Source organism: Nonomuraea roseoviolacea subsp. carminata, assembly GCF_024172185.1.
Taxonomy (GTDB): domain Bacteria; phylum Actinomycetota; class Actinomycetes; order Streptosporangiales; family Streptosporangiaceae; genus Nonomuraea; species Nonomuraea roseoviolacea.
Map to the genome: position 1 here is coordinate 8,885,477 of NZ_JAMZEC010000001.1, position 55,688 is coordinate 8,941,164.

General features: G+C 73.4%; 53 protein-coding genes and 1 pseudogene (2 of these 54 running past the window's edge). 20 read left to right on the forward strand and 34 right to left on the reverse strand.

Going from position 1 to position 55,688, the window contains the following annotated elements; all coding sequences use genetic code 11:
• Positions 1–131 carry the 3' portion of a response regulator gene (locus HD595_RS41385; RefSeq protein ID WP_253779245.1) on the forward strand. It extends 529 nt beyond the left edge of the window, so 131 of the gene's 660 nt are visible here — the last part of the coding sequence; its start codon lies off the left edge, out of view; its stop codon occupies positions 129–131.
• A gap of 302 nt (positions 132–433) precedes the next feature.
• Positions 434–1,870, forward strand: a complete 1,437-nt coding sequence (locus HD595_RS41390) for a S41 family peptidase (protein ID WP_253779248.1) — start codon at positions 434–436, stop codon at positions 1,868–1,870.
• Between the two features lie 160 nt (positions 1,871–2,030).
• On the opposite strand, the gene HD595_RS41395 is transcribed toward HD595_RS41390, so the two are convergent.
• Complete coding sequence (locus HD595_RS41395; protein ID WP_253779251.1) at positions 2,031–2,795, reverse strand: hypothetical protein; 765 nt, start codon at positions 2,793–2,795, stop codon at positions 2,031–2,033.
• A gap of 232 nt (positions 2,796–3,027) precedes the next feature.
• On the opposite strand from HD595_RS41395, the gene HD595_RS41400 reads away from it, so the two are divergent.
• A complete protein-coding gene (locus tag HD595_RS41400; RefSeq protein ID WP_253779254.1) occupies positions 3,028–3,540 on the forward strand; it encodes a MarR family winged helix-turn-helix transcriptional regulator in 513 nt (170 codons plus the stop codon).
• A gap of 371 nt (positions 3,541–3,911) precedes the next feature.
• Here the strand turns inward: HD595_RS41400 and HD595_RS41405 are convergent, their stop codons facing one another.
• Positions 3,912–4,757 (reverse strand): alpha/beta hydrolase family protein, encoded by an 846-nt coding sequence (locus HD595_RS41405; protein WP_253779257.1) that lies wholly within the window; start codon positions 4,755–4,757, stop codon positions 3,912–3,914.
• An 84-nt stretch (positions 4,758–4,841) separates the two neighbouring features.
• Between HD595_RS41405 and HD595_RS41410 the strand changes: the two genes are divergently transcribed.
• Positions 4,842–5,441, forward strand: a complete 600-nt coding sequence (locus tag HD595_RS41410) for a TetR/AcrR family transcriptional regulator (RefSeq protein WP_253779260.1) — start codon at positions 4,842–4,844, stop codon at positions 5,439–5,441.
• A 437-nt stretch (positions 5,442–5,878) separates the two neighbouring features.
• Here HD595_RS41410 and HD595_RS41415 read toward each other — a convergent pair whose 3' ends face one another.
• Complete coding sequence (locus HD595_RS41415; protein WP_253779263.1) at positions 5,879–6,448, reverse strand: site-specific integrase; 570 nt, start codon at positions 6,446–6,448, stop codon at positions 5,879–5,881.
• Between HD595_RS41415 and HD595_RS41420 the strand changes: the two genes are divergently transcribed.
• Positions 6,447–6,806: a hypothetical protein gene (locus HD595_RS41420; RefSeq protein WP_253779266.1), complete on the forward strand. Its 360-nt coding sequence runs from the start codon at positions 6,447–6,449 to the stop codon at positions 6,804–6,806. The two genes, HD595_RS41415 and HD595_RS41420, sit on opposite strands and share 2 nt — an antisense overlap.
• 487 nt (positions 6,807–7,293) lie before the next feature.
• Here HD595_RS41420 and HD595_RS41425 read toward each other — a convergent pair whose 3' ends face one another.
• The 3 genes from HD595_RS41425 to HD595_RS41435 form a co-directional block, all read right to left on the reverse strand.
• A complete protein-coding gene (locus HD595_RS41425) occupies positions 7,294–7,569 on the reverse strand; it encodes a hypothetical protein (protein WP_253779269.1) in 276 nt (91 codons plus the stop codon).
• Positions 7,570–7,790: 221 nt separating this feature from the next.
• Positions 7,791–8,153, reverse strand: a complete 363-nt coding sequence (locus tag HD595_RS41430; protein WP_253779272.1) for a nuclear transport factor 2 family protein — start codon at positions 8,151–8,153, stop codon at positions 7,791–7,793.
• A gap of 203 nt (positions 8,154–8,356) precedes the next feature.
• Positions 8,357–8,623, reverse strand: coding sequence for a hypothetical protein (locus HD595_RS41435; RefSeq protein WP_253779275.1), 267 nt, complete (start codon positions 8,621–8,623; stop codon positions 8,357–8,359).
• A 370-nt stretch (positions 8,624–8,993) separates the two neighbouring features.
• Between HD595_RS41435 and HD595_RS41440 the strand changes: the two genes are divergently transcribed.
• From HD595_RS41440 to HD595_RS41455, 4 genes are all read left to right on the forward strand, one after another.
• Positions 8,994–10,202 (forward strand): M20 family metallopeptidase, encoded by a 1,209-nt coding sequence (locus HD595_RS41440; protein ID WP_253779278.1) that lies wholly within the window; start codon positions 8,994–8,996, stop codon positions 10,200–10,202.
• Positions 10,195–11,082, forward strand: coding sequence for a GNAT family N-acetyltransferase (locus tag HD595_RS41445; RefSeq protein WP_253779283.1), 888 nt, complete (start codon positions 10,195–10,197; stop codon positions 11,080–11,082). Before HD595_RS41440 ends, HD595_RS41445 begins: the two co-directional genes overlap by 8 nt.
• Complete coding sequence (gene menC, locus HD595_RS41450) at positions 11,079–12,185, forward strand: o-succinylbenzoate synthase (RefSeq protein WP_253779285.1); 1,107 nt, start codon at positions 11,079–11,081, stop codon at positions 12,183–12,185. Before HD595_RS41445 ends, menC begins: the two co-directional genes overlap by 4 nt.
• 86 nt (positions 12,186–12,271) lie before the next feature.
• On the forward strand, positions 12,272–13,951 hold the full coding sequence (locus HD595_RS41455; protein ID WP_253779288.1) for a PucR family transcriptional regulator: 1,680 nt from the start codon (positions 12,272–12,274) through the stop codon (positions 13,949–13,951).
• On the opposite strand, the gene HD595_RS41460 is transcribed toward HD595_RS41455, so the two are convergent.
• From HD595_RS41460 to HD595_RS41505, 10 genes are all read right to left on the reverse strand, one after another.
• Positions 13,929–15,992 carry a prolyl oligopeptidase family serine peptidase gene (locus HD595_RS41460; RefSeq protein WP_253779291.1) on the reverse strand — a complete coding sequence of 688 codons (2,064 nt, stop codon included), beginning with the start codon at positions 15,990–15,992 and terminating at the stop codon, positions 13,929–13,931. The genes HD595_RS41455 and HD595_RS41460 overlap by 23 nt on opposite strands.
• Positions 15,989–17,128 carry an erythromycin esterase family protein gene (locus HD595_RS41465; RefSeq protein ID WP_253779294.1) on the reverse strand — a complete coding sequence of 380 codons (1,140 nt, stop codon included), beginning with the start codon at positions 17,126–17,128 and terminating at the stop codon, positions 15,989–15,991. Before HD595_RS41465 ends, HD595_RS41460 begins: the two co-directional genes overlap by 4 nt.
• Positions 17,110–18,957 (reverse strand): ABC transporter substrate-binding protein, encoded by a 1,848-nt coding sequence (locus tag HD595_RS41470; protein WP_253779296.1) that lies wholly within the window; start codon positions 18,955–18,957, stop codon positions 17,110–17,112. The genes HD595_RS41465 and HD595_RS41470 overlap by 19 nt, the downstream gene beginning before the upstream one ends.
• Before the next feature lie 46 nt (positions 18,958–19,003).
• Positions 19,004–19,909, reverse strand: coding sequence for an ABC transporter permease (locus tag HD595_RS41475; protein ID WP_253779298.1), 906 nt, complete (start codon positions 19,907–19,909; stop codon positions 19,004–19,006).
• Positions 19,906–20,856 (reverse strand): ABC transporter permease, encoded by a 951-nt coding sequence (locus HD595_RS41480; protein ID WP_253779302.1) that lies wholly within the window; start codon positions 20,854–20,856, stop codon positions 19,906–19,908. Before HD595_RS41480 ends, HD595_RS41475 begins: the two co-directional genes overlap by 4 nt.
• Positions 20,853–23,012, reverse strand: coding sequence for a dipeptide ABC transporter ATP-binding protein (locus HD595_RS41485; RefSeq protein ID WP_253779305.1), 2,160 nt, complete (start codon positions 23,010–23,012; stop codon positions 20,853–20,855). The genes HD595_RS41480 and HD595_RS41485 overlap by 4 nt, the downstream gene beginning before the upstream one ends.
• Positions 23,013–23,195: 183 nt before the next feature.
• A complete protein-coding gene (locus HD595_RS41490) occupies positions 23,196–24,581 on the reverse strand; it encodes a serine hydrolase domain-containing protein (protein WP_253779307.1) in 1,386 nt (461 codons plus the stop codon).
• Positions 24,582–24,802: 221 nt separating this feature from the next.
• Positions 24,803–25,072 (reverse strand): hypothetical protein, encoded by a 270-nt coding sequence (locus HD595_RS41495; protein ID WP_253779309.1) that lies wholly within the window; start codon positions 25,070–25,072, stop codon positions 24,803–24,805.
• A gap of 19 nt (positions 25,073–25,091) precedes the next feature.
• A complete protein-coding gene (locus HD595_RS41500) occupies positions 25,092–25,913 on the reverse strand; it encodes a class I SAM-dependent methyltransferase (RefSeq protein ID WP_253779311.1) in 822 nt (273 codons plus the stop codon).
• A gap of 4 nt (positions 25,914–25,917) precedes the next feature.
• Entirely contained in the window at positions 25,918–26,541 is a 624-nt protein-coding gene (locus HD595_RS41505; protein WP_253779313.1) for a TetR/AcrR family transcriptional regulator, read from the reverse strand.
• A gap of 641 nt (positions 26,542–27,182) precedes the next feature.
• Between HD595_RS41505 and HD595_RS41510 the strand changes: the two genes are divergently transcribed.
• Both HD595_RS41510 and HD595_RS41515 read left to right on the forward strand, forming a co-directional pair.
• Positions 27,183–28,061, forward strand: a complete 879-nt coding sequence (locus HD595_RS41510) for a TetR/AcrR family transcriptional regulator C-terminal domain-containing protein (protein WP_420540769.1) — start codon at positions 27,183–27,185, stop codon at positions 28,059–28,061.
• A gap of 46 nt (positions 28,062–28,107) precedes the next feature.
• Positions 28,108–29,082 (forward strand): LLM class flavin-dependent oxidoreductase, encoded by a 975-nt coding sequence (locus tag HD595_RS41515; RefSeq protein ID WP_253779317.1) that lies wholly within the window; start codon positions 28,108–28,110, stop codon positions 29,080–29,082.
• Here HD595_RS41515 and HD595_RS41520 read toward each other — a convergent pair.
• A complete protein-coding gene (locus HD595_RS41520) occupies positions 29,030–30,796 on the reverse strand; it encodes a hypothetical protein (RefSeq protein WP_253779319.1) in 1,767 nt (588 codons plus the stop codon). The two genes, HD595_RS41515 and HD595_RS41520, sit on opposite strands and share 53 nt — an antisense overlap.
• 213 nt (positions 30,797–31,009) lie before the next feature.
• On the opposite strand from HD595_RS41520, the gene HD595_RS41525 reads away from it, so the two are divergent.
• The 3 genes from HD595_RS41525 (at position 31,010) to HD595_RS41535 (ending at position 34,234) form a co-directional block, all read left to right on the forward strand.
• A complete protein-coding gene (locus HD595_RS41525; protein WP_253779321.1) occupies positions 31,010–32,113 on the forward strand; it encodes a class I SAM-dependent methyltransferase in 1,104 nt (367 codons plus the stop codon).
• A 64-nt stretch (positions 32,114–32,177) separates the two neighbouring features.
• A complete protein-coding gene (locus HD595_RS41530; protein WP_253779324.1) occupies positions 32,178–33,413 on the forward strand; it encodes an MFS transporter in 1,236 nt (411 codons plus the stop codon).
• Between the two features lie 83 nt (positions 33,414–33,496).
• Positions 33,497–34,234 carry a TetR/AcrR family transcriptional regulator gene (locus HD595_RS41535; RefSeq protein ID WP_253779327.1) on the forward strand — a complete coding sequence of 246 codons (738 nt, stop codon included), beginning with the start codon at positions 33,497–33,499 and terminating at the stop codon, positions 34,232–34,234.
• Between the two features lie 244 nt (positions 34,235–34,478).
• Here HD595_RS41535 and HD595_RS41540 read toward each other — a convergent pair whose 3' ends face one another.
• The 7 genes from HD595_RS41540 to HD595_RS41570 are packed head-to-tail and all read right to left on the reverse strand — an operon-like array spanning position 34,479 to position 41,069.
• A complete protein-coding gene (locus HD595_RS41540; protein ID WP_253779330.1) occupies positions 34,479–35,492 on the reverse strand; it encodes a BadF/BadG/BcrA/BcrD ATPase family protein in 1,014 nt (337 codons plus the stop codon).
• Complete coding sequence (locus HD595_RS41545) at positions 35,489–36,517, reverse strand: hypothetical protein (RefSeq protein WP_253779333.1); 1,029 nt, start codon at positions 36,515–36,517, stop codon at positions 35,489–35,491. Before HD595_RS41545 ends, HD595_RS41540 begins: the two co-directional genes overlap by 4 nt.
• Positions 36,514–37,260, reverse strand: a complete 747-nt coding sequence (locus tag HD595_RS41550; RefSeq protein WP_253779336.1) for a sugar isomerase domain-containing protein — start codon at positions 37,258–37,260, stop codon at positions 36,514–36,516. Before HD595_RS41550 ends, HD595_RS41545 begins: the two co-directional genes overlap by 4 nt.
• An 11-nt stretch (positions 37,261–37,271) precedes the next feature.
• Positions 37,272–38,075, reverse strand: coding sequence for a carbohydrate ABC transporter permease (locus HD595_RS41555; RefSeq protein ID WP_253779338.1), 804 nt, complete (start codon positions 38,073–38,075; stop codon positions 37,272–37,274).
• Positions 38,072–38,971, reverse strand: a complete 900-nt coding sequence (locus tag HD595_RS41560) for a carbohydrate ABC transporter permease (protein ID WP_253779341.1) — start codon at positions 38,969–38,971, stop codon at positions 38,072–38,074. The genes HD595_RS41555 and HD595_RS41560 overlap by 4 nt, the downstream gene beginning before the upstream one ends.
• A complete protein-coding gene (locus HD595_RS41565) occupies positions 38,962–40,197 on the reverse strand; it encodes an ABC transporter substrate-binding protein (RefSeq protein WP_253779343.1) in 1,236 nt (411 codons plus the stop codon). Before HD595_RS41565 ends, HD595_RS41560 begins: the two co-directional genes overlap by 10 nt.
• Positions 40,198–40,205: 8 nt before the next feature.
• Entirely contained in the window at positions 40,206–41,069 is an 864-nt protein-coding gene (locus HD595_RS41570) for a MurR/RpiR family transcriptional regulator (protein ID WP_253779347.1), read from the reverse strand.
• A 112-nt stretch (positions 41,070–41,181) separates the two neighbouring features.
• Between HD595_RS41570 and HD595_RS41575 the strand changes: the two genes are divergently transcribed.
• Positions 41,182–42,819: a bifunctional metallophosphatase/5'-nucleotidase gene (locus HD595_RS41575; RefSeq protein WP_253779350.1), complete on the forward strand. Its 1,638-nt coding sequence runs from the start codon at positions 41,182–41,184 to the stop codon at positions 42,817–42,819.
• 9 nt (positions 42,820–42,828) lie between these two features.
• On the opposite strand, the gene HD595_RS41580 is transcribed toward HD595_RS41575, so the two are convergent.
• Complete coding sequence (locus HD595_RS41580) at positions 42,829–43,227, reverse strand: nuclear transport factor 2 family protein (RefSeq protein ID WP_253779353.1); 399 nt, start codon at positions 43,225–43,227, stop codon at positions 42,829–42,831.
• 88 nt (positions 43,228–43,315) lie between these two features.
• On the opposite strand from HD595_RS41580, the gene HD595_RS41585 reads away from it, so the two are divergent.
• Positions 43,316–43,897, forward strand: a complete 582-nt coding sequence (locus tag HD595_RS41585) for a TetR/AcrR family transcriptional regulator (RefSeq protein WP_253779356.1) — start codon at positions 43,316–43,318, stop codon at positions 43,895–43,897.
• A gap of 101 nt (positions 43,898–43,998) precedes the next feature.
• Here the strand turns inward: HD595_RS41585 and HD595_RS41590 are convergent, their stop codons facing one another.
• Complete coding sequence (locus HD595_RS41590) at positions 43,999–44,856, reverse strand: NAD(P)H-binding protein (protein ID WP_253779358.1); 858 nt, start codon at positions 44,854–44,856, stop codon at positions 43,999–44,001.
• Between the two features lie 3 nt (positions 44,857–44,859).
• Positions 44,860–45,819 (reverse strand): RNA polymerase sigma factor SigJ, encoded by a 960-nt coding sequence (gene sigJ, locus HD595_RS41595; protein WP_253779360.1) that lies wholly within the window; start codon positions 45,817–45,819, stop codon positions 44,860–44,862.
• 133 nt (positions 45,820–45,952) lie between these two features.
• Here sigJ and pip point away from each other — a divergent pair, with 133 nt between their 5' ends.
• Both pip and HD595_RS41605 read left to right on the forward strand, forming a co-directional pair.
• Positions 45,953–46,909: a prolyl aminopeptidase gene (pip, locus tag HD595_RS41600; RefSeq protein ID WP_253779362.1), complete on the forward strand. Its 957-nt coding sequence runs from the start codon at positions 45,953–45,955 to the stop codon at positions 46,907–46,909.
• Between the two features lie 63 nt (positions 46,910–46,972).
• Positions 46,973–47,629 (forward strand): class I SAM-dependent methyltransferase, encoded by a 657-nt coding sequence (locus HD595_RS41605; protein WP_253779364.1) that lies wholly within the window; start codon positions 46,973–46,975, stop codon positions 47,627–47,629.
• A 34-nt stretch (positions 47,630–47,663) separates the two neighbouring features.
• Here HD595_RS41605 and HD595_RS41610 read toward each other — a convergent pair whose 3' ends face one another.
• The 4 genes from HD595_RS41610 to HD595_RS41625 all read right to left on the reverse strand — a co-directional run bounded on the left by HD595_RS41610 (position 47,664) and on the right by HD595_RS41625 (position 50,717).
• Positions 47,664–48,404: an SRPBCC family protein gene (locus HD595_RS41610; protein WP_253779366.1), complete on the reverse strand. Its 741-nt coding sequence runs from the start codon at positions 48,402–48,404 to the stop codon at positions 47,664–47,666.
• Between the two features lies 1 nt (position 48,405).
• Complete coding sequence (locus HD595_RS41615; protein WP_253779368.1) at positions 48,406–49,017, reverse strand: ArsR/SmtB family transcription factor; 612 nt, start codon at positions 49,015–49,017, stop codon at positions 48,406–48,408.
• A gap of 24 nt (positions 49,018–49,041) precedes the next feature.
• The gene (locus HD595_RS41620) at positions 49,042–50,259 is read right to left on the reverse strand and encodes an RNA polymerase sigma factor (RefSeq protein WP_253781454.1); all 1,218 of its coding nucleotides are present in this window, start codon (positions 50,257–50,259) and stop codon (positions 49,042–49,044) included.
• 113 nt (positions 50,260–50,372) lie between these two features.
• A complete protein-coding gene (locus HD595_RS41625; RefSeq protein ID WP_253781455.1) occupies positions 50,373–50,717 on the reverse strand; it encodes a YciI family protein in 345 nt (114 codons plus the stop codon).
• 124 nt (positions 50,718–50,841) lie between these two features.
• Between HD595_RS41625 and add the strand changes: the two genes are divergently transcribed.
• Positions 50,842–51,861 carry an adenosine deaminase gene (gene add / locus HD595_RS41630; RefSeq protein ID WP_253779370.1) on the forward strand — a complete coding sequence of 340 codons (1,020 nt, stop codon included), beginning with the start codon at positions 50,842–50,844 and terminating at the stop codon, positions 51,859–51,861.
• Positions 51,862–52,002: 141 nt separating this feature from the next.
• Here the strand turns inward: add and HD595_RS41635 are convergent, their stop codons facing one another.
• From HD595_RS41635 to HD595_RS41645, 3 genes and pseudogenes are all read right to left on the reverse strand, one after another.
• Entirely contained in the window at positions 52,003–53,136 is a 1,134-nt protein-coding gene (locus tag HD595_RS41635) for a winged helix DNA-binding domain-containing protein (protein ID WP_253779373.1), read from the reverse strand.
• Positions 53,137–53,211: 75 nt separating this feature from the next.
• On the reverse strand, positions 53,212–53,850 hold the full coding sequence (locus HD595_RS41640) for a hemerythrin domain-containing protein (RefSeq protein ID WP_253779376.1): 639 nt from the start codon (positions 53,848–53,850) through the stop codon (positions 53,212–53,214).
• A gap of 92 nt (positions 53,851–53,942) precedes the next feature.
• Positions 53,943–54,878: pseudogene (locus tag HD595_RS41645) on the reverse strand (RNA polymerase sigma factor); the annotation flags it as partial.
• 237 nt (positions 54,879–55,115) lie between these two features.
• Between HD595_RS41645 and HD595_RS41650 the strand changes: the two are divergent.
• Positions 55,116–55,688, forward strand: the 5' portion of a protein-coding gene (locus tag HD595_RS41650) for a cysteine desulfurase-like protein (RefSeq protein ID WP_253779378.1). 621 nt of this gene lie beyond the right edge of the window; 573 of the gene's 1,194 nt are visible here — the first part of the coding sequence; its start codon is at positions 55,116–55,118; the stop codon falls past the right edge of the window.

Below are 55,688 nucleotides of genomic sequence, written 5' to 3' on the forward strand. Positions count from 1 at the left end.
ACATGGTGATCAGCCCCACCACGGCCAAGACCCACGTCAGCCGCGCCATGACGAAACTCCACGCCCGCGACCGCGCGCAGCTTGTCGTGCTCGCCTACGAGACAGGCTTGGTGACGCCCCGTTCCCGCTGACTCGCCGACCGTACGATGTGACCCCCCACTCCCGCCGAGCCACCGACGCACCGATCGTACGATGTGGCCCCCGCTCCCGCTGGCCGCCGACCGGACGATGTGACGCCTCGCCTGGCCTCGCTGACGGGTGACGACGATGCGCCGCGCGCACTGCGTAAACGCGTGAGATCTGAGCACCCCCCTGGGCGCCTGTACATCTGCAAGCTCGTGGAGTTCCCGGCACCCATGAGATCCAGCGGGTTCGGGGATCAGAGGCGACAGAAGCCTCATCTCAGAGATCCCGGCTGCCCTAGATTTCGAGCGTGACTTCTCTGGACTTCGGCGCCGAGTCCGTCCCGGTGATCCTCCCGGCCTCCGATCCGAGCCTGGGAGGTGCATCCGTGCTGTTCCGCGCGTCGAAGGCGGAGTTCGAAGCCGTCTTCGGCGCGTCCCTCGACGTTCGCGGACCAGGACCGGTCGAGGGCCCTCGTTGGGAGCTCGTCATCGACCCGGCCCACGACGGCCCCGCCGTACTGGACTGGAGCCCGCAGGATCGGGTGCTGACGTCGCGGGCGGCGGATGCGAGCGGGCTGATGCGCACCTTCCAACTGGTGCACACGATGGCCCGCACCCGCTCCACGCGCGAGGTCGATGCGGCATGTCCCCACCTTCAGGACGCGGTCGACCGGACCATCGCCGAAGTGGGCGCCGCCTTTCCCGGGCTTGAGCTGCGCGGGCTCGACTGGCCGGAGATCTGCGACGAGCACGCGAAGGGTGTCGTGGAGGCGTCCGATCCACTCGCGGCCGCGCAGCGCTGGACGGCTCGTCTCCAGGACGCGCACACCAAGATCGAGCCGGCCGCGCGCCCCGCCCCGCCGCCCTACGTGGTGTCCGTCCGCGACGGGGCCGCGTGGTTCGTCCGGGTCCCCGAGGGGACGCCCGCTTTCGAGGCCGGGGTACGTCCTGGTCAGCGGATCGTCGGCCTCGACGGGGCGAGCGGGCCGGAGCTGGCCCGGCTGATCGAGGACTGCCGGTCACGGACCGCGGCGCCGCGCCACATGCTCGGCCTGCTCACTGGACGTCGCCTTCTGTCGATGCGGAAGGAGACCGATATCAGGGTCGCGGGGGCGGAGTGGACGGAGGACGGTCGATGCGATCCCGTCGAGTTGATCGAGTGGCGGCGGCTCGCGGCCGACACCGGCTATGTGCGGCTCAAGATCTGGCAGGGTCAGGTGGCCGAGGGGTTCGACGCGGCGCTGGCCGAGCTGAAGGGCTGCGATCGTCTGGTCCTGGACCTGCGTGGCAACGTCGGCGGCGACCTCATGCTCGCCACCGGCGCCAGAGACAGGTTTCTGCGCGAGGCCACCCATCTCGGCTGCATCGCGTACACCGACGGACACGGAGGGCTCGGCCCCCGAGTCGCCTTTCGCGGCGAGCCGTCCTCGGAGCGCCGCTGGCCTGGCCGGCTCGTCGTCCTCACGGATCCCTTGACCTACTCCTCCAGCGAGGACTTCCTGCTCGGTCTCCAGGGCCTGGAGCACGTCACCGTGATCGGGCGGCCCAGCGGGGGCGGGAGCGGACGTGCCCGGTCCTTACGCCTGCTCCCGGACTGGGTGCTGACGGTCAGCACGGCGCTGACGTACGACAAGACCGGTCGTTGCGTCGAGAACAGCGGCGTTCCCGTGGATGTGACCGTCCGCTCGGACGGGCCCGGTCACGGGCCGGACGACCCGGCGATCCAGGCGGCCCTCAAGTCATGAGGTCAGAGCCGTTCGCCCGCCCACTCGCCCCTTCCGAGGTCACGCCGTCCGGGCCGCCCGTCGTCGCTCCTTACGGCCCGCCATCCGGGTCGCCTGCCTCTGCTGGACACGTCTCACTTCCGAGACCTGTCCAGCGGGCTCGCGGCGACCCCGCGGGGTGTCAGTACTTGCTCAGGCCGAAGGTGGGGAGGTCGTCGCTGGTGAACAGCAGCTTGGGGACGAGCCTCACCGTGACGCCCTTCTGCCGCAGCCCTTCGCTCTTGATGAGGTCCTTGATGAACGCCTCGTCCCAGAACCCCGCGGCGTCGTCCGGGGTGGCGGCCTTCACCGACCGGGTGCCCGGTTCGGTGCGGCGCTGCCGGGCGTACCAGACGTCGATGAAGAAGCAGTCGTGGCCGTAACTGTCGACCTCCTGCGGGTCGCAGTCGGCGCGGCCGACCACGACGTACGCGTGACCGCTCGCCCCGGTGGACTCGACCAGGTTGAAGAGCTCGACCTTCACACCCGACCCGAGCAGGTCGGAGTCGGCCAGCATGCCCATCACGCAGCAGGCGAACAGCGTGCAGTTGGCGCTGTCCAGCGTCCGGTAGTTGGCGCGTCCCACCTCCACGTACTTGTCCTTGAGCTTCAGGGCGATCTTCGCGAAGTTCTCCGCGGTGGGCGTGTCGATGTCGACGGACTTGGCGAGCAGTCTCAGCTTGAGCGCGCCGTAGTCGGTGAAGCTCCGGCTCGGCGGGATCGTCTCGGGCACCTGGCCGCCGCCCGCCGGCGCCTTGATCTTGCTGATGTCGACGCCTTTCTCCACGACGGTCTCCCAGGGGTTCCAGAGCTTGGCCGTGGCCATCCTGGTCTTCTCGATCGCCGTCTGGACGCGCTGCATCCGCTCCATGCGCGGGTTGGCGGTGTGGGACGGGTTCTCACTCATGGTGATCTCCTAGGCGCTCTCCGTCGATGCGCCGACGCTTTCACCCGGACGACCGGGCGGCAATACGCCGAGGCGCCGTTGGCCGGTATCGGACAAGTCGCGGCCGGGGCCGTAGAGATGTTCGGCGCGCGTCGCGGGAGCGCAGGGGAGCCGAAGGCCGTGAGGAGCGCTCAATCGAAGGTCGGAAGACCGCTCGGGAACGTCTCGGGATCGGGCACTAGGATCGGGCACCGTGAGTGACGAGGACGGCGCGTGGGACGCGATCGACGTGATCCTGGAGCAGTGGCGGCGGGAGCGGCCCGACCTCGACCTGTCCCCCATGGGCGTCTTCGGGCGCCTCGCCCAGGTGGCGCGGGTGGTCGAGGCGTCCGTGGACGAGGTGTTCACCCGCCACGGGCTGCGTCCCGGAGAGTTCGACGTGCTGGCGGCGCTGCGCCGGTCCGGGCCGCCGTACACGATGATCCCGTCGGAGCTGTCGGCGGTGCTGATGATGTCGCGGGCCGGCATGACCAACCGGCTGGACCGACTGGAGGCGGCCGAGCTGGTCGAGCGGAGCCTCGACCCGACCGACCGGCGCAGCTTCCGCGTCACGCTGACCCCCGAGGGACGGCGGGTGATCGACGCCACGCTCACCGACCACGCCGCCAACCTGGCCCGGCTGGCCTCCAGCCTCGGCCCCGGCGACACCGAGACGCTCGGCCGGATCCTGCGCTCCATGCTCGCGGGCGGGCTCGCCGGAGACTGAGCAGCCCCACTCCAGGGGCGACCTGGTCGGTTGACGCGGCATACCGGCGCGGCATGCCCGCGCGGGCATGCCGCGCGATGCGGCGCCTCGACCTGTCGTCGGCAGCACGCCGCCCGGGCGCAGCCTCCTGATCGCCTGGGGGCGGCTTCCCAAGCCTGGGGAGTACGCCGCTCCGGGAGCGGCTTCCTGAACCTCGCGAGTACGCCGCTCCGGGAGCGGCTTCCCGAACCTCACGAGTACGCCGCTCCGGGAGCAGCTTCCCGAACCTCACGAGTACGCCGCTCCGGGAGCAGCTTCCCGAACCTCACGAGTACGCCGCTCCGGGAGCGGGCTTCGGTGAGCCTTTCCCGGAGGGGCGTCCCGGTGCCGGCTCAGCCGGTCGTGCCGACGTGCCGGTCCAGGAAGGCCAGCAGGGCTCGGGTGAGCGCCACCCGGTGGTCCGACAGGCCGTGGTCGGCGGGGAAGACGTGCTCCTCCAGCGCCCCTGACGGGCGGGCGCGGAAGGCCGCGGCGAGGGGTTCGTGGTGGACCGTGTGCGGGGTGACCGTGTCGCGGCTGGTGCCGATCAGCAGCACCGGGCGCCCGTCGAGCCGCGGGGCCTGCCGGGCCAGCCGCCACTCCTCCCCCGCCTCCTCCATCTCGGCCACCAGCTCCGCGCCGCTGGTGCCGCGCAGCGGGAGCAGCTCCTCCTGGAACGCCTCCACGTACGCCGCCCGCTTGACCGGGTCCTCGCGGAAGGCGGCGGCGACCGTGCCGAAGTCGAATCCCGCCCACGAGGCCACGGCGACGATCGACGGGTCGGCCGCGGCGGTCATCAGCGCGGCGAACCCGCCGGTGCTGTGCCCGACGGTCGCCAGCCGGGACGGGTCCAGCCGGTGGGTCGCGGCGAAACCGGGCTCGCGCAGGGCCGCGACGGCGGCGGCGGCGTCCTCCAGCACGTGCCGCCACGACCACGACCCGCCCATCCCCCACGAGCCGCGGTAGTGGAACACCAGCGTCGCGTACCCGGCGCGGCGCAGCGCCTGCGCGACGTCGAAGTTGCGCTCCATGCCGGGGAACCCGTGCAGGACCAGCACGACCGGGTGCGGTCCGGGCCCGGCGGGCACGTGCAGCACGCCGAGGAGCGTCTCGCCGCCGCTGGTGAAGGTGATGGCCGGGGTCGTGGCCGGGGGCCGCAGGCCGGCGGCGGGGTCGGTGACGAGGGGGTCCGGCGTCATGCGCGTACGCCTCCAAGAGATCGAACCGATCGGTACGAACAGCGACGGTAGCAGGACATCGAACCGATCGGTACCATCGACCTCATGCCAGTCGACAAGGGCGTCACACTGGACCCGGCGCGCACCCGCGAGCAGATCCTGCAGGTGGCCACCGAGGTGCTGTACGAGCAGGGGCTCGACGGGGTGGGCGTGGCCGGGCTCTGCACCCGCGCCGGCGTGTCCAAGGAGACGCTGTACCGCCACTTCGGCTCCAAGGAGGGCCTGGTGCGGGCCACGCTGGAGGCCCGCAGCGACCGGGTGACGCGCTGGCTGCGCGAGGCCGCCGAGGCGGCCGGTCCGGAGCCCGCCGACCAGCTCGGCGCCGTGTTCGACGCGCTCACCGGCTGGTACGCCGAGCCGGGGTTCCGCGGGTGCGCGATCGTGAACGCCGCCGTGCAGCACCACGAGGGCGCCGCCCGGCAGGTGGCCGCCCGCCACATGGACCGCCATCTGGAGCTGCTCTCCGAGATCGCCGCCCGCGCGGGCGCCGCCGAGCCGGGCGTGCTCGCGCGGCAGATCCTGGTGCTCATGGAGGGCGCCGCCGTGGTCGCCGACCTGCATGGCGTCGACGGCACCGGCCGGCAGGTCCGGGAGGCCGCCCTCGCCCTCCTGCGGGCGTCGGCGGCCCGCGCCTCGGCCGGCTGACGCGAACGTGCCGCGGCAAGCCGCCCGGCGCCCCGTGCGGCAAGGCTGACGCGGAGGTGTCGTGGCAAGCCGCCCGGCGCCCCGTGCGGCGAGGCTGACGCGGGAGTGTCGCGGCAAGCCGCCCGGCGTCCCGTGCGGCGAGCCGCCGTGGCCAGGGAGCTGCGGACCCGTGCAGCGCCGGCCGCGACGCCGTATGGGCGAGCTGACGCATCCGGTGATGCCGCTGCTGCGCCATGTGCCCGAATCGCAGGCGCGCGAGCTGCTGACCACGCAGGTTCCCTCCGCGACCGGGCCAGCTCGGCGAGCGCGGGCTCCCAGCCGGTCGACGGGGCGCGGCCGGGCTCGTCGGCGACATCGAGCGCGCCCTCCTGGGGTACGGCACTGGCAGCGACCAATGATCAAGTGAGCTGTGTTCCTGCCTGATCACCTGAGAGAAGTCACTGTTCGTGGTCACCGGGGGCGTAGCGGCTCCATGGGCTTCCGGCCGCGGTGACGAGTCGGGTGGCGGTGTCTCCGTTGTAGCCGAGCATGCGGGCGACCACGGGTGCGGGGTCTGCAGAACCAGCTGGCGGATCGCGTGCCGAACGCCCCGGGCCGGCGCGGATTCCGAGCTTGCTCAGGCGTGACCGGATCGTCGTGGGGTCCAGTGGTTGTCCGCCGCGGCGTCCGGGGAACAGCCACTGGCTGTCCTGGTTGGTTGCCGTGGCGGTGTCCGGCCTGGCCAGCATGTGGCCGAGCAGGAGCTCGGCGAAGGGTTCGGGGACGGGTGAGGGCGCCTCTCCGAGGCGGAGGAGGACTTGGCCGCCATGGCGGGTGATGTCGTCGAGAGTGAGCCGGAGGATGCGGCTGATTGGCTGGGCATAGAGCAGGACGAGCAGGGCGATGACCCGGTCGCGGTCGGGAATGCTCTCGTCGCCGAGGGCCTTGCGGATCAGGGTGAGCCGTTGGCGCTGGCTGATCGGTGCCGGGTTGAGGGTGCTGCGAGTCGGGATGGTCAGCTTCGGCATGTGGCCGGTAGTCGTGCACCAGGTCGCCGCCGCGGCCCAGCTGGCGGCCACGCTCACCGTCGGCCGCTACGGCCGCCCTCCCCTGGACGGCTGCCCGCACTTCAACACGATCACCAACGCCGAATGGGCGCTGCTCGAAAAGCGCGGCAACGACCGGCGGCCGCTATTGCCGTGCGAGCTGGAACCAGGCCACGCAGACCGGCACAGCTCGCTGGCCCAGGTCGTGGCCGACCGGTGGATACGGGTCCACTGGGACAACCACGTCCGGGAGCTGGTCGAGCTGCCGTACTGCCCCGCCGTGGACGCCGTTGCCGACAGTCTCGGCGGCCATGAGCCGTGCACCTTGGTCGACGGGTGATCGCGCTCCAGCCAGGACTCCCACGAGGTCCCGCGTTGTGGACGACCACCACCAGCCGGAGAGGCTCCGCTGGCCCTGGTAGGACGGGAAGTCCCGATACAGGAGCCATGCGCTCGAACCGGGTGCGCCATGCAGTGGCCGGCGGCGCTTGCCGTACGCGCAACCGCCCCTCCACCGCTTTCAGGAAGCGCAGACCGAACGGCATGGTGCCGGACGGGGTCGCTGCGGCCGCGAGCGAGTTGCCCATCGCACCTCACACGAAGATCGCCAGTAGTGCGCACACCGTCGCTTCTCGATTCAGCTGGTGAGGCGCTCCCTGGCTGACCTGCGGTTCGCCAGATGTCTCGTTCGTTGTCACTGTTGATCGTCTCTCAACTGAGGTGGCGGTTTTCGGGAAGAGAGTGCATGTTCGGTCGTCGCGATCGCGTTGTGCCCAGTAGACGGCGTAGCGCAGCTGGCGCTCGTGGCGATGGCTGGCGATCCGCGCTCACGACACGTCGTCCCGAGGCTGCGGGTCGTCGTAGCCCTGGCCGGCGATCAGAACGCTGCTGAAACCCGCCTGGTCAGGGTCCGTCGGGTAGCACATGCCGACCGACAGCTCCGGCACGACCAAGCCGATTCCGCCGCCGTTTTCCGCGTTGTGGCACGCTTCCAGCTTCGAGATCATCTGCTCGACAGGCACCGAGAAAATGTCCATTCCCATCAGGAACACCCGCGCCCACGGTTCGACACCGGACAGGGTGATCTCGATCGTCTGCACCACGCCCGCGAACCCGCCAATCCAACGGCTCAGCCCCCGGATACGGCGCATACGGCCGTGGCGTTCCCCACGCCGCCAGCGCCCGCCCCGCCTCCGCGCACCAAGATCCAGTCCTTGATCTTGCCGGGATAGCCTGGCTTCCAGCGTCGGCCCCCCCGGGCGGGGGGTCGAACCTCGCCGGCGACCATCCGGCTGGCCGGTCGTCGGACAACGTGTCGGCTATGTCAATCGGACGTGCTGGCGTGCACGGCGATGATTCGCCAGCCGTGCGTCTCGTCGTGTAGCCAAGTACGGGTGTAGCGCATCCTGGCCGCGAACGGCGCACCGGAGACGGTCCCTTCGACGGTGCCGAGAAACCACGTCACCCCGGTGCGCCCATCGGCGAGAACGGTCAACTCCTCCTCGGTCACCCTCGTCACCACCTGCGCCCGAGTGCGGTGCAGCTCCAGGTCGTCCGCCTTGGTCGCAACGTTCGCACCGAAGGTAAAGATCAGCCGATCATCCAGCAGCCGATCCAGCGCCTCGACATCTCCGGCGAGCTGCGCGGCCTGGAGTCGGCGCTCGGCGTCCCGCAAGTCCTCCATCATGCGGTCCACCCTCCCAGCCAGCGGCGTATCCGCGCCAGGACGTTCACGCTCGGCTGATCTTCGCAGTCCGGTCCAGGGACTCCGATCGACCGATTCTGACCATCAGTCCCCGCAGGCGAGGAAACCGCCATGATCGTGAGACAAGCGGCTCACCATATCAGTGAGACAGTGCGGAAACCCGCAGGTCAGGCAAGATCAAGATGTCACGAGGGCGGCGCCGCCCGCGCCGAGCTGGCCCGCATCGACGCCAAGGCGAACATGCTGTTGGCCTTCGCGCTCGGCGCGCTGACCGCCGTGGCCGCCGTGGCCGCCGTGGCCGCCGCGCTGATCATCACCGGGCCCCGTCTGAGCGCCACTGAGCTGGCCGGGTGCTGGTGGCCACGCTGCTCCTGGCAGGGGGCGGCCGCGGTGCTGCAGGCGGTCGTACGGCCGCGCATCCCGCGTACCGGCGGGACGGGGTTGTCGCCCATGCCCGCACGAGCGGCAGCGACGAAGTGCTTGCGGTTCTGGCCGCCGACAAGCCGGGGAAGCGGGCGGCCGACGGCCTGCAGCGGCTCTCGCTCATCGCGGTGGCCAAGTACATCCTGGTCCGGCACCTCCGGGGCCTCGGTTGCCCACCCGGGTCACGGCGATGCCCGATTTGCCGATGGCGTCCTTGATCTCTTCCGTCTCGATGCCTGGCAGGCCACGCCGGTTCACGGCGCGTCGCGGCCACGGCGCGTCGCGGCCACGGTTCGTCGCCCGGTTCGTCGCACGGTTCGTCGCACGGTCCCAACGGGACACGCCGATGTTGGCCGGCCGGACGGATCCGCGCCCGCCCCGCTTCACCATGCTGGAGCGATGCGCCGATCAGGAAACGAAGACGCCGCCGCGGCCGCGATGATCGCCGACATCGAGCGGCTCGTGAGCTGCGAGTCCCCCTCCGAGGACCTCGCCGCGGTCGCCCGCAGCGCGGAGGCGGTCGCCGAGGTCGGCGGCCGTCTCCTGGGCGCGGAAGGAGAGCGGGTGGAGGTGGCCGGCCGCACCCACGTGCGCTGGCGGTTCGGCGGCGAGCCCCGGGTGCTGCTGCTCGGGCACCACGACACGGTGTGGCCGGTCGGCTCGCTGCGGACGCATCCCTTCGAGGTCCGCGACGGGCTGCTGCGCGGGCCCGGGTGCTTCGACATGAAGGCCGGGCTGGCGATGGCCTTCCACGCGCTCGCGACGCTGGACGACCTGGACGGCGTGACCCTGCTCGTCACCGGCGACGAGGAACTCGGGTCCCCCTTCTCGCGCGAGCTCATCGAGGACGAGGCCCGCGGGTGCGCCGCCGCGCTGGTCCTGGAGGCCGCCGGGCCCGGCGGAGCCCTGAAGACCGCGCGCAAGGGCGTCTCGCGCTACGAGGTGCTGGTGCGGGGACGGGCCGCGCACGCCGGGCTGGAGCCGGAGCGCGGCGTCAACGCCTCGGTGGAACTGGCCCGCCAGGTCGTGGTCGTGGCCGGCCTGGGCGACCCGGGGCTGGGCACGACCGTCACGCCGACCCGCCTGGAGGCGGGCACCACGGTGAACACCGTGCCCGGCCGGGGCCGCTTCGAGGTCGACGCCCGGGTCTGGCAGGCCGCCGAGCAGGCCCGGGTCCACGCCGCGATGCTGGGCCTGCGGCCCGCGCTGGAGGGTGCCGAGCTGGAGATCATCGGTGGCCCGAACCGGCCGCCGCTCCCCGCCGCGGCTTCGGCGGATCTGTTCGAGCGGGCCCGCCGGCTCGCGACGGACCTCGGGCTCGGCCCGCTCGCCTCGGTCGCCGTCGGCGGCGCCTCCGACGGGAACTTCACCGCCGGACTGGGTACGCCGACCCTCGACGGGCTGGGCGCGGTCGGCGGCGGGGCGCACGCCGACGACGAGCACGTGGTCGTGGCCGAGCTGCCGGGGCGCACGCGCCTGCTCGCGGCTCTGCTCGCCGAGTTGCTCGCGGCGCGGGGTTGTCCGCCCGGACGAACCGGGTCGCGTCCTCCCGTGCTCGCCGACCAGCTACCGGACCGGACCGGCTGCGAGCATGACCGGCGTGACTGATCTCATCCGCGACCGTCACGGGTCCCGGCCCGTCGACTTGGCGTACGCCGCGGCCGAGTCGGCCGCGCACAGCGCGGGCATCGACATCCGCCCCCTGGACAGCGTCGTAGACCTCGAGGCCGTCCGCCGCCTGTACGAGCGCATCTGGCGTACCGGTGAGAACAACCCGCCGGTGACGGCCGACCTGCTGCGGGCGATGGCGAAGGCGGGCAGCTACGTCAGCGGCGCCTTCGACGGGGACGAGCTGGTGGGTGCCTGCTTCGGCTTCTTCTCCCCGCCCGCGCGCGAGGCCCTGCACAGTCACATCGCGGGGGTGCTGGCGCGCGTGCAGGGCCGCAGCATCGGCTTCGCGCTGAAGCTGCACCAGCGAGCCTGGGCCATGGCGCGAGGCGTCGGCGAGGTGTGCTGGACCTACGACCCGCTGATCAGGCGCAACGCCTACTTCAACATCACCAAGCTGGCCGCCGACCCGGACGAGTACCTCTCGAACTTCTACGGCCCGATGGACGACGACATCAACCGCAGCGACGACACCGACCGGGTGCTGGTGCGGTGGCGGCTGGAGTCGCCCGCCGCCGCGGCGGCCTGCGCGGGCCGGCCCAGGCCGGCCGACGCGGCCGCCGCCCGCGCGGCGAAGGCGGCCGTGGCCCTGGACGTCTCGCCCGCGGGCGGGCCGGTCGCCGGCCGCGCCGGCACGAGCACCGTGCTGGTCGGCGTCCCCGGAGACGTCGAGACGATCCGCGAGCACGATCCGGGGCTGGCCGCGCAGTGGCGTACGGCGCTGCGGGACGTGCTGGGCGACCTGCTCGCCGAGGGCGCGCGGGTGCGCGGATTCGACCGCGCGGGTTGGTACATCGTCGACAGGCGGGAGTCGCAGTGAAGCTGTCAGGAGTGGAGATCCGCACCATCCGGGTGCCGCTCGTGTCGCCCTTCCGGACGTCGTTCGGAACGGAGACCGTACGCGAGGCGCTGGTGCTGCGCGCCGTCACCGGTGAGGCCGAGGGGTGGGGCGAGTGCGGCGCGGGGATCGCGCCGCTGTACTCCTCGGAGTACACGCACGCCTCGGCCGACGTGCTGAGCCGCTACCTGGTTCCGGCGCTGGCCGGGGTGGCGGACCTGGACGCGCACCGGGTCGCCCCGGCGCTGGCCGGGTTCAAGGGCCACCGGATGGCGAAGGCCGCGCTGGAGACGGCGGTGCTGGACGCCGAGCTGCGCGCGGCCGGCGTCTCGTTCGGCCGGGCCCTCGGCGCGGTGCGCGCGAGCGTGCCGTGCGGCGTGTCCGTGGGGATCACCGGGTCGATCCCCGAACTGCTCGACGCCGTGGCCGGCTACCTGGAGGCGGGCTACCTGCGGATCAAGCTGAAGATCGAGCCCGGCTGGGACGTCGAGCCGGTCCGGGCGGTGCGCGAGCGCTTCGGCGACATCCTACTGCAGGTGGACGCCAACACCGCCTACGGGCGCGGCGACGCGCGGCACCTGGCCGGGCTCGACCCGTTCGGGCTGCTGCTGCTGGAGCAGCCGCTGGCGGAGGACGACCTGCGCGGACACGCGGAGCTCGCCGCGCGGATCAGCACGCCGATCTGCCTCGACGAGTCGATCGTCTCGGCGCGCGCCGCCGCCGACGCCATCGCGATGGGCGCCTGCCAGGTGGTCAACATCAAGCCGGGCCGGGTGGGCGGATACCTGGAGGCCAGGCGGATCCACGACGTCTGCGCGGCGCACGGCGTGCCGGTGTGGTGCGGCGGCATGCTGGAGACGGGGCTGGGCCGCGCCGCCAACGTGGCGCTCGCCGCGCTGCCCGGGTTCACCCTGCCCGGCGACACCTCGGCGTCCGAGCGCTACTACCGGACCGACCTCACGCAGCCGTTCGTCCTGGAGGACGGGCACCTCGCGGTGCCGGCCGGCCCGGGGCTGGGCGTCGCCCCGATCCCCGAGGTCCTGGACGAGGTGACCGTCGCCACGGAGTGGGTCCCTCTCCGCTGAACCGGTCCAACCGGACAAACCGGATAGGATCCTTTCGTCATGCAGAACGAACGCCGGCCCGACGCCGCTGCGCTAGCTTCGGACGCGTGTTCGTCCCCGTGACCGGCCTCCCGCGAGCCAGCCTCGCCCGCGTCCTGGAGGAACTCGGCTCCACCCTGCTCGACGTCGTCTGCGGCGACGTGGAGCGGGCCGGCGACGTCGGCGACGTCGTCATCCACGACCCGCTCGACGAGCCCGAGCTCCCGAGCCGCGCGCTGGTGTTCGGCGTCGGCCTGCACGACCCGGCCGACCTCGCCCGGGTGGTGACCCAGCTCGGCCGGCACGACGCCGTCGGCCTCGTGGTCCGCGCGCCGGTCGTGCCCGACGAAGGGCTCGTCGCGGCGGCGCGCGAGGCGGGGGTGACGGTCCTGTCGTTCGCGCGCGGCGCGTCGTGGTCGCACCTGGCCGGGATGCTCCGGTCGCTGATCGCCGAGAGCCGCGGCCCGGACGGCGCGGACGCGCACACGGTCGGCCGGATCAGGTCCGGCGACCTGTTCGCGGTCGCCAACGCCATCGCCGCGCTGCTCGACGCGCCCGTCACCATCGAGGACCGCAACTCCCGGCTGCTGGCCTTCTCCAGCCGCCAGGAGGAGGCCGACCACTCGCGGGTCCAGACGATCCTGGGCCGCCAGGTCCCGGAGCACTACACGCGCATCCTGGAGGAGCGCGGGGTGTTCCAGTCGATCTACCGCAGCGACCGGCCGGTCTTCGTGGCGCCCCTGCCCGAGCAGGTCGATCCGTCGCTGCCGCCGGAGCTGCCCCGGGCGGCGATCGCGGTGCGGGCCGGGGACGAGATCCTCGGCACGATCTGGGTGGTCGTCCCCGAACCGCTGGACGAGGAGCGCGGCGAGGCGCTGTACGAGGCGTCCAAGCTGGTCGCGATGCACATGGTGTGGCAGCGCGCCGACGCCGACATGGAGCGGCGGCTGCGGGCCGAGCTGCTGAGCACCGCCCTGGAGGACGGGCCTGGGGCGCGGGAGGCGGTCCGCCGCCTCGGGCTGAAGGACGAGCCCGCGGTCGTCCTCGCGCTGAACGTCGTCGGCTCGGCGGCCGAGCCCCCGCTGCCCGCCCAGCTCGCCACCGAGCGCAAGCGGCTGGCCGACGCCTTCGCCATCCACCTGTCCGCGGCCCACCCGCGGGCCGCCGCGGCGCTCATCGGCGACGTCGCCTTCGGCGTGCTGCCCCTGCCGCAGCACCGGCACCACAACCGCGAGGACGCCGAGGAACGCGCGGCGTGGATCGCCTCCGAGTTCCTGGCCCGCGTCGGCTCGCGGCTGCGCCCGCTCATCGGGGTCGGGTCGCTGGCCGCCGACAGCTCGGCGCTGGCCCAGTCGCGATCGGGGGCCGAGCGCGCCCTGCGCGTGCTGCGCTCGGGGGCCGACGGGCGGCAGGTGGCCCGGCTGGACGACGTGCATGTCGAGGCACTGCTGATCGAGCTGGCCGACCTCGTCCCGCGCGGCGACATCCCCAGCGGGGCCGTCGCGCGCATCGTCGCCTACGACAAGGAGCACCAGACCAGCCTGGCCGAGACGCTCCGGGCCTGGCTCGACGCCTTCGGCGACGTCGCGGTGGCCTCGGCCGCGATGTACGTGCACTCCAACACCTTCCGCTACCGGCTGCGCCGGGCCGCCGAGGTCGGCCGGCTCGACCTCGGCGACCCCGGCGCGCGGCTGTCGGCCATGGTGCAGCTGCGCCTGATGTCGATCAGGTCGGCCCCGGACGGCTGACGCCCGGCAGGCCGAGCGTGCCGATCAGAAAGGCCAGCCACTCGGCGTCCTGCGCGGCGGCGACGTCGTGGGCGGTCGCCGCGCCGTGACCGGCGTCCTCGAAGACGTGCAGCAGGATCGGCGCCTCCCCCCGCTGCGCGGCCTGCAGGCGCGCGGCGAACTTGCGCGCGTGCCAGGGCCGGCACCGCGGGTCGGTCGCCCCGGCCTGCAGGTAGACCGCCGGGAAGACGCCGGGCTCGACGAGCTGGTACGGCGAGAGCCCGAGCAGGCGCCGCACCTCGTCCGGGTCGTCCGGGTCCCCCCACGCCTTGCGGATGACGAAGTCGAGATAGGGGTCGCGCGTGCCGCCGACGAGGTCCAGCAGCGGGGCCCTCGGCAGGACCGCACGCCACAGCTCGGGCCGCCGGGTGAGGGCGATGCCGCACATGAGGCCGCCGTCGGAGCCGCCGGTCAGCGCGAGCCGATCGGACGTGGTCAGGCCGGTGTCGAGGAGGTGCTCGGCGACCGCGACGAGGTCGGCGTCGCGGACGTGCTTGCGCTCCCGGTGCGCGGCCAGGTGCCAGTCCCGGCCGAACTCGCCGCCGCCGCGCAGGTACGCCTGCACCAGCACGCCTCCGGCGGCCACGAAGGCGGCCAGGTCGGGCTGGTACTGCGGCAGGAGCGGCACGTTCGCCGCGCCGTACGCGGAGATCAGCACCGGTGCCGGCGCACCGCCGGCTCCGCGCACCACGTGGTACGGCACGGCCACGCCGTCCGGCGCGAGGGCCGCGCCCTCCTCCAGCACGGCGTCGAGGACCACGGCGGGAGGCAGCAACGTCTCCGGTTCCGTCTCGCCGGGCCGGTGCCGGTAGACGCCCCAGGAGCTGGTGAGCGTGGAGAAGGCGAAGACGAAGTCGGCCGCGGGCGCGCCGGTGGCCAGGGCGGTCAGCGGGAAGAAGGGCGCGGCCAGCGCGCCCCGGCCGGGGAGGGGCATCTCGCCGGTGACCGCTCCCGAGCGGTCGAGGATGCGTACCCTCGCGAAGGTCCGGTCGAACTCGCTGAGGTAGAGGTGCTCGCCGACCGGGGTGAGGGAGCGCAGCACCGTGTCTCCCTCCGGGACGAGCTCGCTCCACCCGGCCGGGTCGCCGGGGTCGGCCGCGTCGAGCGGGATGGCGACCACCCTGCCGCGCGGGGCGCCGACGTCGGTCACCGCGATGTAGCGCTCGCCCACGACGTGTCCGGCGACCGTCCCCGAGCACCCGGTGACGAAGGGCCGCCAGGCCCCGCCCGGATCGGACAGGTCGCGCACCGCGACCGGGACGGGGCTGCCGACCCGATGGGCGGCGACGGCCCAGCGGCTTCCGGGCGACATCTGGACGAGCGTGTACTCGCGGGAGCCCGCGCCGACCGGGATCGGCTCCGGCTCGGTCCCGCCGCCGAGCCGGTGGAGGAAGACCGCCTGCCTGAAGTCCTCCGGCGCGCCGGTGAGCGCGAGGAAGAAGAAGCCCGTGCTGTCCGGCAGCCAGGAGACGCCGCCCGCCCACGCGCTGTGCAGGACCTGCTCCGGCGCGCCGCCGAGCTGCCGCCCGGAGGCGACGTCGAACAGCCGGATGGTGTTGTGCTCGCTGCCGTCGGTGCACAGGCCGAGCGCCAGGACCCGGCCGTCGGGCGCGGGCGCCAGCCAGGACACGACGGGCGGGTGCCCGCCCTCGCCGGACCCGGCCAGGTCGGCGACCGTCCGCCCGGCCCCGAAGGGCTCGTCGGCGACGACCACCACGGGCGCCGGGCCTCCGGGCGGGGACACCATCCGGAACCAGCGGCCGGCGGCGTACTTCGGCAGGGCCGGCCGGGAGCCGGCGTCGCAGGCGCGGATCAGCGCGCGGACGGCCTCCGGATCCTGGCCGGCGTAGACGGCGGCGGTGGCGAGCTCGGCCTGCCGCCGCTGCCACTGCCGCACCTCCTCGGTCTCCTCCTCCAGCCAGCGGTACGGGTCGGGCACGCGCACGCCGGCGACGTCCTCGAAGACCTCGACGGTGCGGGCGGGCGGGTAGGCGGCGGTCATGGTGACTCCGGCTCTCGTGGGGACTGGCCTCCGGTCTCGAACTCCGCGCGCAGCCGCTCGAACGCGCCGGGCACCCGGGTCACCCGGCGGACGTGGACGAGCGCGTCGTAGGCGGCCGGGAAGTCGTCGACGGGGTCCAGGCCGCCGGCGGCCAGCGTGCCCTCCACCCCGTCGAACAGCCCGGCCGACGCGCGGCGCAGGTCGACGGCGGCGACGGGCGGGCCGAGGCGCTCCAGTCTCGACTCGACGGCGTTCGGCGGCAGGACGCGCTCGTGGAGGGAGACCTCGCAGTCGAACGGGCGCGGCGAGCGCTGCGTGAAGCGCACCTCGGGGCCGGAGCCGTACGTCATCCCGATGACGACGGCGTCCGCGCCCAGCAGGCCGCCGAGCATCGGCCGGCCGTGCAGCGGCGTGCGCCGGACATGCGCGTTGTGCGCGCTCACGACGATCCGCTCCTCGCGCTCCAGGATCCAGCGCACGGTCTCGGCCATGAACACGTCGCGCGGGTACGGCCCGGTCTCCTCCAGGTCCAGCTCGGCGAGGAAGGCCCCGATCGAGGCGCCGCACCGGCGCACGACCCCGTCGTCGTGCTCCGCGGCACGCTCCACCAGGTCACGGAGGCCGTCGAGCAGCCGGGCCCGCTCCGCTGCGGGCATGGCCCGGTAGCGGATCGCCGCCTCGGTCCGGCCGCCCAGATCGCTGAGGCGACGCAGCTCCTCGTCGCCGGGCAGCGCCGCCAGCCGGTCGAGGCAGGCGCGCACCGCCGGTCCGGGCGAGGTGGAGGAACCGGGCAGGTCCATGCCGTAGAAGCTGACCTTCGCCGGGTTCGCCGCGTTCCACTCCCGCATCCAGGTGAGCTGCCGCCGCATCGGCTCGCACTCGCCGAACCGGTAGGTGATGCCGTCGCGGGCGACCGTCTCGACCTCGCCGGGCCCGCCGTGGACCCACGCGTCGACGGCCAGCCCCTCGGCGAAGCCCGACTCCATCACGAAGGCGGTGAACCCGTGTTCCTCGACGAGCAGGCGGAACAGCTCGTCCTTCAGCTCGTAGAACTGCGTGATGTTGTGCGCGCCCTCGCCGAGGGCCACCACCCTGGCGTCACCGGCCAGGTCTCGCGCTAGCTGTGGAAGTACCATAGTTCCGGCGTGTACAGGAAGCTGGTCAGGGCGTTGAACGACGACTGCGGGCCCGACAGGGTGTCCTTCCACACCACGAGCGTGTGCGGCGTCGGCAGGAAGAGCACCGGCAGGTCCCGGGCGAGAGCGGTCACCTCGGCCGACAGCGACTTCTCGTCCGCGCCGAAGGTCGAGGCGCCGATCAGCTTGTCCACCTCGGCGTTCCGGTAGCTGCCCAGGTTGAAGCTGCCCTCGGTGTTGAACACCGTGTTGCTGCTCGGGTAGCCGGCCGCCAGGTAGAGGGCGCCGTAGTCCTGCATCGCCCACTCGTTCCTGGTGGCGGGGGCGAAGGTGTTGCCGTAGTTCGCGTACATGTAGGTGAGCGACTTGGTCACGACCTTGACCTCGATGCCGAGCTTCTTGGCCGCTGAGGCGAAGGCGACGTCACGCGCGCCGACGAAGGCCGGTGAGCTGGCCGAGGCCAGGGTGAAGCTGATCGTCTGTCCGCGCGGGATGCCCGCGCCGCACAGGCCGGGCCCGGTGCCGGGACGCTCGCAGGTGGTGGAGCCGTTCGGCACCACCTTCCAGACGTTGTCGGCGAGCAGCTTCTCGGCGGCGGCCGGGTCGTAGGGGTAGGGCGGCTGGTCGCCGAAGGCGGGCGGGTAGGGGGATCCGGTGCCCGCGGTGCTGTAGTTCGGGGAGGCGGCGCCGTTGTAGACGCCGCGGCTGGCGATGTAACCCTGCTGGTCGATCAGCCGCTGCAGGGCCTGGCGGACGTACGGCTGCGCGATGACCTTGTCGAAGTTGCCGACGGTGTTCGCGAAGTTGATGACCAGCGCGTCGAGCCGGGCCGGGGCGGGCGCGCCGTACACGTTGTAGCCCTCGGCCTTCAGCGCGCCGATCTGCGCGGCGAAGCTGGAGTCGAGCGTGCCGACGGTCAGGTTGCCGGCCTTGAACTGGTTGAGCACGGCGGCGGCGGAGGTGAAGGCCTTGAAGTCGATCTGGTCGAGCCGCGACTCCCCCGGTCCGCTGTAGGACTCGTTGCGCGCCAGGGAGAACGAGCCGGTCGTCGGGTCGAAGCTCTTGAGCCGGTAGGGGCCGTTGACGACCTGCCAGAGCGGGTTGCCGGCGAAGGTGGCCTGCGACTCCGACTCCTTGGTGAGGTACCTGTAGATCGCCCTGGCGTTCTTCGGCTGCTTGTAGTCCAGGTGCGGGCCGCCGGTGGCGGCGATGTTCCACTCGGTGGAGGGCAGCACGTACAGCAGCGTCAGCATGGACAGCAGGTACGACGGGTTGTACGCGGTCCGCAGCTTGAGGGTGAGCGTGTCAGGCGCGGTGGCCTCGGCGCTCACGCCGTCGGGGAACTGGCCGGGGGTGTAGAAACTCCAGTTGGCCGGGCTCTCCGCCAGCGCGGCCTTGAGCAGGGCCAGCGAGAAGACGACGTCGTCGGCCGTCACCGGCTTGCCGTTGGACCACGTGTAGTCCTTCATCGTGATGGTCACGGTCTTGCGGTCGGGGCTGTAGACGGGCGGCTCGGCCAGGCTCAGCTCGGCGTCGGCGACCTGGTCGCCCTCACCGCTGGGCCGGTAGAGGGAGCGCCACAACTGGCCGCGGGCGATGACGGTGCCGTTGGCTGCCGCCGGCGGGTACGGGTAGATGTAGTTGGGGCTGAGCCCGGGGGTCAGCGCGACGGTGGCGGTCCCGCCCTGCTTGGGGGTGCCGGTCTGGGCCGGCTTGGCGGTGTAGCTGCCGGCGATGTCCCTCGTCGCGCCCCCGCCGCCGCTGCACGCAGTGGCCAGCACGGCGACGGCGGCGACGAGTGCCCCGGAGAGGCGGCCTCGGTGCTTCATTGACGGCTCCCTGAAGAGGTGTGCGGGGTGCGTCCTGGTGGACGGGTCATCGGTCGGCCCGCCGCCCGACGGCGTCGCGCAGCGCGTCGGCGAGCAGGTTGAGCGCCAGCACGGTCAGGACGATGCAGCCGCCGACCGGGTAGATCAGCCACCAGTAGTCGGCGGAGATGTAGGTGACGCCGCTGGCCAGCTGGCTGCCCCAGTCGGCGGTGGGGTAGGTCAGGCCGAAACCCAGGAAGCCCAGCGCGGCGACGACCAGGACGGCGTCGGCGACCTGGAAGGTGATGTTGACGATGATGACGCCGAGCGCGTTCGGGATCAGGTGGGTGAGGATCGTCCGCCGGCGGGAGGCGCCCATCAGCCTGGCGGCCAGCACGAACTCCCTCACCCGCAGGGTCAGCACCTCGCCGCGCACCAGCCGGGCGGAGACGAGCCAGGAGAAGCCGCCGATGACCAGGCTCAGTGACAGCGCGTCGGCGTGGAAGCGGGCCGACAGGATCAGCACGAAGAACAGGAACGGGATCGACAGCATGACGTCGACCAGCCGCATCATGAACCCGTCGACCACACCCCCGGCCAACCCCGCCACGGCCCCGTAGACGGTGCCGATCGTGGTGGCGAAGAGCGCGGCCAGCAGCCCGATCCGCAGCGACACCTGGCCGCCCGACATCAGCCGCCCGAGCACGTCGAAGCCGTTGCCGTCGGTCCCGAGCGGGTGGCCGGGGCCGGGCGGCAGGGCCGCGTTGAGGAGGTCCACGTCGGTCTGGTTGGTCGGGTGGAACAGCGGCCCGAGGAAGCAGAACGCGGCGATGAGCAGCAGGAGCAGCCCGCCGGCCACGCCGAGCGGATGCCGGCGCATCCCGTGCAGGACCGACCGGATCGAGCCCGGTTCGCGCTCCGCCCACGTCTCGGCCTCGGGGGACGGAGGGGAGGTCACCTCTGGTGCGGTCATGCGCTGAGCTCGATTCGCCGGTCGGCGGCCGCCACCACGACGTCGGCGACGAAGTTGCCGGCCACGGTCAGCACGCCGCCGATGAGGGTGTAGGCCAGGAGCACCGGGTAGTCCTCGCGCTGCAGGCTGTTGAGGAACAGCAGGCCCAGGCCGGGATAGTTGAAGAGCGACTCGACGATCAGGTTGCCCGCCAGCAGCGTCGGGACGAGCGTGCCGACCAGCATGACCAGCGGCAGGCAGGCGTTGCGCAGCAGGTGGCGGGTGAGGATCAGCCGTTCCGGCAGGCCCTTGGCCCGCGCGACGCGGATGTAGTCCTGGCCGAGCTGGTCGAGGGCGGCGGACCGCTGGTACTGCGCGAAGACCGCGATGCTCGTGACGGCGAGCGTGATGACCGGCAGCGCCATCGCCCGCGGATCGGTGAAGACGACCCACGGCGAGTGCGACTGCGACGCCTCCGCCGGGAAGATCGGGATCGTCTGGCTGAAGACGGCGATCAGCAGCAGCCCGAGCAGGAACGACGGCGTCGCGTACAGCACGTACGACGCCGCGGTGGCGACCCGGTCGACGACGCTGTTGCGCCGCACCGCCTGCAGGATGCCGAGCGGGACCGCGATCAGCAGCGCCAGCACCAGCCCGGCCAGCGACACCATCGCGCTGCGGCCGGCGTTGCGCGCCAGCAGCGTGCCCACGTCCTCGTTCAGCTTGTACGACCGGCCCAGGTCCCCGTGGAGCAGCCGGCCGAGGTAGCCGACGTACTGCGCGACGACCGGGCGGTCGAAGCCGTGCTCCCGGTTGAAGTCCGCCACGGCCTCCGGCGAGGCGCGCTGCCCGAGGACGACGCGCCCCGGGCTGTCCGACACCAGGTGCAGCATGAGGAAGACGACGGCGGAGATCCCGAGCAGGACGAGGAGCGAGACCGCCAGACGGCGGAGCACGTACCAGGTCATGAGCGCGACTCCTCTCGGCCCAGTGGGTGGTGGCAGGCGACGTGATGGGTGCCGGTGACCGGCGTCAAGGGGGGCTCCTCCTGGGCGCACAACGCGGTCGCCAGCGCGCACCGGGTGCGGAACCGGCAGCCGCTGGGCGGGTCCACGGGGCTGGGCGGCTCGCCGCGCACCCTCGCGGCCGCGGGGGCGCGCGGCGCCCCGGGGTCGGCTTCGGGGATCGCGGCCAGCAGCCCCGCGGTGTAGGGGTGCGCGGCTGAGCCGTACACCTCGTCGGTGGTGCCGGTCTCGACCAGCTTGCCCAGGTACATGACGCCGACGCGGTCGGCCAGGTACCGCACCACCGCGAGGTCGTGCGAGATCACCACGCTGCTGAGCCCGCGTTCGAGCTGGACGCGGCGCATCAGGTTGAGGACCTGCGAGCGGATGGAGACGTCCAGAGCGCTGACCGGCTCGTCGGCGACCAGCACCTTCGGGTCGAGGGCGAGCGCGCGGGCCAGGCCCACCCGCTGCCGCTGCCCGCCGGACAGCTCGTGCGGATAGCGCTCCAGCACGCTCGCCGGCAGGCCCACGTCCCGCAGCAGCTCGCGGGCGCGGGCGGTGCGCTGGGCGCGGGTGCCGACGCCCTGGATGGCCAGCGGCTCGCGCAGGATCGCGCCGATGCGCATGCGGGGGTCGAGGGAGGCGTTGGAGTCCTGGAACATCATCTGCAGCTCGGTGCGGCGGGACCCCAGCGCGCGGGCGCTCATCCGGGTGACCGGCTCGCCGTCGAAGATCACCTCGCCGGAGGTGGGCCGGTCGAGGGCGACGAGCATGCGGCCCAGCGAGGACTTGCCGCAGCCCGACTCGCCGACGAGGCCGAAGGTCTCCCCCGCCGCCACCTCGAAGCTCACGCCCGAGACCGCCTTGACGGTGCGGCGTCCGCCGAACAGGCCCGCGCCGCCCGCCGGGTGCTCGCGCCGGAGGTCGACCACGCGCAGGCGCGGCCCCGATGCCGTCGGCCCTGATCCGGCCGGGCCCGATCCTGTTGGCCCCGATCCTGTTGGCCCCGATCCTGTTGGCCCCGATCCTGTTGGCCCCGATCCTGTTGGCTCCGATCCGACCGGCGCCGGGACGACCAGCCGCGCACGGTTTCCGGCGGCCGGGCCCTCGGCGGGATGCCAGCAGGAGTGGACGTGGCCGCCGGCCTCGGTCACGGGCGGCGGGAGCTCCGCGCGGCACCGGTCGGTCGCGCCGGCGCAGCGCGGCGCGAACGGGCACCCCGTCTGCACCACGGTCAGGTCCGGCGGTGCCCCGGGAATGCTGAACAGCTCCTCGCCGCGGTCCTGCGTGAGCGACGGGATCGAGGAGAGCAGCGCCTGGGTGTAGCGGTGCCGCGTCCGGGCGAACAACTCCGACGTCGGCCCGGTCTCGGCCACCCGCCCGGCGTACATCACCCCGACGCGGTCGGCATGCCGGGCGATCACCCCCATGTCGTGGGTGACCAGGATCATCGACATGCCGAGCCGGGACCTGAGGTCGTCGAGGAGGTCGAGGATCTCCGCCTGGACGGTGACGTCGAGCGCCGTCGTCGGCTCATCGGCGATGACCAGCCGGGGCTCGCAGACCCGTGCCATCGCGATCATCACGCGCTGCCGCATGCCGCCGGAGAGCTGGTGCGGGAAGTCGTCCAGCCGCTCGGCCGGCCGCGGCAGCCCCACGAGGGCCAGCATCTCCTCGGCGCGGGCGCGCGCCTCCGGTTTCGAGGCGCCACGGTGCAGCCGCACCGGCTCGGCGACCTGCTCGCCGATGCGCTTGGTCGGGTTCAGCGCGGTCATCGAGTCCTGGAAGACCATCGCCACGTCGTTGCCCCTGATCGCGCGGTACCGCGCGGCGGGCAGCCCCACGAGCTCCCTTCCGTCCAGGTCGATCGAACCGGCCGTGATCCGGCCACCGGCCGGCAGCATGCCCATGATCGCCAGACCGGTCATCGACTTGCCGGAGCCGGTCTCGCCGACGATCCCCAGCGTCTCGCCCCGGTCGAGCGCCAGGCTGACGCCGCGGACGGGGCGGACGATCCGATCGCCCCGCCGGATCTCGACCGACAGGTCACGGATCGTCAGCAGGCGGACGCCATCCGTGTTCGCGGAGCCGTCGGCCGTGCTCAAGGCAGTGCTCAAGGCGGCACTCTCCCAATCCATTGGACGATAGTGGGACCCGGTCCCCTGGTGGTGTTCGTCGCGTCGATCGAAGCTCGAAGCCCGCCTTCGTCCGTCGCGACGAACTGCTCGCCGCGAGCCGTCGCGGCATACTGCTCGCCGCGAGCCGTCGCGGCGCGGCGGGACCCTCGACCGGTCAGGAGTTCAGGACGGCACCCGCCGGTCGGCCCGGCCGGTGTGCAGATAGCGGGCCCGCCCCTGCCCGTCGTCTCCGAGGAAGGCGAGCGGCGCGCGGACGCCCCCTTCGGGTTCAGCCGGGAGCACCGAGTCGCCGCGCCAGGCGACCAGTTCGGTGCGGTACGGCGCCGCGCCCAGGCCGGCGGTGACGCCGAGAGGGGTCCGGTCCAGCCACAGCCGCCCATCGGCGTCCTGGCTCACCGTGGTCCGCGAGGTGCTCGACAGGTAGGTGCCGGCGTAGCGGGCGGCGTCCAGCGGGGGCGCGGCCGGGTCCGGCCGGGGCGCCTCGCCCGGCTCGACCCCGGCGAGCTCCCCGAGCACGCGCCCGGCGAGCTCGCGGAAGACCGGCTTCGGGCAGCCGCCGTTGGTGAGGATCACCAGCGCCACGTCCCGCTCCGGGACCACCCGCAGGAACGCCGACTGACCGATGGTGTTGCCGTCGTGGCCGAAGACCGCCCGGTCGGGGCGGTGGAAGAGCTCCCAGCCGAGACCCCAGCCGGTGCCCTGGTCGAGGTCCGGCTGCGCGACCTGCGGCTGCCGCATGGCCAGGACGCTCTCCTGGCTGAGCACCGCCCGGCCGTCCGGACCCAGGCCGCCCGCCAGGTGCATGCGGGCGAAGGCCAGCAGGTCGCGGGCGCGCATCGCCAGCATCGAGCCGGCCGGCGCGTTCGACCGGGCCAGGGCCCAGACGCGGGTGGGTTCGAACGGGCCTCCGGGCTCCCGCTCGACGTGCCCCACCGCTGTGCGGTGGAGGATCGCGTCGTACGGGTCGTTCGCGGCGTGCGTCAGCCCCAGGGGCTCGAACAGATGCGCCCGAACGCAGTCGTCGAACGGCCTGCCCCGGACGACCTCGACGATCCGGCCCAGCACGCAGAAGCCGGCGTTGTTGTAGGAGAACAGCTCCCCGGGCTCGAACAACTGCGGGACCTCGCGCAGCAGGCCGACGTACTTCTCCAGGCAGTCGTCGCCCTTGCCGGTGTCGGTGAAGACGTCGCCTTCGAAGCCCGCGACGTGGCACATGAGCTGCCGGACGGTGATCCGTCGGGCGGCGTCGTCGTCGGCGAGCCGGAACCCGGGGAGGTAGGCCCGCACGGGAGCGTCCAGGCGCAGCGCACCCTCGTCCACCAGCTGCATCGCCAGCGTCGTGGTCAGGACCTTCGTGATCGAGCCGATCTGGAACAGCGAGTCGGCCGTGGCCTCGACGCCCGTGACGGTGTTGAGCAGCCCGGCCGCGGCGTCGACCGTCGCGGCACCTGCGCAGAGCGCCACCGCCGCCCCCGGCACCTGGTTCTCCGCGAGCAGATCCGGCAGCCGGCGCCGCAGCCACGCAGCGATCTCATCCAGTTTCGACACCGGTCTCCCCTTCTGGCTCCGTTTCCGGGGGAGCTTAGGGGCGGCTGACAGGGCGGTGTTCGTCAGCTTCCACCACTGGCGGCCCACTCGTTCGTGGGCTCGGCCAAAGGCCGTCCGGACCGATCGGGCGAGGACCGGGCTGTGCGGCTCTCCCAGGGGTGCGGCACCGGCAGCGACCGATGATCAAGTGTTCTGTTTCCTGCCTGATCACCTGAGAGAAGTCACTGTTCGTGGTCACCGGGGGCGTAGCGGCTCCATGGGCTTCCGGCCGCGGTGGCGAGTCGGGTGGCGGTGTCTCCGTTGTAGGAGAGCATGCGGGCGACCACGGGTGCCAGCCGGCGGCGGGTCCAGTCCAGCTCGGCCTGGAAACATACATGCCTGGTCGGTGTCGGATCGGCCGGCCGGGCGATGCGGCTCTTCGGTCGGTCCCGGCCGCCGCCCGCCAGGAAGCGCACACGATCCTCCGGCAGCCGCCGGTCCTCGGCGGTCACCTCGGTGCCTCAGGAGTCCCTAGAAGCGGTAGTGCTGGATGGCGGTGCCCTTGCGCGAGATGGAGGTGCTCCAGGCGGTCAGGAAGCTGGCCAGGCGGGTCGTCCACGGGTAGTCGGCGACTTCGGGCTCGCGGCCCAGCAGGATCTCGCGTACCAGCTTCAGGCGGGGTTCCAGGCGCTCGATGTCCTGCGGGGTGTCGAAGCCGGGAGACCGGAGGAAGGGGACGACGGACTGGGTGCCGGCGTACTTCTTGGCCGCCCAGACGTGGAACCTCGTGTAGCCGTTGAAGCAGATCTCGCCTGCGGGGAAGTGGCTGATGAGGCGGTCGAGGAGCGTGGCCAGTTCCTCCTTGGACAGGAACCCGATCAGGCCGTCGGCGACGATCACGGCGGGGCGGTCGGCGGGGACTTCGCTGATCCATCGGGGGTCGTTGAGGTCGGAGCCGATGGTGTGGAGGTGGGGGCGCTCGGGGAGCAGTAGTTGCCTGGTCCTGGCCACGCCGGGCAGGTCGACGTCGTACCACTCGACGGTGGCGGGCGGGTCGACGCGGTAGACGCGGGTGTCGAGCCCGGCGCCCAGGTCGAGCCCGACGGCGTCGGGATTCTCGGCGATGAACCGGCGCACGATGTTGTCCATGACCAGGGAGCGGTGCGCGATGCCCACGACGGGGCTGGCGGAGAGCTTGAACTGCCCGGCGTCGTAGTCGAGCCTCCTGACGATGTCGTATGCGGTCCTGTCGTGCAGGATCGAGTGTTTGGCCTGGTAGTCGAGCGCCTTGCCGGCCAGGGTCAGCCAGAGCGTGTTCTCCAGCGGCGTGAGGTCGGGGAGGGTGATGGCCATCGCGTCAGTCCCTTTTCTGTGGTGACTCGTCCAGCGCGGTCCGGGCTGCCTTCAGCGCGGTGTCGTTGGTGAACAGCCCGTGGGTGTAGAGCTCCAGCGTGGGCAGGGCGAGGCGGCGCAGCAGGTCGGGGCCGAACCGCTCGTAGCCCAGCGCCCGCGCCAGGGGCGGCGGCATGGTCAGCGTGGCCACGCTGTTGAGCACGGTCAGCACCGCCAGCGCCCGCACGTCCGAGGACGGTCGCATCGAGCCGTCGGCGATGCCGGCCCGCAGGATCTCCTCGGACTCCGCCACCAGCGTGTCGACGAACGTGGCCGCGGCGGGGGTGTCCTCCTCGATCGCGCGCAGCATGTACTGCACCTGGAGGCGGTATTCCTCCGGGTTGGACAGGTATTCGCGAAAGAGGTCCTGCATGCCGCTGGGCCGGGCGTTGTCGGCCCGGTGGATCAAGATGCGCAGGACATGGTCGTCACAGACGCTCCGGAGCTTTTCCTTACTGCCGAAGTGATGGATGACCAGGCCGGGGCTCACACCGGCGGTGGCTGCGATGGCGCGCAGGTTGGTCTTCTGGAAGCCGTCCCGGGCGAAGTGTGCGATGGCCGCGTTGCGGATCTTGGCCTGGGCGGTCAAGTCCGATGATGCTGAACACATGTTTAAGATCTTAAACATGTGTTTAATGGCTGGCAAGTGGAAAGCGCTACCCGACGAGCACCGCGCGGACGCGGCTTGAAGGCGGTTCTCGAGCTCGGCCACCGGCACCTCGCGCCAAAATCCCGTCCGATCCTCCCCGAAGGCCGCTCCCGGCGGGCGGTGACGAGGCGGCCACGGGCGCGGTGGGCGGCCTGGCGGCAGGTGCTTGCCGCAGTAGCCGGCCAGGCGACGTATTGCGTCGCGGCAGCCGCGGAATGCCTTCGCGCGACGCCATGCCGGGCGCTCTTCCGGCCCGCAGAGCCCGCCAGGCGGCCGCCAGGGGGAGATCGGCGCGTTGTCGGACGGGGGCGCCCCCGGGGACCCGGGGTGCGCGGGCCACTGAGGCGATTCTGGGGCCCTGCGCCGTCGAGGGGCGCTGCGCGGTCGGCGGCCAGGAACTCGGCATGCCGCCGCCCGTCGTCGTCGACACGCAGCTCACGGGCCCGGCGGGCGGCGCGGCGCAGCTGGGCGAGGGGCCGCCGATGCGCCGGCGCAGCACGCCGCACAGGTCGGGTGTCCCGCGGGCCATATCCTTATGCCGTACGGAGATCTTCGGGACGGCGAGAGGTGAGGTGGGCGGCGTGGTGGTGTTCGCCGGGCAGGGCGACGCGCGGCGGTCCATGGCGCTGCTCTGGCGCGGCGACGGCGCGGGCGATCGAGGCGACACGCGCGGGCAGACGCGCGGGCAGACGCGCGGGGAGGTGCGCGGGCGGCCGGGCCCCAAGCCGGGCCTGAGCGTCGGCGCGATCGTGGCCGCGGCGATCGAGGTCGCCGACGCCGAGGGCATGGCCGCGCTGTCCATGCGCGCCGTGGGCGAGCAGCTGGGGCGCACCGCCATGGCCCTGTACACGTACGTGCCGAGCAAGGGCGAGCTGCTCGATCTCATGTACGACCAGGCGCTGGCCGAGCTGCCGGGCGGCTACGACCTCGCGGCGGGACGGCGGGCCGCCGTGACCGCGTGGGCGCGGGACCTGTGGGCGCTGTACCTGCGGCACCCGTGGATGCTCCAGGTGTCGCAGGCACGGCCGGTGCTCGGCCCGAACGAGTACGCGACGCTGGAGACGCTGCTCGGCCTGCTGCGCGGCACCGACCTCCGCCCCGGGGCGGTGCGGCACGTGGTGGGCACCCTGTTCGCGTTCGTCCGGGGGGCCGCGGGCACGATCGCCGAGGCGCGGCAGGCCGAGGCCGCGACCGGGGTGACGGACGAGCGGTGGTGGCGCGACCGGGCGGGGCTGCTGGCCGAGGTGGCGCCGGACTTCGCGGCGCGGTTCCCCGCGGTGGCCTGGCTGGAGAGCACGCCGCCGGAGTCTCCGGCAGAGGAGCCGGCGCCGGGTGAGCCGTACATGGAGCAGGAGGCCCGCCGGATGTTCGAGGCCGGGCTCGCCCTCATCCTCGCCGGGCTCGACGCGACCCGGCACCCCTCCGGTCCCGGCGCCGAAGTGGACACCGCATCCGCTTAGCTGTACCGTACACACTGTCCACTTAGCCTCGCGGAAGGAGACCGGGGTGGACAGGAGCGCGATCGGAGTCGTCTTCGGCAGCCTGACGCCGCCCGAAGAGCTCACGGAAGGGGCCGCGCTGGCCGAGCGGCTCGGCTTCGGACACCTGTGGTTCTCCGAGGACTGCTTCTTCACCGGCGGCCTGTCCGGTCTGACCCAGTTGCTCGCCGCCACCCGGGTGGTGCCCGTCGGGCTGGGGCTGACCAGCGTGATGACCAGGCATCCGGCGATCCTCGCGATGGAACTGGCCGGGCTCGCGCGCATGTACCCGGGCGGGCGGGTGCGGGCCGCCGTTGGCCTCGGCAACACCCATTGGCTGGAGCAGATGGGACTGCTGCCCGACCGTCCGCTCACCGCGGTCGTCGAGACCTTCGACGTGCTGCGCGAGCTGCTGGACGGCAAGCCGGTCAACCGCCGGACCGCTGTCCACGAGCTCGCCGGCGTCCGGCTGGAGTTCCCTCCCCGGCAGGCGCCGGAGCTGTGGATCGGGGCCGTCAACCAGCGTGCGCTACGCGCGGCGGGCGGCAGGGCGGACGGCGTCCTGCTCTCGGTCCTCGCCAGTCCCTCGTACGTGGCCTGGGCCAGGGAGCAGGTGACCGCGGCGGGACATGACAGCCCGCCGATCACCGCCTTCGTGCTCGCGTCGGTCTCCGACGACGACCGGCGGGCGCGAGAGGCTGTACGGGACGCCGTCGGCTTCTTCCTGACGGCCGAAGCGCATACCGCGCTGGTCGGCCGGTCCCGGTACGGCGCCGAGATCCGGCGGCGCGTCGCCGCGCTGGCCGAGGGCGAGCCGCTCGTCGTCGAGGACGCCTGGATCGACGAGTTCGCGGCCGCCGGCGACCCCGACCGGGTGCGGGACCGGCTCCGGGCACTGATCGAGGCGGGCGCCGACTCCCTCGGCCTGTGGCTGTTCCCGCCCGATCGCCTCACCGACCAGCTCCATCAGATGGCGCTGGACGTCCTCCGGCCCACCGGCTGACGGCCGCGCCACCCGGATGCGGGAACGAGAGGCCGGGCGCCCCCGCCTGCGCGGGGTGGTCCTCACCGGCCACGGCCGCCCTTTCGTCCTGCGCCAGGCCCTGTCGTAGGGCGCGCGCGGGTTCCTCGCGAAGGGGGCGCCCGGCGCCGTGCGCCTCCGGCTCCGGCGGTGGTGCCGGGCGCGGCAGGTAGGCGTACCACCGTCCGGGCCCGACGCCCTCCAGCGGCCGCCGCTCCCAGGCCAGCAGGAACGGCGCCGCGCGGCCCCGGGCCACCGCGGCCACCCGTTCGCCCCGGGCCTCGGCGTCGCGCACCGCCGCCGGGAACCCGTTCTCCCGCCGCCAGCTCAGGACCGTGTGCCCCGTGCAGCCCATGCGGTACGCGATCGTCACCGCGTTCTGCCCGTACACCAGGCACGGCCCGCGCACGCCCAGCTCCTGCAGCGCCCGCGCGGCCCGCACGTCGGCCTCCCTGCGCGCCAGCCGGGGTGAGACCACCTTGTCCAGCGTGACCCCCTGCAGGGTCAGGTGCGCGAGGAATCCCGCGGCGACCAGGCAGGCGCCGGCCCGGCGCGCCGGGCCGCGCCGCGCTCCCTCCAGCAGCGCGAGGGCGCCGTGCGCGACGGGGAAGGCCAGCAGCGCGTACGCGGGCAGCAGGAAGCGCGGGGCCGCGTATCCGACGAGGAAGACGTACGGCACGGCCGCCGACACGCCCGCCACAGCCGGCACCAGGGCCTCCGGCAGGCGGCCACGACGCCGGGCCGCGTACAGGCCGAGCAGGACGAGCGGCGGGACGGCGCTCCACCACAGCACCCAGGACGTCACGGCGGGACCGCAGTGGGCCGGAGGCCGGCACAGCAGCGGGCCGTTCAGCGCCCGGGCGTGCTCGGCCAGCGAGAAGTGCAGCCCGGTCTCGTTCGCCGCCCCGGCGGCCTGCCAGCGCGCGGCCAGGCCGCCGAACCGGACGTACGCCTCGGCGATCCACTCCGCCCATCCGGCGGCGCACCCGGCGACGAGCGCGACCGCGGCTCCGCGCCGCGCCCGCCCCGGCCGGGCGCGCCTCACCGACGGCCCCCAGCGGAGGGCCGGGCCCCATCCCGGCACGGCGAGGGCCAGGCCGAGCGGCAGGACGAGCCAGAGGCTGTCGGGCGGCCGCATCAGGGCGGTCCCCGCGACGCACGACGCCAGACCCGCCAGGCGGCCGCGGCCTCCGTCCCCCCGCACGTGGCGCAGGAAGTGCCCGGTGGCGGCCACCGCGCCCAGCGCCACCCACAGGTTCGGCATGGCCTCACCGCCGTAGAACAGCGTCAGCCACAGCGACGCGAACACCAGCGCCGCCACCGGCGCCGCGGCCCCCGGGCGCAGCCGCAGCCAGGTGGCGAACGACGCGTACAGCGCCAGCGCCGACAGCACGCTCAGGCAGACGCGCAGGGCCTCCGTGGAGGAGGTCACCAGCACGATGGGGGCCACGAGCAGGGTGATCCCGCGGGCGCGCGGCGCGATGAACTCCGTCGCGGTCACCCGGGGGTCCACCTGGCTGACGTACACCACCTCGTCCCACCCCAGCCCCATGCCGGGGCCCACCGCGACCAGCTGGGCGATCCCGTAACCGGCGGCCACCAGCACCAGCAGCGCCCGCCAGGGGTCGGCCCGCACCCACGCCCGCACCCACGCCCCCATCCGCGCCCCCGCCCCCGTCCGCGCCCGTGCATCCATGGGCTTTCCTAGCCGCCGCGGCGCTCCGGGCGCAGGCCCGCCGGGGGAACTTGCCCCAAGCGATGCGCGCCCATGACGCCGCGCATGCCAGGAGCCGTTCCGGAGCGGGGAGGCGACTCGAGGCCGGTCAGGGGGCGCCGTCTAGCGTGGGTGGAGGGGGGCTCGCGGCGTCAGGGGACGGCGCCGTCCCGTGCTGTTTCCGAGGGGGACACCATGGACACCTCCAACACCCACGTCGCCGAGGACGCGCGGCTCGCGGAGCTGCTGACCGAGCGGCTGTTCGACGACACGCTCGGCGCCCTCGAACTGTTCTCCGTCTACTTGGGCGCCGAGCTGGGCTTCTATCGCGTCCTGCGTGAGCAGGGCCCGCTGACCGCCGCCGGGCTGGCCGAGCGCACCGGGACCGCGCCCCGCTACGCGTCCGAGTGGCTGGAGCAGCAGGCCGTCGCCGGGCTCCTGGACACCGACCCCGGCGAGCCGGCCGGCGAGCGACGCTACCGGCTGCCGGCCGCGCACGCCCGCGTGCTGGTGGACGCCGACGACCCCGCGCACGTGGCGCCGTTCGCGCACATGCTGGCCGGGATCGGGGGCGTGATCGACGAGGTGGCCGAGGCGTACCGCACGGGGGCGGGGGTGCCGTACGAGTCGTACGGGCGCGCGTTCCGCCACGGGCAGGGCCACATCAACCGGCCGGCCTTCACCCATGAGCTGCCGGACGCCTGGCTGTCCGCCATGCCGGACATCGCCGCCCGGCTGCGCGAGTCCCCCCGGCCGCGCGTGGCCGACGTCGGGTGCGGTCAGGGCTGGGCCGCGCTGGCGATCGCCCGCGCGTTCCCGAACGCCTGCGTGGACGGGCTGGACGCCGACGCCTCCTCCATCGCCGAGGCCCGCGCCCTGGCCGAGCGGGCCGGGCTGGGCGACCGGGTGCGGATGGAGCAGGCCGACGCGTGCCGGATCGTCGCGGCGGGCCCGTACGACCTGGTGATGATCCTGGAGGTGCTGCACGACCTGCCCCGGCCGGTGGAGGCGCTGCGCTCGGCGCGTGCCGCGCTCGCGCCGGGCGGGGCCGTGCTGGTGGTGGACGAGAAGGTGTCCGACCGGTTCACGGCGCCCGGCGACAAGGTCGAGCGGATGATGTACGGCTGGAGCGTCACGCACTGCCTGCCCGCGCAGCTCGTCGAGTTCCCCTCCGCCGCCACCGGCACCGTCATGCGCGCCGGCACGGTCCGCCGGTACGCGGAGGAGGCCGGGTTCGCCCGCTGCTCGGTGCTGCCCGTGGACAACGACTTCTTCCGCCTGTACCGGCTGGACCCCTGATTGAATAGACGCGACGTTGCGTCTATTCTTTGGTCGTCACCCGAACCTCTCGGAAGGAACATCCATGGGCGATCCCCCGCGCCAGACCCAGGAGACCCGCCGGGGCGCGCCGCCGTCCCGGCGGGCCCGCGTCCTCGCGCCGGCCATCCTGGCGTTCACGTTCTGGGCCACCATGGCCGGCACGACCGCGCCCACCCCGCTCTATCCCCTGTACGAGCACGCCTTCGGCTTCGGGCCGTTCACCGTGACCGTCGTCTTCGCCGTGTACGCCTTCGGCGTCGTCGCCGGGCTGCTGCTGTTCGGGCGGCTCTCCGACGAGATCGGACGGCGGCCGGTGCTCATGGTCGCCGCCCTGCTCGCGATCGTCGCGGCCGCCGCCTTCCTCGTGGCCGGCGACCTCACCGTCATGCTCGCCGCCCGGGTCGTCTCGGGACTGTCGGCGGCCCTCGTGACGGGCGCCGCCACGGTCGCGCTGGCCGAGGCCATGCCGCCGGACGGCCGGGTCCGCCCGGCCACGGTCGTGCTGTTCGCCAACATGGGCGGCCTGGCCGGCGGCACACTGCTGGCCGGGATCCTGGCCGACCTGGCGCCGGCGCCGCTGCGCACGCCGTGGGCGGTCATCGGCGCGCTGGCGCTGCTCGGGCTGGTCGGCGTCGCGTCCGTGCCGGAGACCGCCCCGAACCGCTCGCGCCCTTCCCTGCGCCCGCAACGCCCGCACGTGCCGGCCGAGATCCGCGGCGACTTCCTGCGCTCGGCGATGGCCGTCGGGGCGGGGTTCGCGGTGCTGGGCGTGCTGACCGCCGTGACCGGCGTGTTCCTGACGGGGGTGCTGCGGCTGCCGAGCCACACCCTGACGGGGGCGGTGGTGTTCACCGCGTTCATGTGCACCGCCGCCGGACAGCTCCTCAACCGGGTCGTACGGCCCGGCCGGGCGCTCGTGCTCGCCTGCGCGGGACTGGTCGCCGGCGCCGGGCTGATCGCCCTGGCCATGGCCGCCGTGTCGCTGACCGCGCTGCTGGCCGGGGCGGCGGTGAACGGGCTGGCCACCGGCGTGGCGCTGGGGTACGGCGTCACCGTCATCACCACGCGCGCCGCGCCGGACCATCGGGGCGCGTCGGTCTCGACGTTCTTCGTGATCCTGTACTCGATGCTGGCCGTGCCCGCCGTGGGGGTGGGGGTGATGATCCGGCTGACGGGCCTGCGCCCGGCCGGGGAGATCTTCAGCGCCGTGGTCGCCGTGCTGGCGCTGGGTGTCCTGCTGAGCCTGCTCGGGAGCCGCGGGGCGGCCCGGCGCGCCTGAACGCGGGCGGCGTGCCACAATCGGGCTGCCCCGCGCACGCCGCGGGCCGCACGACGAAGGCGAACGGGTACCCGCGTACCCGCATGGAAGGGCACGCAGGCACGGAAGGAGGAGCGGCCATCAGCACGGAAGGACGAGCGACCGTCGGCGCCGGCCGGGACAGCGGGGCGGCCGCCCCGCACCGGGAGGCCGTCGTCAGCCGCACCGGGCCGAAGCGCAGCGAGAGCATCCGGCGGGCCGTGCTGCACGCGGCCGACGACCTGCTGGTCGAGCGCGGCTTCTCCGGCGTGACCATGGAGGGCATCGCGGCCCGCGCCGGGGTGGCCAAGCAGACCATCTACCGCTGGTGGAAGTCCAAGGTGGACATCCTGCTCGACACGCTCGCCGACGACGCCGAGAAGTCGCTCACCTGGCCTCCCGGGCCGTCCTCGGCCTCACCGGAGGAGGAGCTGACGGACCGGCTCGGCCGCGTGGCGGCGTTCCTCCAGGAGCCGGCCGGCCAGGTGCTGCTGGCGCTCATCGGGCACGCCCAGCTCGACCCGGAGACCGCCGCCAAGCTGCGCGACGGGTTCCTGCGCGAGCAGCGCGAACGCGACCTGGCGGGGCTGGGCGCCCTGCTCGCCCGGCACACGGGCCGTCCGGTGGACGAGCGGCTCACCGGCCGCCTGCTGGACGCCGCCCTCGGGCCGCTCTTCCACCAGGCGCTCGTCCTGGGCCGCCCGGCCGATCCCGCCACGCTCGCCGTCACCGCCCGCCTCGTCCTCGACGCAGCCGAACGCGAACCCGCCCCCGACCGGGGCTGCTCCCCGGACGCGCAGTGACTTCCGACGTGGACCAGGGAGCCTCCCTTCAGGGACGCGCCACCTCCTAGGCGCGGGCCTCCCCTCAGGGAGCGCCTCCCCTCGGGCGCGGGGGCCCTCCCTTCTGGGGCGCACCACCCCCCAGGAGCGGCCTTCCCCTCAAGGGCGCGCCACCGCCTAAGAGCGGCCTCCCCTCAAGGGCGCGCCACCTCACAGGAGCGGCCTCCCCTCAAGGGCGCGCCACCTCGCAGGAGCGGGCCTCCTCTCAGAAGTGGCTTTCCGTCGTGAAGCGCGCGTGCGCGCCCGCGTCACCCAGCCGGTCGAGGGCGGCCAGCCAGCTCGCCGCGCCCGCGCCGTCTCGCGCGGTGAGCACCTCGCGTCCGGCCAGCAGCGCCGTGACCGCCGTCCGCACCGGGCCGTCGCCGGTCAGCACGCCGCCCGCGAGGACGACCGGCCCGGGGCCGAGCACCCGGCCCGCCGTCGCCGCCAGCCGCCGGGCGGCCTCGCCGACGATCGCCGCCGCGCCGGCGTCCCCGGCCGCCGCGGCCTCGGCCACGAGCGGTGAGGCGGCCGCCACGAGCGTCCGGTCGGCCTGCGCCAGCCGCACGATGCGGTCGGCCCGCCGCCGCGACTCCCCTGCCGCACCAGTCGCGCTCCCAGCGCTCACCCCCGTCACGCCCGGCACTCCTGTCACCCATGCCACGTCGGTCACCTCGGTCACGCCGGTCACGCCGAAGTGGGCGCAGATCAGCTCCACCAGCGGCCCGTACGGCCCGCCGCCGTCGAGTGCACGGACGGCGGCGCGCACGCCCGCCCGGCCGATCCAGAACCCCCCGCCCTCGTCGCCGAGCAGCCACCCGAGCCCGTCGGCGACGGCGACGACCGCGCGGCCGGAGAAGCGGGCCGCCGCGGCCCCCGTCCCGGCCAGCAGCAGCGTCCCGGAGGGTTCCGCGGTGCCGGCCGCGTACGCGACGTCCACGTCACCCACCAGCCGGGGCGGCGACGCGACGCCGCACGACGCCCAGACGCGCCCCAGCACCTCCCCGAAGGCGTCGTCCGCGCCCGCCACCCCCGCCACCGAGGCGGCCACCAGCGCCGGGTCCAAGCCGTCGAGGGCCCGGCGCAGGGCCCGCCCGATCGCCGCGCCGGCCGCCGCGGCGCCGTGCGCGGCCGGGTTGCCGGGGCCCGCGGTGCCGTACCCGAGCCTGGTGCCGTCCGGCGCGTGGACGGCGGCCCGGGTGGTGGTGCCGCCGGCGTCCACGCCGGCGAAGAGGGTCACCGGACGAGCCGCGCCGCGCCGGGCGCGAGCGTGAAGGTCGTGCCGCAGGGCTCGTACGCGCCGGTCGCCGGGTCGAAGGCGGCGCTGATCCCGTCGAGCGTGACCTCGGCCGGCTCGTCGGGCCGGGCGTTGCAGGCGAACAGCCGCCCCTCGCCGTACCGGCCCACCAGGGCGTCGCCGACGCGCTCGGCCGACGTCCAGCCGGACAGTTCGGCCGCGACCGGGCGCAGCCAGCGGGTGTTGAGGTCGCGGACGACGCCGTAGCGCGCGGTCGGCACGCCGTCCCCGCCGACGAGCGCGGCCTGGAAGCCCTCGCCGCGCGCCGGGTCGGGCGTCCAGTAGGTGAAGTACTGGATGCCGGTGTAGCCGTAGGCCAGCGCGGTGTTGACCTGCCAGGCCAGCTCGGCGGCCGACGGCTCGCGGTGGCCGTCGTAGGCGAGCGTCTGGACGTACATCCAGGCGGGCAGGCCGGCGCGGCGGGCCTGCTCGCGCACCGTCGCCAGGTCGGCCAGGTAGCCCTCGTCGAAGCCGTCGGCGAGGAACGGGTAGCGGTCGAAGGACAGCACGTCGGGGCGGACGGTCCGGGCGAACTCCCCGGCGTACGCGTCGTAGGGGCCGTCGACGGCGTGGCTGGGGAAGAGGTTGGCGTAGGCGAAGGCGCCGGCCGCGCGCACGGCGGCGACCCCGGCCGCCACCCTCGGAAACTGCCCGGCGTGCGGCTCGTCCATGAGGCTGACGCCGCGGAAGGAGCGGAACCGGCGGTAGTCGTCCACGACCCGGCCGATCAGCGGCGCCGGGTCCACGTCCAGGTCGCGCATGACGACGTCCACGCGCGGGTCCGAGGCGACGAGCACGCCGAGCCCCGTCTCCTCGGCGCAGGCCAGCGCGTGCCGCAGGATGACCCGGTCGTTGAGGTAGTTGCCGGTGATGACCAGGTCGATGCCGGCGTCGGCGATCTCCCGGTAGCGCGCGGCGGTCGTCTCGTGGGGCGGCGGCGGCCAGAAGGCGGCGATCGTCAGGTTCACAGCGCGCCGGTCCTGATCCGCCCGGCGTAGCGGGCCGCGAGGGCGTCGTTGCGCTCGTCGGAGCCGGGGATGTTGGCCGACAGGTAGACGGGCGGGACCGTTCCATCGGCCATCAGCAGGCCGATCGCCTCGGCGACCATGAGCTGCACGGCCAGCGCCGAGGTGATCGAGGAGATGCCGCAGACGGGGCCGTGCTCTGTGGTCAGGACGGCGTCGCCGTACGGGGCGAGGTTGTCGATCACGATGTCCGCCAGCTCGAACAGCCGCTCCCCCGAGGGGTGGCGCGAGGTGATGGCGCCGGAGTGCGCCAGCGAGGTGATCGCGATCAGCGGCAGGCCGCGCTCCTTGACCAGCCGGGCCATCTCCACGGTGGAGCCGTTGCCGCCCGAGTTGGAGGCGATGACGAAGGCGTCGGTCTTCTCGATCGTGTGCAGGGCCAGCACCTCGTGCGCGGTACGCGGGTCGCGTTCGGCCAGCGGGTCGAACGCGGAGGGGTCGGCCGAGCCCAGCACGACCGGGTCGCGCAGGGTGAGCCGGTTGGTCGGGATCAGGCCGCCGGCCCGGCCCGCCACCTCCAGCGCCACCGCCTCGGAGTGCCCGGTGCCGTAGGCGTGGACGACGCCTCCGGCGCGCACGCTGTCCGCGATCAGCGCCCCCGCCTGCCTGATGGCGGGCAGCTGGCCGGTCACCAGCCGGTCCAGGCGGGAGCGCGCCTCGTCGGCGAAGGCCATCACAAGATCCATGAATTGATTCCTCAACGGTTCATGCCGGCGGTCAGCCCGGCGACGATCTGGCGCGTGGCCAGGACGAAGAGCACGACCAGGGGGATCGTCGTCATCACCAGGCCGGCGAAGAGCGTGCCCCAGTCGTTCTGGAACTGGCCGAAGAAGTGGGTGAGGCCGACCGGCAGGGTCAGCTTGGCCTCGTCCCGCATCAGGACCAGGGGGTAGAAGAAGTCATTCCAGATCGGCACGAACTGGAACACCACCACTGTCGCGAGCGCGGGCCGCACCAGGGGCAGCATCACGTGCCAGAAGGTCGCGAACGGCCCGGCGCCGTCCAGGGCGGCGGCCTCGTCGAGCTCGTGCGGGAGCTGGCGGAAGAAGGCGGTCAGGACGAAGACGTTGAACGGGACCGACCCGGCCGCGTAGACCAGGACCAGCCCGGTCAGCGAGTCCACCAGCCCCATGCCCTCCAGCAGGTAGAACAGCGGCAGCACGCCCAGGTGGGCGGGCAGCGTCATGCCGGAGACGAAGTAGGCGGCGAACACGCCGCGGCCCCGGAACTGCCTGCGTCCGAGGGGGTAGGCGGCCAGCAGCGAGACCACGGCGCCCAGCAGCACGGCGCCGACCACGACGACCGCCGAGTTGACGACGTAGGTGGAGAAGGACGCCTCCGTCCACGCCTTGACGTAGTTGCCGAACCCGGTGGGCGGGCCGATCGGCCGGTCGAAGATCTCGCTGGTGGGCCGGAACGAGCTGAGCAGCATGACGATCAGCGGCGCCATGGAGAAGACCGCGTAGGCCCACAGCGCGACCTTGACGATCGACGCCCTCATGCCTTCCTCCTCAGCACCCGCTCCAGCAGCAGCGTCGAGCCGAAGATGAAGGTGAACATGAAGACCGCCAGCGCCGAGGAGGTGCCGAGCGCGTTGACGTCGCCGGAGGCGAAGGCGGTCCGGTAGAACAGCAGGCCGAGCACGTCGGTCGCGCCCGCCGGGGCGCCGTTGGAGCCGCCGAGCGCGTAGACCAGGGCGAAGGTGCCCATGCTGCCGATGAAGCTGAGGATCGTGACGGTGGCCATGGCGGGCTTGAGCAGCGGCAGCGTGATGCGCCGGAGCACCTGCCAGGAGCCGGCGCCGTCGGTCCTGGCGGCCTCGGCGTACTCCTGCGGGATGCCGCCGAGGGCGGCGCTGAACAGCAGCATCGGGAAGCCGACCCACTGCCAGGTGGTGATGACGATGACGGTCGGCAGCGCGGTGTCCGGGTCGCCGAGCCACGGCATCGCCAGGCCGAGCGGCTTGAGCAGCGCGTTGACGGGGCCGAAGGCGGGGCTGAGCAGCAGGGTCCACAGGTAGCCGATGACCAGGGGGTTGACCAGGTACGGCAGGGCGAACATGGTCTGCAGCGCCCGCTTGCCGCGCCGTACGCGGGACAGGGCGAGCGCGAAGGCCAGGCCGAGCGTGTTCTGCACCAGCATGGTGCCGGCGAACAGCAGGGCGTTGTGCCCCAGCGCGGGCAGCAACTGGTCGAGGAAGGAGCCCGACAGCAGGCCGGCGTAGTTGTCCAGCCCGGCGAAGCTGTCGCGCAGCGTGCCCTTCCAGGAGAAGAAGCTGTAGGTCAGGCCGGTGAACAGCGGGTAGACGACGAAGGCGGAGTAGAGGAGGAGGGCGGGGATCAGGAACAGGTACGACGAGCCGTTCCCTCCCTGTCCCCGCCGCGCGCCTAGAGCCATGTGGACACGCTCTTGTCGAGCTGTTCGGCCGCCTGCTTCGCGGTGATGCGGCCGAGCAGCATCTCCTGCAGCGCCTTGGAGAACACGGCGGCCGACGACGGGTTGCCGTAGGCGAACTCGTTCATGAAGTAGGTCGCGCCGTGCCGGTCGAAGGTGGTGGAGACCTCGCCGAGGAGCGGGTCCTTGGGCGTGACGCCGGGCACGGCGGAGAAGATGCGCAGGGTGTCGGTGTAGAGCTGGCCGTAGTCCTTGGAGGCCAGCCAGGCGGCGAACTTCAGCGCCTCGGCCTTGTGCCTGGTCTTGACGTTGACGCCGTACGAGCCGTCGGTGAAGCCGGGCATGAGGCCCTGGCCCTCGGGGACGGGCGGCGTGAAGACGCCCAGCTCGATGTCCTTGGCGTTCTCGCCGAAGAAGTTCAGCTCCCACAGGCCGCCGGGGAACATGGCGGCCTTGCCGGAGGAGAACAGGATCTGCGCGTCGGTGTAGGAGACGCCGGCGGCGTTGTCGGGGAAGTACGGCTTGAGCTTGTTGAGCTGGTCGATCCCCTCGACGAAGCGCGGGTCGGCGAACTTCTTCTGCTTGGCCTTGACGGCGGCGATGAAGTCGTCGCCGCCCCAGTGGGCGGTGCCGAAGATGCTCGCCACGATCGGCAGCATCCAGTCGTCCTTGCCGCCGAAGGCGAACGGGATGATGCCCTTGGCCTTGAGCTTCTGGGCGGAGGAGATCATCTCGTCGTAGGTCTTCGGCGGGGTGATGCCGTTGTCCGCGAAGATCTTCTTGTTGTAGATCACCTGCAGGGTCTGCACGGCGAACGGGACGCCGTACACCTTGCCGTCCTTGTCGCCCTTGGCGTAGCGCAGCACCTTCTCGTCGTAGGCCGCCAGGCCGGGCACGTCCTTGGTGTCGAGCGGGAGCAGCCGCCCGGCCTCGACGAGCGGCTGGAGGTTGGCGCCGGCGCGCAGCCAGGCCAGGTCGGGGCCGTTGTCGCCGGCCAGGCCGGTCGACAGGATCGTGTCGTACTCGGTGGCGGTGGTGAAGGACCGGGCGTCGACGTCGACGCCGGGGTTGGCCTTCTCGTACTCGGCGAACATCTTGTCGTAGTTCGCCTCGGGACCCCATCCCCAGACCGAAAGGGTGATCTTGCCCTGGTCGGCACGAGTGGTGGTCGAAGGGGCACAGGCGGTGACCGCCATCGCCAAGGCGACAGCGGCGGCGGCAAGGCGCATGGGGGCTCCTAGCGTGGGGGCAGGCGGTGCTTGGCGACCGCGTCGGTGGCGGCCGTCAGGAGCTGGTTGCTGGTCTCGTGGGTGCGCTGGACGACGCCGATGTAGAGGCAGTCCAGGACGAGCATCTGGGTGTGGCGGGCGGCCACCCCGCCCGCGCGGAAGGGGGTGTCCTGCGCGGCGGTGGTGAGGACGATGTCGGCCGTCTCGGCCAGCGGGCTGCGGGGGAAGTTGGTGACCGCGACGGTGGTGGCGCCGCGTTGCCTGGCGATGGTCAGCGGCTCGACGACCTCGGCCGTGGTGCCCGAGTGGGAGATGCCGACCGCCACGTCGTGGTCGTCGCGCGCGTTGGCGCTGCAGACGGCGTTGTGCACGTCGGTCCACAGCGCGCTCGGCCGGCCGACGGCGTGCAGGCGCAGGTGCAGGTCCATGGCCACGCCCGCGCTGCCGGCGACCGCGTAGAAGTCGATGAACCTGGCGGCGACCAGGGCGGAGACGGCGCGGTCCACCGCCTTGAGGTCGAGCTGGGCGGCCGTCTCCTCCATGGCGCGCAGGTCGCTGGCCAGCAGGCTGCGCAGCACCAGGCTCGCGGGGTCGTCCGGGGAGAAGGCGATCAGGTCCTGTTCTCGGGGGGCGGCGTCGTTGCGCCCGAGCTCGGCCGCCAGCGCCAGCCTGAGCTCGGGGTATCCGGCCAGGCCGAGCTCGCGGCAGAAGCGGGTGATGGTGGTGAGCGAGGTCCCGCACCGCTCCGCCAGCTCGCCGATGGTCGAGGCGGCCACGACGGCGGGCTCCGCGAGGATCGTCTCAGCGATGCGCCGGTGGGCCGCGGTGAGGGTGGGCTCGACCCCTCGGATTCTGGCCAGGATCGGTGACATGGGAGGAACCCTCCCGCTTTCCAACAGCTATGTCAATAGTTCACATTCGACATACGATGTTAGAAATTTTCCCCCTTGCGGGAGTCGCTGGGACTATGTCACTTTCGACGCCATGCGCAACCTCCTCATGGCGCTCGTGCTCGGCAGCACCAGCCTGCTGCCCGCCCGCGCCGACGCGGTGGACATCCAGTTACTGGCCTTCAACGACTTCCACTCGTCCCTCCCCTCGAGCTTCGCCATGACCCCGGAAGGCCCCGTCGAGGCGGGCGGAGCCGAGTACCTCGCGGCTCACCTGGACCGGCTGCAGAAGGACAACCCTCACGGCACCCTCCGCCTGGCCGCGGGCGACAACGTCATCAACAGCCCCGCCTCGGCCGTCATGAACGACGAGCCGGCCATCCAGGCGCTCAACCTGATGCGCCTGGACGCCTCCAGCGTCGGCAACCACGAGTTCGACCGCGGCCTGAGCGAGCTGCGCAGACTGGAGAACGGCGGCTGCCACCCGGTCGAGGGGTGCAGCGTGCCGGGCTTCAAGGGCGCCTCCTTCCCCCTGCTGGGCGCCAACATCATCGACACCACCACGGGCAAGCCCGCCTTCGACCCCTACCTCGTCAAGGAGGTGCGTGGCGTCAAGGTCGGCATCATCGGGCTGACCCACAAGAACTCGCTCTTCGAGGCGCCCTCGCCCACCGCGCCCCTGGAGGGCCGGGACGAGGCCGAGACCGTCAACACCTACGTCGCGGAGCTCAAGGCCAAGGGCGTGCACACCATCGTCGTGCTGCTCCACCAGGGCGGCGGCCAGACCGGCGGCGGCCTGCCCAACCAGTGCAACAACCTGGTCGGACCGGTGAAGGACATCGTCGCCAAGCTCGACCCCGAGGTGGACGCCGTCGTCTCCGCCCACACCCACAACGCCTACAACTGCACGATCAACGGCATCCCCGTCACCCAGACGTCGGGGTTCAGCCGCGAGGTCACGCGGATCAACCTCACCGTCGACCGCGCCACCGGCAACCCGGTCGGGGCGAAGGCGGAGAACATCACGGTCACCCACGACATCAAGCCCTACGGGCCGATCTCCGTGCTGCGCCGCAAGAGCGAGGAGGAGGCTCACCGCCGGTTGGACAAGCCGGTCGGCATGATCACCAGTGATCTCACCGCGGCCAGGAACGCGGCCGGTGAGTCCACGATGGGCCACGCCCTGGCCGACGCCAGGCTCTTCGCCACCTCGGCGCCGGAGAACGGCGGCGCCCAGATCGCGATCCAGCCTCCGTACGGCGGCGGCATCGGCGGCGACCTGGTCGTCTCGGCGACCGGCAACGACCTGCCCAACCTGGTCACCCACGGCGAGGCCATGCGCGTGCAGCAGTTCAGGAACAACCTGGTCACCATGACCCTGACCGGCACGCAGCTGGAGCGGCTGCTGGAGCAGCAGTGGTGCGGCCAGAAGACCGCCCGCGTGCTCGGCGTCTCGCAGGGGCTCACCTACACCTACGACAACGCCAAGCCCGCGTGCGACAAGATCGACCCGGCCACCGTCAAGCTGAACGGGACCGTCGTCGATCCGGCCGCGAAGTACCGCCTGACCGCCAACTCCTTCATCGCGGGCGGCGGCGACGGCTTCTCGGTGCTGACCGAGGGCACCGACCGGGTGGAGAAGGTCCGCGACATCGAGGCCTTCGAGTCCTACATCCGGGCCAGGAGCCCGCTGGCGGCCCCGGCCCTGGGCCGGGTCACCCGCGTGAACTGACGATCGCCGTCATCCGTCGAGGCCCTCTTCGGCGGCCAGCGGGACCTCACCCGCGGTCTTGCTGTAGCCGAGGGCCTCGACGATGAGGCCGTCGCGGACGCGCATGAGGTTCACGCCCTCGACCCAGCCGGACGGGCCGTCGGCGAAGTAGTAGCGCCAGCGGATCGTCGCCCGGTCGCCGGCGACGATGACCTCCTGCGGCTCGAAGCGGCTCGTGCGGTCCTCGACGAGCGCGGTCCACCACGCCAGGCAGGCCGCGCCGCCCTCGACGCGCTCCCCGGTGGGCGCCGGCTGGACCGACTCCATGACGCAGTCCGCACCGATCAGGTCGGTGAGCGCGCCGGCGTCGCGGGCGGTGAAGGCGTGGTTGAAACGGTCGATGACCTCGGTGGTGGTGCGGATCGCCATGATCGGTCCCTCGTAGATAGATCGTTCGGTCTACGGAGAACCATATAGAACGGTTGATCTACCCGTCAAGCGGTGGCAGGCTGGCTCCATGACCACACGCACCGCTCCGGGGCCGCGCGAACGCCTCCTGGACGCCGCCCGCCGGCTGACCTACGCCCAGGGCGTGGGCGTCGGCGTCGACGCGCTGCTGAAGGCCGCCAACGTGGCCCGGCGCTCGCTGTACGAGCACTTCGGCGGCAAGGACGGGCTGATCGTGGAGGTGCTGCGGCTCACCACCGCCGAGGACGAGGAGTGGTACCGGCGGACCATGCGGGCCGCCGGCGACGACCCGCGCGCCCGCCTGCTGGCCGTCTTCGACGGGCTCGCCGAGGCCATCGACGCGCCGGAGTTCCGCGGCTGCCGCTACCTCGCCGCCGACCTGGCGGTGGCCGACCCCGACCATCCCTGTCACGCCGTAACCCGCGAGTACCGCGAACGCGTCCACCGGCTCCTGGAGGAGGAGCTGCGCCGGCTGGGCCACCCGCGGCCGGAGCACGCCGCCACCCAGCTTCTCCTGCTCGTCGACGGCGCCCTGGCGGCCGGAGCCACCCGGCCCGGCGTGGACCCCGCGGGGTGCGCGCGCGAGCTGGCCGAGCACGTCCTCGACGCCCCGGGGCACGGCGCGTCCTGACCCGGGCGCCCGGCCGATGGGCCGCCGACGAGGGGGAAGGCTGGGGCGTGGTCAGGGGCGGAAGGCTGGGGCGTGGTCAGGGGCGGAAGGCTGGGGCGTGGTCAGGCACGGAAGGCGGTGGCGTGGTCCGCCGCCCACCGCGCGAACGACCGCGCCGGCCGCCCCAGCGCCTCCTCCACCGCCCCGGTCGGCTCGGCGGGCGGCAGCGCCGCGTACCGGGCGTACCTCGCCATGAGCGCGGACACGAACGGCCGCGGCAGCCCGCGCCGCACCATGCCCTCCTCGGCCGCCTCCGGCGCGACCTCCTCGAAGCGCAGCGGCCTTCCGGCCGCCTCGCCGATGATCGTCACGGCCCGCTCGTGGGAGACGCTCTCCGGGCCGGTCAGCTCCAGCCGCCGCCCGGCCAGGTCGTCGGTGAGCAGGGCGCGGGCCGCGACCTCCACCAGGTCGCGCTCGTCGAGGAGCGGCTCGGCGAAGCCCGCGTACACGTACCGGACGACGTCGCCGGCGCGGATCTGCGCGCCCCACGAGACGAGCGCGTTGCCGGCGAACGAGGAGGCCCGCAGGCTGGTCCACTCCATCCCGCTCTCCGCCGCGGCGGCGTCGGTCTCCTTGTTGCGGTCGCCCATGGCCCGGGAGGGCTGGAGGCCCAGGGGGTCGTCCACGTTGACGGCCGACAGCGCCACCACCTTGCCGGCGCCGTGCTCCCGGGCCAGGGCGAGCAGGTCGCCGGGGGTGTCGCCGCACGCGCGGGAGTGCAGGAGGACGGTGGTGACGCCGTCGAGGTGCCGGGCGAGCGTGTCCGGCCGGGACGGGTCGCCCCGGACCACCTCGACGCCGCCGGGCAGGTGCGCCGCGCCGGGGTCGCGGGTGACGGCGCGCACCTTGGCGCCCTCGCGGGCGAGCAGGTGGGCGAGGGGACGGCCGAGGGCGCCGGTGGCGCCGGTGATCAGGATCATGAGTCAACCTTCCGTTGGCGGGCTCTGCCGAGCGCGGGTGACGTGGGTGAGCTTGTCGGGGTTGGTGACCGTGTAGACGCCGGTCACCTGGTCGCCGTCCGGGTCCAGCTCGACGACCATGACGGCGAACGGCGTGTCGCCGTCGAACAGCACGGCCGAGGGGTCGCCGTTGACGGTCCGGTAGCGGACCTCGACCCCCTCAGGGATATGGGAGGTGACGCCCGTGATGAGCCGGGCCACCTTGTCGCGTCCGCGTACCGGTCGCTGGAGGGAGGCCCGCGCCCGGCCGCCGCCGTCGGTCCACAGGGTCACGTCGGGCGCCAGGACGCGCATGAGCGCGTCGAGGTCGCCGCCGAGCGCGGCGGCCAGGAACCGCTCGGTGACCTGCCGCCGGGCCCGCGGGTCGGGGCGGTGGCGGGGGCGGCGGGCCCGGACGTGCTCGCGGGCGCGGTGCGCGAGCTGCCGGACGGCCGCGGGCGGGCGGCCGAGCATGCCGGCGATCTCGGTGTGGGCGTAGCCGAACACCTCGTGCAGGACGAACACGGCGCGTTCGACCGGGGCCAGCGTCTCCAGCACCACCATGAGCGCCATCGACACCGCCTCGGCGCGCAGCGCCGGCTCCGCCGCGTCCTCCCCCGCGCTCCCGGCGGGGGCGTCCTCGATCACCGGCTCGGGCAGCCACGGCCCGGGGTAGGTCTCGCGGCGGCGGCTGACGGCGGCCCGGCGGGCGAGGGCGGCGTTGACGGCGACGCGGACCAGGTAGGCGCACGGGCCGGCGATCTCACCGGCCCCGGCCGCGCCCCACCGCGCGGCCCAGGCGAGCCAGGTCTCCTGGAGGACGTCCTCGGTGTCGGCGACGCCGCCCAGCATCGCGTACACGACGGAGAACAGCAGCTCGCGATGGTCGAGGAAGATCCTGGTCGCCTCCTCCGCCCGGTGGGCGGCCGTCGGCGTGTCGGGCATGGCGGGCTCCTTCACCGGTCGTCGCGATCACCACCTGAGAGGGTCGGCGCCCGCGAAGTGTGACACCCCTCCTCGGCCTGTGACGCACCTCACCCGTGGGCGAGATATGACAGCGCTGTTGTATCTTGGTCGGATGCTTCCACCGATTGAGCCGTACGACCACGGCCACCTCGACACCGGCGACGGCCACCTCGTCTACTGGGAGGTCTGCGGCAACCCCGCGGGCAAGCCGGCGCTCGTCGTCCACGGCGGCCCCGGGTCGGGCTGCTCGACCAACGCGCGCCGCACGTTCGACCCCGAGCGTTACCGGACCATCCTGTTCGACCAGCGCAACTGCGGGCGCAGCCTGCCCCACGCGTCCGACCCGTCGGCCGACCTGAGCACCAACACCACGCAGCACCTGGTGGCCGACATGGAGCGGCTGCGCGAGCACCTGGGCGTCGAGCGCTGGCTGCTGTACGGCGGCTCCTGGGGCTCCACGCTCATGCTGGCCTACGCCGAGGCGCACCCCGAACGGGTGTCGGAGATCGTCATGGTGGCCGCCACCATGACCCGCCGCTACGAGGTCGACTGGCTGTACCGAGGGGTGGGCCGGTTCTTCCCCGAGGAATGGCAGCGTTTCCGCGCGGGCGTGCCGGAGGACCAGCGCGACGGCGACCTGCCGGAGCTGCTGGCCGCCTACCACCGGCTCGTGAGCGACCCCGACCCGCGGGTGCGCGCCAAGGCCGCCCAGGACTGGCTGGCCTGGGAGGACGCGGTCATCTCCCTGGAGCCGAACGGCAAGCCCAACGCCTACAGCGACCGGCCCTCCGACGCCCAGGTGGCCTTCGTCCGGATCTGCTCCCACTACTTCTCCAACGGCGCGTTCCTGGAGGAGGGCGCCCTGCTGCGCGACGCCCACCGGCTGGCCGGCATCCCCGGGGTGATCGTCCACGGCCGGTTCGACCTGGGGGCGCCGCTGGAGAACGCCTGGCAGCTCGTCCAGGCGTGGCCGGACGCGCGGCTGGTCGTGGTGGACGACTCCGGCCACACGGGCAGCGACACGATGCGCGACGCGATCCGATCCGCCATCGAGGGCTTCACCCCCTGACGTCGTGATCAGCCTTGAGCGGAACCCGTTGGCCGGGGTGCGCGGCTCGGGCTGAATGGAGGCATGACGGCCCCCTACGACGAGATCGCCGACTGGTACGAGACCGAGTTCCTGCCCAGGAACGCGGACGACCCCCTGGGGCAGCGCCGGGTGCTGACCGAGCTGCTCGGCCGCGGCGAGGGCACGTGCCTGGAGGTCGGCTGCGGCACCGGCGTCCACGCCGCCGTCCTGCGTGACCTGGGCTGGACGCCGGTGGGCGTCGACCTGTCGGCCGGGATGCTGCGCCACGCCCGGCCGCGCCTGCCGGTCGTGCGGGGCGACGCGGCGCGCCTGCCGTTCCGCGACGGGTCCCTGCCGGCGGTCGCGACGCTGATGGTCCACACCGACATGCCGGCCTACCCGGCCGTGCTGCGGGAGGCGGCCAGGGTGCTGCGGCCGGGCGGGGCGCTCGTGCACGTCGGCGTGCATCCGTGCTTCTGCGGCGGGTTCGCCGACCGCGCCGATCCGGAGGCCGTCGTGGTCAGGCCCGGCTACCTCGACGGCCACTGGACCAAGAAGTCATGGACGGACCAGGGCATCCGCGACAAGGTGGGGGCGAGCCACTGGCCGCTGGCGGAGCTGCTGGGCGCGTTCCTGGAGGCGGGGCTGGTGCTGGAGGCGTTCGCCGAGGGCGACGGGCCCACGCCGGTGGTCCTCGGCGTACGGGCCCGCCGCCCCTGACGCGGCGCGGAGTCCTGTCCTCGGCCTCGCGCGGTCAGCCCGTGAAGACCCGGCCGAGCCACGCCTGCCAGCCCGCCTCCTGCTCGGCGACGTCCCCACCGGTGAACAGGACGTGGGAGAGCACCATGACGCCGGGCATCCCCTGGATGAAGCGGTACAGCGCGCCGGACGTGCGGACGCCGAGGGTCTGGGCGTCGGCGAAGTAGACCACGCCCTCCACAGGTGGCAGCCCGTCCGGCCGGAACGCCACGCGCCGCCCCACCATCTCACCGGCCGCCGGCAGGCCGAGCTCGGCGTACAGGGCGCGCCAGGCGTCCGGCCAGTCGCGGACGGGCGGCCCGAACGCGGTCACGGGAGCGGCCGGGCGGCCGCGGAAGTGGCCCAGGTACTCGACCAGCGTGGCGAAGAACATCGCCAGGCCGCTGCGCATCGCCTCGTACTCGGTCTCCCAGTCGTCGCCGGGCAGGAAGCCGCTCGTGACCATGCGCACGACCGTGCTGCCCCGCTCGCGGCCCTCGATGAGGAACTCGTACGCGACGAACCGCCCGTCGTCGCCCGCCGCGCTGGTGTGCGCGAAGCGGTGGGGCGGGTCGGACACCGTGACGGCCGACTCGGGCAGCAACCCGGCGAAGTCGGTGCGCACCGCCTTGTCCGTCACCTCGGTGCGGCCCATGAACCACGAGTCGACGCCGGGGCCGGTGGCGATGGCCTCCCACACCTCCTCCGGCGTGACGCCGACCGTGGCCTCCTGGGGCAGCTCGAACCGGTGACCCATGTCAGTTCTCCCCCTCGCTCGCCTGCGGCCTGGACGGCTTGACGGACGGGTGGACGGCGACCACGATCCGGTGCTCGCGCCCGCCCTCGGCGCTCTCGTCGTGGTACCTGCCGACCAGGGCCGTCACGAACGACGTCAGCTCCTCGGCGAACGCCGCCCGGTCGGCCGCGGAGGCGAAGCGCACCTCGCCGTCCATGCCGAACGTCGCCACCCGCTTGCGGGCCCTGACCGCACCGGTGACCAGCTCGCCGAGATCGCGGACGAGCCGGGCGGCCACCGCGAGCAGCCAGCCCGCCGACAACCGGTCGGGCGACCTGGCGGGGTCGGGCTGCACGGCGGCCAGCGCCACGGGCGAGATGACGAACGAGGCCGCCGTGGCCCGCATCACGCGCTCGGTGACGTTGCCCTTCCTCCGCTCCTCGACGAGCTCGACGAGCCCGTGCTTCTCCAGGGTCCGCAGATGGTAGTTGACCTTCTGCCTGGCCAGGCCGACCCGGGCCGCCAGCGTGGTGGCCGAGCCGGGCTCCACCAGCTCGGCCAGCAGCCGGGAGCGCATGGGGTCGAGGGACGCCTCGGCCGCCGCGGGGTCTTCGATCACCGCCACATCTCGCATGCCCGAACCATCGCACCGAAAAAATTACTTGTCAAGGCGGGCGGCGCGTTCCTCCAGGTAGCGGCGCTCCGGCTCGCTGGCGGTGCGCGCGGCGGCCGCGCGGTAGGCGGCGACGGCGCAGGCGTGGTCCCCGGCCTCCTCCAGGAGGTGGGCGCGCACCGCGGACAACCGATGGTGCGCGGCCATCCGCTCGTCGGCCGCGAGCTCGTCCAGCAGGGCGAGCCCCGCCTCGGGCCCGCGCACCATGGCCACGGCCACGGCGTGGTTGAGCCGGACGACCGGGTTGTCCTCCAGGCCGAGCAGCACGCCGTACAGGGCGAGGATCTGCCGCCAGTCGGTGTCCTCGGCGCGCGGCGCCTCGTCGTGCACGGCGGCGATCGCCGCCTGGATCTGGTAGGGCCCGACGGGGGCGGTGGACAGCGCCGCGGTGACCAGCGCGGCGCCCTCGCCGACGGCCTTCCGGTCCCACAGCGAGCGGTCCTGCTCGGCCAACGGCACGAGCCTGCCGCCGGGGCCGGTGCGCGCGGGCCGGCGGGCCTCGGTGAGCAGCATGAGGGCCAGCAGCCCCATCACCTCGCCGTCGCCAGGCAGCAGCCGCAGCAGCGCCCGGGTCAGCCGGACGGCCTCGCGGGTCAGGTCGGGCCGGTGCAGGTCGGGGCCGCTGGTGGCGGTGTAGCCCTCGTTGAAGATCAGGTAGAGGACGTGCAGGACGACGCGGAGCCGGTCGGCGCGCTCGGACTCGGGCGGCAGCCGGAACGGCACCCCGGCCGCCTTCACCCGCTGCTTGGCGCGGCTGATGCGCTGCGCCATCGTCGCCTCCGGCACCAGGAACGCGGCGGCGATCTGCGCCGTCGTCAGGCCGCCCACCGCCCGCAGGGTGAGGGCGAGCTGCGAGGCCCGGGACAGCGACGGGTGGCAGCACAGGAACAGCAGCGTCAGCGTGTCGTCCTCGTCGCCCGGCCGGTCCTCGCCCGGCGCGGGCACGACGGCCTCGTCGGCCGGGGCGCGGGCGGCGACCGTCTCCTCGCGGCGGCGCCGGGCGTGCTCGCTGCGCACGTGGTCGGTCAGGCGGCGCGCGGCCACGGTGACGAGCCAGGCGCGCGGGCTGTCGGGCACGCCCTGCCCGGGCCACTGCACGGCCGCGTCGAGCAGTGCCTCCTGGACGGCGTCCTCGCAGGCGTCGAACTGCCCGTACCGGCGGACGAGGATGCCGAGCACCTGCGGCGCCAACTCCCGCAGCAGGTCCTCGACGCCGCCCCCGGAATCCGGCCGGCGGGGCTCGACGGAAGCCTCGGGTGGGCAGTCCGCCGAGTGGCCGGACGGGACCTCGGGCGGGCGCACCGGGTCGGCTGCGCTCACTCGGGGACCTCGTCGATGATCGGCCGCACCTCCATCGCGCAGAGCCGCGCGTCCGGCCAGCGGGCGGCGATCTCCGTCGCCCGCTCGACGCTGTCGCACTCGACGATCAGGTAGCCCGCCAGGTACTCCTTGGCCTCGATGAACGGCCCGTCGGTGACCGCCGGGACGCCGTCGCGCACGCGGACCGTCCGCGAGGTCTCCGGTCCGGCCAGCGCCTGCCCGCCGGCCAGCTCGCCGCTCTCGCTCAGCTCCTTCATCAACGCGTCGACCTCGGTCATGACCTCGTCGACGCTGCCGGCGATCGCCTCCTGCGACGCGGGGTTGCTGTAGATCAGCAGCATGTACTTCACGGAACTCCTCCTGCCCGGCGCGCGTGCTCACCCTCATCCAACCGGCTAGAGGGGCCGGCCGCGAATCGCGCCCCCTCCGCGCCCGGCATGTGCGGCTTTCGTATAGTTCACGCACGTGAGCGAGCACCAGACCGGCTTCGTGAAGCCCCTCGGTCCCCCGCCGCAGCCGCGCGACGTCGCCCGGCTGCCGAAGGCGCACCTGCACGTCCACCTGGAGAGCACCGTACGGCCCTCGACCGTGCGCGAGCTGGGCGGCCCGCCCGAGCCGGACGGCCCGTTCCGGAGCTTCGGCGAGTTCGCCGACCATCGGGCCCGGGTACGGGAGCGGCTGGTCACGGCGGAGCACTTCCGGCGGGTGGCGCTGGAGTTCTGCGAGGACGAGGCGGCGCAGGGCACCGGCTACGCGGAGGTGACGTTCACGGCCGCCGCCCACGGCGAGCGGGTCGGCGCGCCGGAGATGCCGCTGGAGGCCGTGCTCGACGGGCTCGCCGAGGGATCGGCGCGGTACGGGATCGAGTGCCGGGTGCTCCTGGACCACTCGCGGCGGCGATCCGTGGAGCGGCTGCGGCTGACCGTGGAGCTGGCGCGCCGCCACGACGGGGTGATCGGCGTAGGACTGGCGGGCGACGAGAGCCACCCGCTGGCGCCGTTCGCGCGGGTGCTGGACGAGGCCCGGGACGCCGGGCTGCGGCTGGTCCACCACGCGGGCGAGACGGCGGGCCCGGACAGCGTCCGGGAGGCGCTGACGCTGGGCCACGCCGAACGGATCGGCCACGGGATCCGCGTCCTCGAGGACGAGGAGCTGGTGGCCGAGCTGCGGGAGCGGCGGGTGCCGCTGGAGGTCTGCCCGACGTCCAACGTCCTGCTCGGGCTCGTGCCGTCGCTGGCCGCGCACCCGCTGCCGCGCCTGCGGGAGGCGGGGCTGGTCGTCACGGTCAACACCGACGGGGAGACGGCGCTGGCGGAGGAGTACGGACGGCTGCGGGAGGTGTTCGGGTACGGGGACGAGGAGCTGGCCGGCCTCGCCCGGGCCTCGGTCGAGGCGTCGTTCGCGCCCGAGGAGGTCAAGGCGAGGCTCAGGGCCGGAGTGGATGCCTGGCTGGCCGACGGAGTGGCACCCGCGGCCGGGGCGTGAGGCCGGTCAGGCCCGAAGCCGGTCAGGCCCGAAGCCGGTCAGGCCCGAAGCCGGTCAGGCCCGAAGCCGGTCAGGCCCGAGGCCGGGGATGACGGGCAGGGCGACCAGGTGTGAGTGCCGGGAGCCGAGCTGTGCTCCAGGTCAGGCGTGGGGGCCGGTGGTGACGGGGCCGAGGGTGAGCTCCGGGCGGGCCTCCAGGATCTCGCCGAGGCGCGCGACCTGGTCGTCCAGCTCGCGTGACCGGGCCGCCGTGAGCGGGCGCAGCGACTCGACCGTGACGTGGACGCGGCGCCCGGAGCGCCGCTGGTGCCACACCCCGGCCACCTCGCCGTCCACCAGCAGCACGGCGTGGTTGCCCGCCTGTCCCCCGGTCAGCGCGCGTGCGGCCGCCGCGCCCGGGTACAGCAGCTCGCGCGGCCGGCCGGCCACCAGGTAGGCGTCGAAGTACGGCAGGAGCCGCACACCCCGGGGCGGCTCGGCGGGCGTCTCCGTGTCGCCCGCCACGACCCAGGCCGGCCGCCCCGCGAACCGCACCTCCTCCAGCTCCGCGGCGGCGAACAGCCGGGCCGCCCACGGCTTCGGCGCCCCCAGCCACTGCGCGAACTCCTCGGGCGTGGCGGGACCGTAGGCGAGCAGGTACCGCCTGAGCAGTTCCCCCGCTCCCCCGGCCGGGCCGGTCAGGGTTCCCGGGGGCGGGGCGGTGTAGGTGACCTTGCGCCCGCGCACCGGGCCGTACACGAACGCGCCCCGGTGGGCGGCCACCGCCATCGCCTGCCGCCAGCGCGGCCACATCGTCTGGAACGCGGGCATCACCAGGTCGCCCGCCCACGGCCCCGTGGCGGCCACCACGGCCTCGCCCAGCTCGTCGATGGTCAGCTCGCGTCCCCGCACGGCCATGGCGATGGCCTCGACGACCTCCTCGGTCTGCTCGCCGGTCATCCGCACGTGCGCCGGGAACGACGGCCCCACCAGCGGGAGCTCCGTCAGGGCGCTCACCCACATCGGCAGGTCCGCGGCCGGGAGAACGTGGACGGTGCCGCGCGGGCCGTGGGTCTTGACCAGCTCGCGCGTCCCCCACAGCGCCTCGCGGACCGTCGCGCGGGTCGCGCCGTCCAGCCGCAGCGCGACCGACAGCTCGGCGGCCGAGATGACCTGGGCGTGCGCCCCGCACATGGCCGCCACCACGCCGGCGGGCGTGCCCGCCTTCATCGGCGTGGCCAGGCCCTGCCGCTCCAGCCTGCGCGCGCTGACCTCACGCCAGGAAAGTTCGATCACGACGTCCCTCCTCGGTGGTTCGCGACCACGCTAGAGGAGAACGCGGAAGACCTCCTTCCGCGATCAGCCGCCGGGTCAGGCGGCGGCGCCGAAGACGAGCCGCCGGCGGCGCCGGTGCCCCGGACGGGTGAGGGTCAGCATGAGCGCGAGCACCGGGCCGGCCAGCCGGCGCAGCTCGGCCAGCTCCTCCGCCCGCGCGTACTGGCCGAGCCTGGGCAGGTCGGAGCCGATGCCGCCGCCTTCGCGCACGGCGTCCTCGGCCTGCTTCCAGTCCGCCTCGGAGACGTGGGCGGCGATGACCGGGAACAGCAGCCGCTCCTCCTCCTCGATGTGCTCGTCGAGCAGGCCGGCGAGCGTGGCCAGGTTCCTGGCCAGGGGGATCGCGGCCGGCGGGTCGCCGGGGAAGGCGTCGGCGTCGCGGGCGACCTCGTCCAGCAGCGGGTCGAGCCGCGCGTGGTCGCCGATCAGGCCGCTCAGGTCCACCTCCGCACCCGCGGACCTGACGACGACCGGCCACAGGACGTCGTGCTCGGCCCGGTGGTGACGCCGGATCCCCGCGCACAGCCGGGTGACGAACACGCTGATCAGCTCGCGCCGGGCGGGTCCGGCGTCCTGCCGGCCGGTGACGATGTCGTGCATGAGCGCGGCCAGGCGACGCGTGTCACCGCGCATGGCGCGGTGGGCGATGCGGATGCCGAGCAGGCTGGGTGCCATCTGATCTCCTCGATCGGTGATGGCGCCCAGCCTGCTCCCGGGTTCTTGGCCCGCTCTTGGCGGCGACTTGGCCGGCCGGAGCGGGCGACGGGTCAGGTGAGGTAGTCGCGCAGCGCGCGGGCCCGCGACGGATGCCGGAGCTTCGACATCGTCTTGGCCTCGATCTGGCGGATGCGTTCGCGGGTGACGCCGTAGACGCGGCCGATCTCGTCCAGCGTCATCGGCTTGCCGTCGATGAGGCCGTACCGCATCGAGATCACGCCCGCCTCGCGCTCGCTCAGCTCGTCGAGCAGGTCGCGCAGTTGCTGCTGCAGCAGCGTGAACGACACGGCGTCGGCGGGCGAGACCGCCTCGGTGTCCTCGATGAGGTCGCCGAACTCGCTCTCCCCCGCCTCGCCGAGCGGCGTGTGCAGGGAGATGGGCTCGCGCCCGTACGCCTGGACCTCGGCCACCCGCTCGGCGGGCAGGTCGGTCTCGGCGGCGATCTCCTCGGGCGTGGGCTCGCGGCCCAGGTCGGCCTGGAGGCGGCGGTGCGCCCGGGCCACCTTGTTGATCAGCTCGACCATGTGGACCGGGATGCGGATCGTGCGGGCCTGGTCGGCCATGGCCCGGGTGATGGCCTGCTTGATCCACCAGGTGGCGTAGGTGGAGAACTTGAAGCCCAGCCGGTAGTCGAACTTCTCGATCGTCCGGATGAGCCCGAGGTTGCCCTCCTGGATGAGGTCGAGGAAGAGCATGCCGCGGCCGGTGTAGCGCTTGGCGATGGAGACGACGAGCCGCAGGTTGGCCTCCAGCATGCGCTGCTTGGCGCGGGCGCCGTCGGCGGCTATCAGTTCGAGGTCGGCGCGGAGGTCGGGGGGCAGGTCGAGCTCGGTGTCGAGGCGCTCGCGGGCGAACAGGCCGGCCTCGATGCGCTTGGCCAGGTCGATCTCCTGCTCGGCGGACAGCAGCGGCACGCGCCCGATCGCCGACAGATACGTCTTGACGGAGTCGGCGCCGACCGCAGGAGAGTCGGCGGCTCCGTCGTCCAGTTCGAGAACCTCTGCTGCTTGGGACACGACAACTCCTCGCGACAGGCAGGTCACCACCGTCCACGCTACCCAACCGTGCCCGGTGCGCGGGCCGCCGCCGGGGCCGCTCGGGCCCTGGTGCGGCGGGTGGCCGTCCTCCTGTGTACCTTCCCCCGTGAACGCGGTTCGCACCCGGCCCCCTCCGCCACCTCATACGGACGATTGACGACTGACCTGGACGAGCATCACCTTTCCATGCGCTTTCCGCACGAGAAGGTCCGTGCCTGCTATCCCGCCCTGTCCGACGGCCACGCCTACCTCGACGGCGCGGCCGGCACCCAGGTCCCGCGGGCCGTCATCGACGCGATCGCCGGCGCCTACCGCTCGGGCCTCGGCAACGTCGGCGGCGCCTTCCCCGCCAGCCACCGCTCCGACGCCGTCGTGGACGGGTGCCGGGCCGCCGTGGCCGACCTGGTCGGCGGCCGGCCGGAGGGCGTGATCCTCGGCCCCAACATGACGACGCTGACGTACCGGATCGCCATGACCCTCGCCAAGGACTGGGGACCGGAGGACGAGGTGGTGCTCTCGCGGCTCGACCACGACGCCAACGTCCGCCCGTGGATCCAGACCGGCGCGACGGTCAGGTGGGCCGAGGTGGACCCGGTGACCGGCGAGCTGCCGGTGGAGCAGTACCGGGAGCTCGTCGGCGGGCGCACGCGGCTGGTGGCGGTGACCGCGGCGAGCAACGTGCTGGGCACGCGCCCGGACGTGGCGGCCATCTGCGAGGTGGCCCACGCGGCGGGGGCGCTGACGTACGTGGACGGGGTG

Coding starts and splice junctions, on each gene's coding strand:
- HD595_RS41395 (WP_253779251.1), bottom strand. CDS start 2,795: ATGAGTGAGAACCCGTCCCACACCGCCAACCCGCGCATGGAGCGGATG.
- HD595_RS41405 (WP_253779257.1), bottom strand. CDS start 4,757: ATGACGCCGGACCCCCTCGTCACCGACCCCGCCGCCGGCCTGCGGCCC.
- HD595_RS41410 (WP_253779260.1), top strand. CDS start 4,842: ATGCCAGTCGACAAGGGCGTCACACTGGACCCGGCGCGCACCCGCGAG.
- HD595_RS41420 (WP_253779266.1), top strand. CDS start 6,447: ATGTGGCCGGTAGTCGTGCACCAGGTCGCCGCCGCGGCCCAGCTGGCG.
- HD595_RS41415 (WP_253779263.1), bottom strand. CDS start 6,448: ATGCCGAAGCTGACCATCCCGACTCGCAGCACCCTCAACCCGGCACCG.
- HD595_RS41430 (WP_253779272.1), bottom strand. CDS start 8,153: ATGATGGAGGACTTGCGGGACGCCGAGCGCCGACTCCAGGCCGCGCAG.
- HD595_RS41435 (WP_253779275.1), bottom strand. CDS start 8,623: ATGGGCGACAACCCCGTCCCGCCGGTACGCGGGATGCGCGGCCGTACG.
- HD595_RS41440 (WP_253779278.1), top strand. CDS start 8,994: ATGCGCCGATCAGGAAACGAAGACGCCGCCGCGGCCGCGATGATCGCC.
- HD595_RS41460 (WP_253779291.1), bottom strand. CDS start 15,992: ATGACCGCCGCCTACCCGCCCGCCCGCACCGTCGAGGTCTTCGAGGAC.
- HD595_RS41465 (WP_253779294.1), bottom strand. CDS start 17,128: ATGGTACTTCCACAGCTAGCGCGAGACCTGGCCGGTGACGCCAGGGTG.
- HD595_RS41470 (WP_253779296.1), bottom strand. CDS start 18,957: ATGAAGCACCGAGGCCGCCTCTCCGGGGCACTCGTCGCCGCCGTCGCC.
- HD595_RS41475 (WP_253779298.1), bottom strand. CDS start 19,909: ATGACCGCACCAGAGGTGACCTCCCCTCCGTCCCCCGAGGCCGAGACG.
- HD595_RS41480 (WP_253779302.1), bottom strand. CDS start 20,856: ATGACCTGGTACGTGCTCCGCCGTCTGGCGGTCTCGCTCCTCGTCCTG.
- HD595_RS41500 (WP_253779311.1), bottom strand. CDS start 25,913: ATGGCCATCACCCTCCCCGACCTCACGCCGCTGGAGAACACGCTCTGG.
- HD595_RS41520 (WP_253779319.1), bottom strand. CDS start 30,796: ATGGATGCACGGGCGCGGACGGGGGCGGGGGCGCGGATGGGGGCGTGG.
- HD595_RS41525 (WP_253779321.1), top strand. CDS start 31,010: ATGGACACCTCCAACACCCACGTCGCCGAGGACGCGCGGCTCGCGGAG.
- HD595_RS41530 (WP_253779324.1), top strand. CDS start 32,178: ATGGGCGATCCCCCGCGCCAGACCCAGGAGACCCGCCGGGGCGCGCCG.
- HD595_RS41535 (WP_253779327.1), top strand. CDS start 33,497: ATGGAAGGGCACGCAGGCACGGAAGGAGGAGCGGCCATCAGCACGGAA.
- HD595_RS41550 (WP_253779336.1), bottom strand. CDS start 37,260: ATGGATCTTGTGATGGCCTTCGCCGACGAGGCGCGCTCCCGCCTGGAC.
- HD595_RS41555 (WP_253779338.1), bottom strand. CDS start 38,075: ATGAGGGCGTCGATCGTCAAGGTCGCGCTGTGGGCCTACGCGGTCTTC.
- HD595_RS41560 (WP_253779341.1), bottom strand. CDS start 38,971: ATGGCTCTAGGCGCGCGGCGGGGACAGGGAGGGAACGGCTCGTCGTAC.
- HD595_RS41565 (WP_253779343.1), bottom strand. CDS start 40,197: ATGCGCCTTGCCGCCGCCGCTGTCGCCTTGGCGATGGCGGTCACCGCC.
- HD595_RS41570 (WP_253779347.1), bottom strand. CDS start 41,069: ATGTCACCGATCCTGGCCAGAATCCGAGGGGTCGAGCCCACCCTCACC.
- HD595_RS41575 (WP_253779350.1), top strand. CDS start 41,182: ATGCGCAACCTCCTCATGGCGCTCGTGCTCGGCAGCACCAGCCTGCTG.
- HD595_RS41580 (WP_253779353.1), bottom strand. CDS start 43,227: ATGGCGATCCGCACCACCACCGAGGTCATCGACCGTTTCAACCACGCC.
- HD595_RS41585 (WP_253779356.1), top strand. CDS start 43,316: ATGACCACACGCACCGCTCCGGGGCCGCGCGAACGCCTCCTGGACGCC.
- HD595_RS41590 (WP_253779358.1), bottom strand. CDS start 44,856: ATGATCCTGATCACCGGCGCCACCGGCGCCCTCGGCCGTCCCCTCGCC.
- sigJ (WP_253779360.1), bottom strand. CDS start 45,819: ATGCCCGACACGCCGACGGCCGCCCACCGGGCGGAGGAGGCGACCAGG.
- pip (WP_253779362.1), top strand. CDS start 45,953: ATGCTTCCACCGATTGAGCCGTACGACCACGGCCACCTCGACACCGGC.
- HD595_RS41605 (WP_253779364.1), top strand. CDS start 46,973: ATGACGGCCCCCTACGACGAGATCGCCGACTGGTACGAGACCGAGTTC.
- HD595_RS41610 (WP_253779366.1), bottom strand. CDS start 48,404: ATGGGTCACCGGTTCGAGCTGCCCCAGGAGGCCACGGTCGGCGTCACG.
- HD595_RS41615 (WP_253779368.1), bottom strand. CDS start 49,017: ATGCGAGATGTGGCGGTGATCGAAGACCCCGCGGCGGCCGAGGCGTCC.
- HD595_RS41625 (WP_253781455.1), bottom strand. CDS start 50,717: ATGCTGCTGATCTACAGCAACCCCGCGTCGCAGGAGGCGATCGCCGGC.
- HD595_RS41640 (WP_253779376.1), bottom strand. CDS start 53,850: ATGGCACCCAGCCTGCTCGGCATCCGCATCGCCCACCGCGCCATGCGC.